Here is a 57671-nt window from a genome sequence, read left to right as displayed (position 1 = left end):
CATCAGTGATCATACAGGCGTTTACTTCCAGTCCCTGAGGCAGAATGATTTCCCACATTCCGGCATCAATGGATTTTATGATAAATCCGGACGCCCCGATTTCGCCGGTTCCTATATTGGCCGGCAATACAATAACTGTGGCCGTACTGCTGCTGCTGCAGAGAACGGTATTTACAGTAAGACTAACGGTGTACACGCCCGCCTGGGTGTAGGTGTGAACGGGATTCAGCTGAACGGTGTTTTGATATCCGTCGCCGAAGTCCCAGATGAAGGAACTAAAACCGGAGGAGTAATTGGAAAATACAGCCTGTGCATTTCCAAGTATGAGTGTGTCGGAAGCAATGCTGAACACAGAGGCAACGGTGCCGTTACTGTTCAGGGTAAAGGAAAAGCTCTGTGTGCATCCGTTGGCATCGGTGACAGTAAGGGTATAATTTCCGGCTGCCAGGTTCTGAATGCTCTGGCTGCTTTGTGCATTCGACCAGAGGAAAGTATATGGCGCTGTTCCTCCCAGCGTCTGCAGAATCTGTATGCTTCCGTCACCGGTTCCGCTGCAGCTTTCATGCGTAACCTGGCTAAGTATATTCATTGCCAGGGGACCTTCTACCTGTATTGTATCACTCAGAAAACCGCAGATACCGGAATTGCCATTGATCTCCACCGTGTAAATACCGGCGCCGATATTCTGAAGTGTATCCGGTCCGCTTATGGCGTTCACCTGACGCAGCACAATGTTATTCCCATCCTTCCATGTATAATCCCAGGGGCCGCTTCCCAGGCCTTCTGCAACGGCCATTCCGTTTGTTCCGCCCGGGCAGTTTACATGTATGCGTTCTTTGCGGATGGGCGGCCCGATGTGTAAAATGAAACGGGGAACCGTCATGGTATCATACATCGTGGTGGTGTAACCGATTGTGCTTCTCAGGTCCGTCATGGTGCCTGTAAGAAGGTCTTCCAGAATTACGCACATACTGTTGGGAAGATTCCATGTGCTGTCTCTGCGCAGGGTGTACGTGCCGCTGTAGCCCCAGCCGATATAGGTTCCCAGCGGCAGGCTGATCTGCTGGGTGGGAACAGGCAGGGCGTTAATTCCGTACTCCAGTCCGCCCCGGTTCGTGCATAGCTGCGGAACATCATAACTCAGGCTCCAGAATTTATGGGCATCATACGAAGCATCAAAGGTATCCGTAGCAGAGGGCGTAAAGCGTATCGCGGTTTCATCGTAGTAATTATTACCGCTTAATGTCAGGCGAAGTATGTTGTTGTAAGTGGTGGTGAATTGCTGGGAACTGATTTTAATAAAATCTGTATCCGTAGCAGACTTACAGTTTTCGGAGACAATAAGTTGCGGATTCGCCGCGTTGGCATGAACCCAAAATCCCTGCGAGCTGGGAATGATATTGCTTCCTCCGTTGATGGGAACGCCTCCTGAATACTGGGCATAGGTTTGAGTGTTCGGATTCCATATGGAAATTTCATTATCCACATTCGTGAGGCTCCAGTTGGGTGAATCCCAGTCAATGGAGGAGGGATAGGGATTCGCTATGTGATTCCATCCGTCGTAATCATTAATGTCAGTAAGTGTAAAGGTCAGGGGGAAACTGTGATTGAATTTTCCGGGAGGCCCTGTAATATCTACTGTGAGCGGGGTGGGTCCCATGTATACCCAGTAGCCTTTGCCGTTAACCACCGGGTTGGTAATATTTGTGGCGGCCACAAAACCACTGTCCTTATGGCCGGGCACCGTTTCGTCATAGGTCCACACACTGGGCACCGGGTCATTCGGATACTGAGATCCGGGGAACCCGGCCATGATGAAATCATCTGACCATTCTGCCAGGGTATGCGTGCCGGTAACTGCCGAGGCAATAAAACGCCAGTCGTTTGGTGCATTCGGCACATAGCGTTGCATAATGATATTTCCCACGATATCCCCTCCGGTAATAGTGCCGATACGGGCGGTGCGTGCGGCTGTTGAGAGCAGGGTGAAGTTAAATCCGGTGGTGGTAAAAGTGCCGTTGTTCAGCAGCAGGGTGCCTTCCAGTTTCTGGGATTGGGAGAGCGCAGCTCCGGCGCCGTTGCTGATGGTAAGGTTCCGGAAAGTGGTTTGTGTGCTACCACCCAGGATGGAGGCAGTGGTTCCATTCATTTCTACCGTTCCGCCCCGCGCCATAAAGGTGCCGTTGTTTATCCAGCTGCCCTTCACAAAGAGGGAGTGGTTGGATGCACTCACATCCAGCGTACAACCGCTGCCGATAATCAGGTCGCGTCCGGTGCTGACAGCACAATTCAGCACTTTCAAAGCGCCTCCGCTGAACTGAAGCTGGTCGAAGGTTTCCCCGGATGCGTTGATGATAAGCTGGGTGCCGGAAGTTCCATTGAAAAATACAGTGTCGGTACCGGGGGTAAAAGTTCCGGCATCACTCCAGTTCCCACCAAGAGAAATATTGCGGCTGTTGGCGTTTAAAATTCCAGCAGCAATGTTCACATTCTGGATAACGGTGAGCGCGTTGGTGATCAGCACCGCCGAAGCGTTAGCGGAGTTCACAAGCAGATTACCGACAGGAAAACTGCTGTTGATATAAATAGTTTGCGAAAGAGGAGTAGTGCTGTTCCCAATCTGTAGTGTACCGCCCGTTACAGATCCGCCGGAAGATCCTGTATTCACAAACCCCAGATTCGCCGAACCGGTTCCGCCTTCCCTCGGAATCAGAATGGTTCCGCCCGACATCTGGAAATTACTTCCCACCCCGGTGATCTGGAACGGAGCATCTATGTTCGAGGTAGAACTTACCGATGGGAGGGTGAGTGTGCCGCCCGACATATTGAAATTGGCGATATTATTGATGCCGCTCGTAAAATACCTCCCGGCAACATTTACATTGCCGTTCTCGATCTGAACGCTTCCCCCAACCACCATCAGGTTTTCATTGGCGCCGTCACCGATATTCAGCATTCCGTTACTTATCCGGATGGCGCCAAGTAATCCCAGTGTATTGAGGGCATTGGCTGTTACCGTAGATGAATTCATCCAGAATTTACCATTGGTGTAAACCGTGTCGGTACCACCGTTCGCCCAGGGAACCATTGTGACAGAGGAGGGGATGGAAACTTTCAGCGTGCCGTTCTTCAGAGAAAGAAAACCATTGATCGCGCTGAAACTGCTGCAGGTCATTTCCATGATGTTTGCCATGGAAGTTCCCATATTTACAATGATGCGGTTATAATCATTTACCGTTCCGCTTCCGCTGAATGTAAGTGTTCCTGTACCGATGAGGTGGAGATCACATTTGCTGTTGGCATCACGGTTCAGGTCAATGGTTCCGTTGTTGGTGAGGTTGCCTTGTAACAACATGCGATGCGTAGTATTCGAAGCGGAATTGATGATCAGAGAGGCGCCGGAATTCACCGTGAGATTTCCGTTTACTTCCATCACGCGTACCGTATTATTATTTCCGATCTGCAGTGTGCCGGAAGTTCCTTGTCCTACGGTTAGACTGTTGCAATCTACACTCTGATTAACGGTTACAGTATGTCCGTTGTTAATGATCACATCATCTCCCGGTTGCGGAATTCCCGGAGGCGACCACGTAGTTCCCTGCTGCCAGTTGCCGGTTTGTGCCGAGATCTTTATGCCTCCGGAAATGGTGGCCTGCGTACCGCTGAGCGCATTGCTCACGGCGCCTTCGGTTACGGCCATTACTTTCCAGTAATAGGTGGTGGAGGAAAGAAGGCCGCTTACTGCCGCCGATGTGGCGTTGGCCGCTGTTTGCTGCACAAAAAAGTAATCGGTGCCGTTGGTTGATTTATAGATCGCGTAACCCACTTCGTTCACTGCCCAGTTGGTCCAGTTCAGCGTCATTCCGGAAGAAGTAACGCTGCTGAATGAAAGTGCACCGGAGGGTGGGGCGGGCACAGGAGGTGTGAAAGTGATCCGTGAATTGGAAACCGGAAGGGGCGTGAGATTATTCGATTCTCCGTTGGTGAAGGTGTTGGAATTCGGACTTTGCTGGCTTTTTAATTGATTCACATTTGGGGTGTTGCTCAGCGTGGCGGCATTAATACCGCAGGTATAGCTCCAGTTGGCGGAACCGGGTGTCATGGTTCCGTAGTTCATTTCTATGATTCCGCTGGTCTCGTAAAGTTTTAACTGAAAGTTGAGCGATGGCGAGGTATTCAGGTACACCGCCATATTCACCCATTCGATGGTGAATACCCTGTTGGGGGCTGTTCCGCTGAGCAGGTAGCGGATGCTGTTACCCAGCGGATCGGTTCCGCCCTGCGCGGTGAGATCGTCGTATACGGGAGCGATGCTGTTCCATGTGCCGGAACCGTTGCCCGTGAAGGCTGAATTTATGTAACCATATGCTCCTGTACCGGTACCGTTGGCGGTGGAAGAGGAAAAATCAATGAACCCATTGGTGGAAACGCATAGTTGGGTGTAGCGGGTGCCGTTATACCAGAAATCGAAACCTATTTCTACCGGGTAGGATCGGTTATCATCCTGAGAATAAGTTGCCGTGTTCCTCCAGGCAGGGAAGGCGAAGGCCGTGGAAAAAATGGAAGAATAGCCCGTGCCGGTAGACCGTGTATTGCTGTAATTGGCTATGGATTGAGGCTGGCTGTTCAGGCAGGCGAACAACAGGAGAAAGAACGGAAGAAATCGCATGCCTTTAAATGGTGTAATTACCTGTAATACAAACATAAACAAGCGATCCTGCCCGGCCGAATTTATTAGACGGGAGAGCCTGTAAGGGAGACGAATTGTAGTAAAACAACTACAAACCATGTAGCAATAATACTACAAATCATGTAGTAAAACAACTACAAGCGATGTAGTAAGGCAGCTACAGGCATGTAGTAACACAGCTACAGACATAAAAAAACCCTTCGTTTGCAAAGAAGGGTTAACCGGGGAAGGTGTGTGCGTATTACTTTCTGCGCTTTTTTACCGGCTTGTGTGATTTTTTCGCGGGAGATTTTTTGGCCGCTTTTTTGGGGGAGTTTTTTTTCTTTTTGGGAGACTTTCCTGCTTTTGTTTTCGGTTTCTTTTTGCTCTCCAGCAGTGCCGCCATTGTTTTTCCGATTACAGCGGGAGAGTCGCATACTCTAATACCGCAGCTTCTCATGATGGCCATTTTAGCCGCAGCCGTATCATCTTTACCACCAACGATGGCTCCTGCATGGCCCATCCTTCGTCCGGCCGGTGCCGTTTGACCGGCGATAAATCCCACCACAGGTTTTTTACCATTCTTTTTGATCCACCGTGCCGCTTCCGCTTCCATTCCTCCGCCGATTTCTCCGATCATCACAATGGCGTCGGTACCGGGATCGTTCATAAAGAGTTCCACGGCTTCTTTGGTGGTGGTGCCGATGATGGGGTCGCCTCCGATACCTATAGCAGTAGAGATTCCCATTCCCGCTTTTACGATCTGATCGGCTGCCTCATAGGTTAAGGTCCCCGATTTGGAAACGATTCCGATTTTTCCCTTCTTAAAAACGAATCCGGGCATAATTCCCACTTTGGCTTCTCCGGCGGAGATCACACCGGGACAATTGGGACCGATGAGACGACAATTCTTATCCTTCAGGTATTCTTTCACCTGGATCATGTCTTTGGTGGGAATTCCCTCTGTAATACAAACGATCACTTTGATTCCCGCAGCGGCGGATTCCATGATGGCGTCGGCTGCGAATGCGGGGGGGACAAAGATGATGGAGACGTCGGCTCTGGCCTTTTCTACCGCTTCAGCTACTGTATTAAAAACCGGCTTTCCCAGGTGAGTGGAACCGCCCTTTCCGGGGGTAACGCCACCCACCACATTCGTTCCGTATTCAATCATCTGTCCTGCATGGAAGGTGCCTTCAGAACCGGTAAAGCCTTGTACAATAACCTTCGATTTTTTGTTGACCAATACGCTCATAGGGAGGATTTTAGGAGGACTAAAGTAGTAAAAAACTGGGCAGTTGGCAGTAAAAAAGTGGGCAGTAAGGGAGTTGGCAGTAAAAAAGTGGGCAGTAAGGGAGTTGGCAGTAAATAAGTTGGCAGTAAATAAGTTGGCAGTAAGGGAGTGGGCAGTAAAAAAGTGAGCAGTAAAAAAGTGGGCAGTAAAAAAGTGGGCAGTAAAAAAGTGGGCAGTAAAAAAGTGGGCAGTAAAAAAGTGAGCAGTAAAAAAGTGGGCAGTAAATAAGTGGGCAGTAAATAAGTTGGCAGTAAATAAGTTGGCAGTAGGCTGTCAGATATAGGGATTAAGGTTGGGAGGAGAATTTGGCGGGATGAGACATCATGTAGTTAAGGAGTCGTCCTATATCTTCATAATTGCCTGAAAGTTCGGAATGTACGGATTCGTTTATATATCCAAATCGGAGGGAGAGATCAAGCCAAACGATAGATTCAGCTGCTTCCGAATCAGCGTCGGTTAGTTTTGATACAAAGTGTTTTACATATCTTCTTTTTCTATACGATTCAGCGATGTTAGCACATACAGATCTGCTCGATCTCCGAATTTGGTCTGTTAGTGAATACTTTTCTTCTTTTGGAAAGCCTTGTGTTATCTGATGGATACTTACGGCCAGTTCGAAAGCTTTCTGATAGGCAACAAGGGTTCTGAAATCTTTATTTTTCATTTTTCAAATATATTCGTCCTCATGATCCGGTTTTCATAATCTTTAAAACCACTACCCACAACCCACTATTCCTCTGTTATTTATATCTTTAACTCTACATGTCGCACTACAGCCTCAAGAACGACACAATTATAGCCATTGCCACTCCTCACGGACAAGGGGCGGTAGCCATGTTGCGCTTAAGCGGCCAGGACGCCTTGTATTACTGCACGGAGGTATTCAAATTACCGGGGAAAAAGCCGGTGGATGTATCGGTTTTCTATCCCAACACGATCCATTACGGAGAAATATGGACCGGGGAGATTTTGCTGGATGAGGTGATGCTGGCTGTATATAAAGAGCCGAAGTCGTACACCGGGGAGGACGTGGTGGAAATTTTCTGTCATGGCAGTTTGTACATACAGCAGGAGTTGCTCATGCTATTCACGGAGCAAGGCGCACGATTGGCAGAGCCCGGAGAATTCACTTTTCGGGGTTTCATGAACGGGAAGTTCGACCTGAGTCAGGCTGAGGCTGTAGCCGACCTGATTGCGAGCCATTCCGCCACGTCGCACCAGGTAGCGATGTCGCAGGTGCGGGGAGGGTTTTCGCAGAAGATTTCGGTGTTGCGCGAGAACCTCGTGAATTTTGCTTCGCTGGTGGAATTGGAGTTGGATTTTTCGGAGGAGGATGTAGAATTTGCGGACCGGGGTGATTTAAAGAATCTGGTGGAGAGCATCATCCGGATCATTCAGAAGCTGGCCGACAGTTTTGAGATGGGAAATGTGATCAAGAACGGCATTCCGGTGGTGATTGTAGGAAAGCCCAATGCCGGGAAGAGTACATTATTGAACGCCCTGTTGGAGGAGGAGAAGGCGATTGTGAGTGAGTTACCCGGCACCACCAGGGATGTGATCGAAGACGAGATGATTATTGACGGGGTGGTATTCCGTTTTATGGATACGGCCGGCATACGGGAGTCGGAGGATGAGATTGAGCGGTTGGGCGTTCAGCGCACCTTTGCGCAGATGGAGCGCAGCACGATTGTGATCTACTTATTTGATGTACGGGAGGTGAAGGCAGAGGAGTTGAAACAGATCATGGAGGAGATCAATGATCACACCAAGAAGGGGCATGTGTTGTTGGTGGGAAACAAGATGGACCTTGCGGACGAGGAGCGGGTGCGGAAGGAATACGAAATGTTTCCGGGCATAGTGTTCATCAGTGCAAGGGAGAAGTCAGGGCTGGACGAATTAAAAATGCATTTAGTGAATGTGTTTGACACCAGGGCGCTGCAGGTACCGGAGACGGTGGTTACAAATGTGCGTCACGTTCAGGCTTTGAGGGCAGCGGGCGAGTCGCTGCATAAAGTGAGTGAAGGATTGAATCAGCAGCGGAGCGGAGAATTGCTTGCCTCCGACATCCGCACGGCACTTCACCAGCTCGGTCTTATCACCGGCGAAGTAAGCACGGAGGAACTACTGGATAATATTTTTGGTAAGTTCTGTATCGGGAAGTAAGTTCCTGACTTTTTGTTGACCTGACACTTCTCTTCATTGCATATCAACACTTACTGTTGATAGTATTTATCACACTACTTCCTATTCCTGCTCTACATTTGTTGCAGACCTGTTGCAGTCACCGTTTTTTCTTGTTGCAGTGCAACAGATTTTGAACTTCAAATATCATAACACTATGAGAGTAACACTTATCAAGAGGAAAACCGGTGCGAAGAATTCTCTGTATCTTGACATCTATTAATGGCATTTATATTGTAACAGCGATTATTGAGGATCAAGTTCTTTCAGCAAAAATTATTATTGAGAAATGAAGGTAGTGCCAGACATAAAAAGGAAAACCCTGTTTGCAGTTATTTTGCAGACGGGGTTTTTAGCATCCTCACTTAATGGGCAGAATTGGCAGCAGATTGGAATTGATACGTTCAATTATGGACCAACCAGATTATACGCTGACACGTTCTCTGACAATATCTATGCTAGTGGCTCTTTTACTTTTTATGGGAGTGCCCCCTTTAATAATCGTGCAAAATGGGATGGAATTAACTGGACTCCTTTAGGAACGGAGATTTCTTCATCCTCTAATTCCTTTTTGAGATGGAACAATGAAATTTATTCTTGTCCAATAGTCTGGAATAATAAATACTATGTTGCCAAATGGAACGGACTGACTTGGGATTCAATCGGACGTGCGATGGGACCGGGCTCTCTAAGTAATCTTGTTTCTTATGGTAACGATTTGATGGTGACGGGACAGTTTTCTTCCATTGATGGCGTTCCTGCAAATAGTATTGCTCTGTGGAACGGAATAGCTTGGAGTGGTCTACCGGGAAACACAATGGTTTGGAACGGTTCGGTTATTACGGCTCTGGTTTTTAACGGAGAACTTTATATTGGCGGGATGTTCACGAATAATGGTTTCAATAGAGTTGCCAAATGGAATGGCTCATCGTGGATTCAGGTAGGAAATGGATTTACAGGAGGATTTGGTGACGTCGTAGAACTCATAGAATATAATAACGAGTTATATGCTGTGGGGGCATTTACCTATCCGGGCCCGAGTAATTATATTGCTAAATGGAACGGAACATATTGGGAGGATGTTGGAGGAGGAGTGGCCGGAACGACCCCAGTTGATGGGCAAATAAAGGATGCTGTCGTATTTAATAATAAATTATTTGTCTGTGGTGACTTTATTACCGCTGGAGGAATAACCGTGAATTATTTGGCCTCATGGGACGGAACGAACTGGTGTGGATATGGAGGATTGAACAACCCTGTAAGTGCTATGACTTTAATGAACAATGAGCTATATATTAGTGGTGGTTTTTATTACCTCACACCTGATACTGTTATTTTTGTTGCAAAATGGACAGGGGGTAATTTTGTTGACACATGCGCCAACACAACCGGAATAAGCGAAATTATTTCAGAAAGCGACATCACAGTCTATCCCAACCCATCTGCTGGTGTATTTAACCTTCACGGATCTTCGGACATACGGTTGCTGGAGGTTGTTGATATGCAGGGTAGGGTGGTTATGAGTATCACGAATATCGGATCTCCTGATTATATCCTTGATCTTACAGGGCAAGCCGACGGGCTCTATTTTCTCAAAATCCATACGGATGCTGGTATTGCTTCCAGAAGGATCGTTTTAGCCCGCTGATTACATTTGTAATTGATGGATTTTTAACAAAGTTTACAAGTGGCCCTGTAAACTCTTTGGAGTGGTCAACTTATTATGGTGGAACGCAAATGGATGTTATCCACGATGTTGAGTATGATTCTTATGGGCATGTTTATGCTGTTGGTGCCACGGAAAGCAGTTCTGGTTTCCCATTGCTTGATCCTTCGGGTAGCTATGATTATTACGATGGTACATTTGGCGGACAGCGAGATTGCTTCATGTCATGGTTGAGTTCGAGTGGTAGCGTCTGGTGGAGCAGTTATATGGGTGATAGTGGGGTTGAGTTTGCAGTAGATTTGGCCATTGACGGTTTTGATAATCTTTATGTATTATGCAAAACAGATTATAATGGACTTGCGGCCCCCTCTCCAAATTTAATAAATGGATACAATGCTTCGTACACTGCGAACGAGGAAGCTTTTTTAGCAACATTCAACACCTATTACCATCACTACATTTGGGGAACCTATTACGGTGGTAGTTATTTGGGAACTGAAAATCCATATGCTATTGCCGTAGCTCCCACAACACTGTTTATGGTAGGAGGAACAAATAGCGACAATACCAATTTCCCTTTGGTAATTTTTCCGGGAGCTTATAATCAGAACACATCGAGCGGGTTTAACGGCTTCATTTCTGAGTTCGATTTACAACAGGTAATACTGGCCTCCGTTCACAACCCTTCTGATCCTGGAGAACTGGACTTTTCAGTGTTTCCCAATCCCGCTGGTGATTTCGTCAATATTGTTGTAAATTTGGAGGGTGGAAAAAATGTCAGAATATCAATCTTAAATGGTGTTGGCCAAGTCGTACATTCAGACGATTGCGAAAGTAGGTCAGGAATAGTTAATATGAGTGTTTCCTTAAAGGATTTTGCACCGGGTATTTACGTTGTTAATGTCAGTTTTGATGAAAGATCGATCTCGAAAAAAATAATTAAACAGTAGGAAGTGATGAGGGCCCTCGCCATTCTTTTTTTGTTGGTATCCTTGAATAGTTCTGCCCAACTCATTTTGTCAGGAGACATTACGTATAAGCATATGTCAGGGACCACTTATGAAATAAAAGTAACTGCTTTTTCCGATACTGTCTATCCAAGTGGGGATAATTGCGAAATACTTTTATTTTTTGGTGACGGTGATAGCGCTATGGTCCCGAGGTTAAACGGCCCTTCACTCAACTGTGGTCTTCCGGCAAAAGATGGCGTATGGATAAGCGGCCATATTAAGGTTAATATTTATTACGTTCAGCATACTTATCCGGGAAATGGGAATTACCTAATTACAACCAGTATTCCGACCAGGAACAACCCAATTGTGAATATGAGTAATCCAATCAATACTCCGGTTGATTTTAGTGCTTACCTTATTATTAGTTCCTTCTTTGGGGTTAATAACTCACCGGATTTCAGTTCGCTTCCTATTGATACGGGGGTCTTGTACCAGCCGTTCCAGTATACTATGGGATGTACCGATCCTATTGACGGAGACAGTCTGGCCTTTACCATGATCCCCTGTCTAAATACGACCGGATACTTTTTTCCTCCGGGAACATCGGTCAATCCCCTTACGGGGGATCTGTTATGGAACAGCCCTCAACCTGCCCCGCAACCGCCATACGATTATCCACAGCATTACAGCTATGCTATTCAGGTGACGGAATACAGGAGAATTAGCAATGTGTATTATCAGATCGGGTACTGTATGCAGGATGTCTTTGTCGACGTGCTTTTTTCTGTATCCATTCCTGAGTTTGAAAATAATTTCATCTCGATCTATCCCAACCCATCTGCTGGTGTATTTAACCTTCACGGATCTTCGGACATACGATTGCTGGAGGTTGTTGATATGCAGGGTAGGGTGATCCTCAGTAGTGCGAATATTAGTTCACCTGATTATGTCCTTGATCTTACCGGTCAAGACGACGGGCTGTATTTTCTCAGAATTCATACAGGTGGAGGTATTACTTATAAGAGGATCGTTTTAGCACGCTGATTGCCCACTATTCTAATAAAAAACAGTTGGCGGGTTTAATCCCAATGAGCCGAACATTTTTCTGAGAAACATTGTAGGGATCAATGCCACCAACCGTGTGGTACTGAATGTGCTGAACAACAACATTTCAGCACGAAATGCAGGTGTTTTCCTTCAGTTCGGTCAGGCGCAGACTCACAACATTAATAATAACATAATAAATGCTACCACAATTGCAGGGATCTATTGCCTTGACAATGGTGGTGCTGATCTTACCATTAAACTCAACACGCTCACGGCACCCTCGCCGCCTTTCAATACTGCAATGGGTGTACGAGTGGAAAATGCCACCATGCTTCCGATTGACGTAAAGATCGGTCAGAATACGATCAACATGTTCAAGGTGGGTGTCTATATGAATAATCTCACCACCCTTACATTCAGACCGGAGGCCCGCTACAATATCATTAATTTCCCGGCCACAGTCTTTTCTCCCCGTTATGGGATCATTGCCCGGATGAGCGACAATGTTTTTATTGATGTGAACACTGTCACAAAGGTAGGCGGTGCTCCTACCGGCGCTACTTACACCCGATACTTTGGGGCTTATGTGGAGAACTGCATTCAGTCCACAGTGAGTAACAATACTTTCACTAGAATGGGGAATGGGGTGGTGATGGATATAAATAATGCCGGTAGCAAACTCACCTGTAACAATTTCACAAGCAACTGGTATCCATTCAATTTCGGATTCGGAAGTGGTGGCTCGGAGATTGGTGACCAGTACATACCATCCAATCCCAATGATAACCTCTACCTGACTGCCCCTGGAAGCGGATTTGACTTGACCGGGACTATATTCCCTACTCCTATTCAATGGTATTTCAGACCTATTCCCTTGTTCAATCTAACAAGTAATACCGCAAATTTAACCCCCAATCCTAGTTTTAACCAAACAGCTTGTGATGCTGTTGGCCCACCTTCAATTATTCAGCGTGAGAATGATTTCGGTCAAATTGTAAGAAATCAATTTTCTTTCCCGCAAAATGATCCAGAGAATAAATTGTGGGGATGGAAAAAGGCTTACAGGTTTTTCAAAAATAATCCAAGTATGCTGATTCTTGGTGCTCCAGACGATAGCACATACCAGAACTTCTTCTTACTACATCAGGCGGGCAATGTTGGAGCCTTGCAGCAAGTAACGGACCTGATCGAGATTGAAGATTTTAATTCAGCAAGTAATATGAGTTCAACAGTTAATCCAAATTACAGTGCCGAGTTGAACAGGAAGGAAGTCAACCGGATTTATCTGTCAACTTGGGCATTAGGAGTAGAACATTTCAGTGTAGCGGATTCAGCCATGCTGTATAACATTGCTTACCTAGACCCTGTAATAGGTGGAGATGCCGTTTATAGCGCAAGGGCTATGCTTAGGTTGCTGATCGAGCCAGTTCCTTTTAATGCAAGAATGCAGCAGGTCACATTCGCTCAGGATGACAAAGGCAATGGAAGGATTTATCCTAACCCAACAACCGGGAAAACTCAATTGGAATTTGTCGTCGAAGAAGGGATTCATGCATCGCTGGAAATTTTCTCCATTACTGGGCAAAGGATTCTCTCAATTAGCCTTGGAGAAAACGAAGCATTTCACCAACTTGATCTGGGAGGTATTAGCCCGGGAGTTTATCTCTATAAGGTAATATCAGCTGAAGAAGTCATTGTAACGGACAAAATCATTATTGTAGAATAGAGGGCAAAGCAAGTCTAGGAGCATTTTCGTATATTTACTGTAAAGGAACGTACGCTTGATATTTGCTCGGGGTCTATATATGCTTTTGATTTTCTCAACCTGTGCTTGGGGACAAAACTTTGTACCTAACCCGGGTTTTGAGACTGTAATGAGTTGTTCGGCTGTTGTTAATAACCTTAACTGTCCTCCTTGGATCAAAGCAACTGACGGGACTCCCGATAATTTTCATCAATGTTTTACTAACTCTTGTTGCACTGTACCCAGTAATGGTTTCGGTTACCAGTACCCTAGATCAGGAATGGGCTACGCGGGGATCATCGTCCATGGTGGAAATGATTCAAGGGAGTATATTGAAACCTCATTGCTTGATACACTAATTGCTGGCAAGGTTTACTGTGTGCAGTTTTATGTGTCGACCGCGAACATTTCAGGACATGGGATTGATCTGATTGGGGCTTATTTTTCAAACGACACAATTCTCACCACAGGTTTTAATAATCTGCCATATTTACCACAAGTCTCGCATTTACAAGGAAGCTGTATCGGTGACACTTCTAATTGGGTCCTGATTTCAGGAAGTTTTGTAGCGGCCGGAGGGGAGCGATATATTACAATAGGTAATTTTAGCAATGATGTCGGTACTGATACTTCATGCTTTATAGCCTCTTGGCCTCCTGCAACATATTTCTACATCGACGACGTTTCGGTTATTGACTGTGGCTGGTCTGGACTAGATGAAAGCACAAATGATTTTAACGTGAGTGTATTTCCAAATCCTGCGCAGGGTGAAATTACACTGGAGTTTAATTCAAGTATTCCTTATGAAACCACTTTTGAAATTGTGAATGTTGCAGGACAGAAAGTGTTGTCAGCGATCCTGAAGAAAAACACTAATCTTCACAAGCTTAATCTGGAGGGGTTGAATCCTGGGATTTACATGTACAGGATAATCGCCTCGGGGGAAATCATCTGGAAAGAAAAGGTTGTGATTGCAGAGTAGGGATAATGTTTTACATATTTAACATACGAGAATACCCTTTTCATGATACGTATCCATCTGTTTGTTTGTCTTTTTCTGTTAGGGTTTGTCTCAACGGCGCAGTCTAATTTTGTGCCAAATCCGGGTTTTGAAAGCGTCAGCAACTGTTCTGCTACGGTTAATGTATTAAATTGTACTCCTTGGTTCAAACCAACTGACGGCACTCCCGATAATTTCCATCAATGTTTTACAAATAGTTGCTGTACCGTTCCAGCAAATGGATTGGGGTATCAAAATCCCAATACGGGCATGGGGTACGCCGGAATTGGGGTTCATGGGGGAGGTAGTTACAGAGAGTACCTGGAAGTTCAACTTTTAGATTCCCTGATTGCCGGGAAGTTGTATTGCGTTCAGTTTTATATTTCGTTTGCGGATAGTTATTCTGGATATGGAATAGATGCTATTGGGGCATTTTTTGCCACGGATACGGTGCAGGCTACTGGTTGGTTGAACTTGCCATATGTTCCGCAGATAGAAAACACGCTTGGAAATTGTATCTCTGACACCACAAATTGGGTATTAATCTCTGACACGTTTATTGCTAGCGGCGGTGAATGTTTTATAGTTATTGGGAATTTCAGGGATGACATAGGTACGGACACTTCGTGTATTTACTCCACTGATCCGCTAAGCTATTTGTTTATCGATGACGTTGTGGTTACGGATTGTGGGTGGTCAGGAGTGGAGGAAGAAACCTCTGTGGGCTTTATCGATGTTTATCCCAATCCCTCAGTTGGAGTATTCAATTGCTACTCATCCATTGACATAGAATCGATGGAGGTCTTTGATATGCAGGGAAGATTAATCTTCGGTAAAACGGATGTTGGAGCTTCAGATTATGAGCTTGATCTTTCTGGACAGCCGGACGGGTTGTATTTGCTCAAAGTTCACTCGGATAAGGGAGTAATTTCAAAGCGACTTATTTTAGTCCAATAAAATTGACACGAGAATAAGTATTTGTGAAAGAGATTTCATTTTTCTTTAATCTTCGAGAATCCTTATTAAATCATGGTTAATGTAAAATACTTCTTTGCCATCTTCTTTAGCCGTAAGGATCTTCAATCTCGTCAATTCAGACATATATTTAGTTAGTGTTGTCCTGCTTGTTCTTCCTAATATGTTGCCTATCACCTTAGGCTTTATATAGGGTTGGGTAAACAAGGCTTCATTTATTTCTTTGTTATACCATTTTAATTCTTTCTTGCCGTAGTCCAATGTTGACTGCATCTGATTTATGATCTCATCTATTAACCGATTTGTATATCTGGACGTTTGTTCCACTGCGGTAAGCATATAAATGATCCAGCCTTTCCATGAGTTTCTTTGCGTAACGGCTCCAAGGTGATGATAATACTCGTCTTTATTCTCAATGATGTATTTACTTAGATACAAAACAGGATGGGATATTAATTCCTGATTCACGAGGTAAAGTAAATTTAATATTCTTCCGGTTCTTCCATTTCCATCACTAAATGGATGAATGGCTTCGAATTGGTAATGGGCTATAGCCATTTTAAGCAAGGGGTCCGTTTTGTCATTTTTACTATCAGTCAGATATTGAATAAGGTTCTTCATTTTTTTTTCAATGACGCCTTTTCCTCTTGGAGGAGTGTAAATGATTTCTCCGGGTCTTAATTCGCTGTTTCCTCTTTTTATTACTACTTGCGATTGAGGTGATCTTAGAACTTCCTTAGTATTTTTTACTTGTTGGTATATTGCGATTATAGAGCTTAGATTTATTTTTCCTTTTGCTCGCATATCGCGATACCCTTTCCATAAAGCCTCTCTATATCTTAACACTTCTTTAGTATTTGGATTAGCAGCTGCTTCTTTTACGGAGTCAGAGATTGCTTTGTAGAGTTCATCCTCCGTAGTGAAAATATTTTCAATTTCCGAAGAACTTTTTGCCTCCTGAATGCTAATAGTATTTACGAGCATGCTTGGGTTGGGAAGCCTTAGTATGTTTTTGTTTAGCTCAGCAAGACCACGGCTAGCGACCCCCCATTTTAAAAGCACTTCGTTGTCTATTACATTCACTGGGGGCGGAAGTAAAGGCAATAGATTATATGGAACAGTCCTGTCATATCGGGGGCTTTTTTTTATGTTCATTTATTTCTATTTATTGGACGCATTGCAAATATATGTTCATTTTCTGGTAGCCCCTACTTCTTGTGTCCATTTTCTTGTAAATAATGGACATACGGTTCGATGGAGTAAGCGACTTGAGGCGGGAATTCAGCTATAGTTTTGTAGCCTTTTTGTAGCCCAAATAGAAAGAATAGCCAGTAAGGACTTAATGATCAGCCAATTAGATTTAACTTCAATTCTGTATCGGAAAGTAACCGAATACCTGATAAAGGTATTTCAGGGTTAATTAATTCGATCCTTGGACTAACAGAGGCTTAAAGATCGTGCCTCCATCTGCTTCAACTATCCTGCAGAAGTAAATTCCGTTGGGAATATCCGCCAGGAATACCGTTCCGCCTTTAAAATAAATGGTATGCATGACCTGTCGCCCGTCAGACGTGAACAGGGTAATTTTTACCTGAGGTGATGAGGTGTTCAGAAGCTGGAATTTCCCGCTGCATGGATTAGGATAAATCAAAATATCATTGGTTGAACCTGATAACTCCGTTTCTCCCATATTACAAAAGTATTCGTAGGCTCCTATATCATACCAGGTACTGCAGGGGCGGGTTAAACTGTCGAGATCAAAATTGAGAAATCCGTATCCCATATTCTGCATATCTGTATTGCTTCTTCCTTTATCAATAGTTCCGGAAAACGGGATCGGACTTAAATGAAAATTCTGCGTGGCCGGATTTATAAAACCGGGATCAAGCGTATTGCAATCAATAAATGTTCCTGCCAAAGAATTATTTATTCCGGGAACGTACCCGTAAGGCTGAGGGGGAATATAACCGTTTGATATAACCTGCCCGTTGAAGGAATTGTTGTAAAAGTTACAGTGGTCGTATATGTATTTGGTAGGAACGATTCCGTGATAATTCAGAACGATGGGCGTGGTGGAGTAGGAGAAATAACGTGTTTCAAAGTTGTCGAAACCATATATAGCACAATTGATCATTCGGTTGAGCGTATCACCGCGCATAGCATAAAACATGGCGCTGATAACCGAAGTGTCCATAGCAATAAAGGTGCAATTCACATATTGATTGCTCTTCACGATTTTTCTTCGAGTTCTGTCCATAAAAGTGGAATCCTGTAAATTAATTTGTTCCGAATAACTGTTATGTATGATGCCATATCTCACCTGATTGAATAAGCAGTTGAAAAAGCGATTTCCTTCTGCACATACGTTTAATTCCCAGGGATATGCGTTTTGGGCATTGTAGGATACATTTTGGTCAGTGGTGTCACCAAAGGTGGAGGCAGCATAATGAACTCCTGCATCGGAATTATTCACTACACAATTAATAAAGTCGTTGTACTTGCAGCCCCAGGTGGGCGTTAGTGCACCGCCCCCGAGGCCGCGCACATTGATGAACTGATTGTAACAGGTATTAGTGCCCCGAAGCAGTACCACTTCTCTGATATTTCTTGTGGAACAATTCCGCGTTGTATTATAGATCACAGAATCGTAGCGATACCCCGGATCGTAGCAATATCCGGGACTGCATGCCTGATGTATGTAAAACCCAACGGTACAAAAACCATGTCCGCCATGATTCAAATTTCCTACCCGTTCGGCAAAACAATCTTCAATTAAATTGTCGCGGCCAATGCCGTAGCCGGAGTTAAAAGTAAGTATAAAGTAATAGTCGGTGGAGGCATACCCGGTATTGTCGTTGGCATAGCATTGGGAATGCCTGACAATATTGTTGTTGCCTTTTATGGTGAATCCTTCTGCCGCAGCGTTCAATAAAAAGCATTCTTCTACCAGATTATTACTTCCAAAACAGGTTAAGCCGAATCCGGAATAGGATAAACTGTTGTCGCCAAAGCCGTCCATGATGATATTTTCGAAATGGGCGTAGAGACCGGCCTGACTGATCGCCATGTAATAGTTCCTGATATAAATGCCACTGATATGCACTTTATTTTGATAAGCCGTAATCGCAACCCCTCCGTTGGCCTTATCATTTTTATCTATCGTGGGAAATGTAAGTGCATAATTTCCTGTGAGGTAATTGGGTAATGAATCCGGCATGTCTGATGCATCCAGATCGCCGGGTGTTTGGGTATAACCGATAAAAGTGGTGCTGTCGTTCCCGACAACCAGATTCACCGCTCCATAATTTCCTGCCTTCATATAAACAGTGGAGGAGGAAGGGGCATTGGCAAAGGCAAAGGTAATATCACCCGGAGTCACGATACTTGTGGAAAGGCTCATACTACCTCCCGGTGCTACATAATAAGTTTGTGCGCAGGATACGGCATAGGAAAAAAGGAACAGTAGGAACAAACGAAGGGTCATAATACGTTTAAAACTTTATGAATTTCATGGAATATATTACCAACCGGCATGCTGTAAGTTTTCTGATTGTTCAACCGTTTAAAATTAGCAAATTTTTGCAAATTATCTGAATTAACTGAAAAGGGATGTTGTGTAGTGATTTCCGCAAAAGGGGAGAGTATCAACTTTGCGATTTATTGCTTCCTTTGCTTTATGAAAGTGAGAAAGTCGTTTCTATCCCTGCTGTTCGGACTCAGTTCAATAGGTTCTCCCAACGTCTTCGCTCAAACTGAACAGGCAGATTCGCTGAAACTGCGCATTACGCAGGAAGTGACCGACACCGCTCGGGCACGCTTGTATATTGAACTGGGGGAACTCCTGTACGGAATCAGTCATGATTCTCTTCTGCATTATTGCCAAAAGGCGGGATTAATTCTGGAAAACTGCCCGAATTCAAAAGTGGTCTTTCAGCTCAGAGGACGGGCTTATTGTAACGTGGGTTTGTCTCTCACTTTTTCTGGGAAGAACAGAGATGCGCTGAAGTACTTTTCAATGGCACAGCAAAACTGTATTCTCGCAAAGGATACAATGGGCCTGGCAATGGTTTTTGTTAATCTTGGATACTTGTTTGACGGAATGGGTCAATACGTTAAAGCACTGGAGTATTATTCCAATGCACTGAAGTTACAGGAAAAGGCAGGTGATAGTGAAGGCATGGGTTATTCAATGAATAACATCGCTCATATTTATGAACTCCAGAAACTTTATCAGGATGCGCTGAAGCTCCATCAAAGGGCGTTCCAGCTGCGCCGGAATAGCGGCGACACCCTGGGAATGGCCTATTCGCTGAATAATATCGGATTGGCATGGAGTAATATCGGTCGTCCGGATTCGGCACTGCATTGTTTCAAAGCTTCTTTGGAAATGAATGAGCGCCTGAAATTTCATCCTGGCATAGCCCAGTCTCTGAATAACCTGGCCTCGATATACTCGAAGCAGGGTAAAGAAGCAGACGCCATTCTTCTCTATCACCGCGCTCTTGTTCTTGACCGTGCGGGTTCAGTTTATCAGGGAGAAATTGTGGTAGCGAAAAATATAGGCGAGCTGTTTCTCATCCTGTACCATAAGCAGGGGAACCGTTCAAGCCTCGACAGTGCAAAATATTATGCAGAGGCTTCTTACCGCCTGGCATGTGAGCATGAATTGCTGGAGGATATGCGAACGGGTGCATTACTCCTTAGTGCCATCTATGAAGAAGCGGGAGATATGAAGCAGTCGCTGAGCTTTTTTAAGTTGCAATCTCTGTATCAGGATAGTATATCGAATCGGGAAAGTCAGCGTATGACGATAAGGCAACAGGAGAGATTTGAGTTTGAAAGGCAAATGGAACAGGCGAAGGAGGACCAGCTGAGAAAAGATTTTATGGTAGAGCAGGACATAAAGAGAAGCCGGAACATACTTATTGGGGTGATTGGAATTGCCCTATTCCTTGGAGGCTTTAGCTTTTTTATATACCGTACCTTGAGGACAACAAGGAGGCAAAGAAATGTTATTGCGGCTCAGAAAGGGGAGGTGGAGAGGCAAAAGAATCTTGTGGAAGAAAAGCAAAAGGAGATATTGGACAGTATTCATTACGCACGCAGAATACAGCGAAGCTTACTTCCCACCGATTCCTATATTAATAAGTCGATAAATAAATTGCGTGATCGTTAAAGCAATCAGCAAAGGGTAAGTTTTCGGCTGTCAGGTTACTGTTCCGGCCAATAGTGAATGTTCTCAGGGGAGCTGTTACCGGTTCTCCTTTTTCCGGAAGGAATCATCCACCAGATCCTTTACCTGGTCTGCAATGTTTGCACAGCTCTTTACACGCTCTATGTCTAAGCAATATTTGCTGTCTCCTTCTGCTCGTGCAGGATGACAACTCATGCAGCCCAGATCCAGTTTCGTAAAACGGGGATCAATCTGCCCGCATTGCTGCCGCAGACTTTCCAGATCACTCACATTGATTACGTGTTTTCCATGAAGCAATAGAAATGAGCGCATGAAATCTGCAATAATTCCTTTGCTCTGCTGACACACGGAGAATGCGACAATGTCCTGGGAAGGCCGGTTGAGTTCCGAATTGGCGTTATCCAGATGGGTAGTGGCCCGTTGAAGCAGCCAGTAGGCGTTGAGATCGCTCATGAAATAGTGTTTTTTTCTGTTTTGGGCTGCAGGAACTCCTGACGGCTCAGTTCGCCTGAGTCCATCCTGCGCAACAATTCCTTTTGCTCCGTGTAATCTTTGTTTTCTATGCCTGCCCTGCTCTGAAGTAAGCGCCATGATTTTCTTCGCTCTACACAGAATAACACCATCTGGCGTGAGAGCAGTTGGCCGCGGGTGCTTCCGTCTTCTCTGTATTCCAGTGTGTAAACCCCGAAATCAGGTATGAAGGAGCGGTGCGAGGGATCCAGGAAACGACGGTGTACTACGTCGTCCTGTGTAATCAGTTTCAGCATATCCTCCAGCCGGATTTTACCTTCCAGTTCATCCTGCCTGGCCGGCCGGTGATGGAGGCGGAAACGTGCCTCTGTAAAGGCCCAGTGCGCCACCGTGTAGGTATAGCCTTTTTTCGTTACAGGCGCTGAGGCCGTGTACCAGTCGTTCGAATAATTCGGATTGCCTTTTATGTTCAGGCATTCCGGAAAGGACTCTCCCCGTGTCGGGTCAAAAACAAATTCAGGAATACCGCGGCTGTCGCGTGCGCGTACCGCCTGATCCTGGCTGGCGTGATCCGGAACCCCGTGCTCCGGCTGACAGGTTGTATACGCCTGGTAAAAAGCAGTTCCTCTGTAACATATCCCATCTATCAGCGCTTTGTAAAGGGCACCGCTGTTGGCAAGTGAAACGGACGCAACAAAGGGCGATCCGTGACCTCCGAGGAACGATTCCGCGATCCATTTTTTCTCCGTGAGCTTCCCCTCGGTGGCCGGACCCGCCTGGTTCATGTCAAAGCCTCCTGCCATAAAGGATGAATCTGAATTTTGACCGCCGGTATTAGAGTAGACCTGTGTATCGAGAAGGAGCAGCTTTACGTTCGGGCGGTTCTGCAGTACCACCTTTGAAACATTCTGAAAACCGATGTCGCCCATTCCTCCGTCGCCGCCGATCACCCATACTTTTGGCAGTTCCATGATCTCCCGATCGGTCATATAGGTGTCTGAAAAATGCGTGCAGCGGAAATAATCGGACTCCGAAAAGGAAACGCCCTGCAGAATAAAATTTCCGAAGCGTTCCGGCAGAACAGAGCGCTGTGAATGATCCCGGATAAAGCTTTCTCCCACGAGCCAGCCAATGGTGGCGCCGTCCTGGAAAAGGGAATTCATCCAGGGGTAGGGGTGCGGATTGTTGGGTGGGGTGCTTCCGAATACGGTATTGCATCCGGTGTGTGCGGTCATGGCCATGGCAGCCATTCCGTTGGGTGCAAAGCCTTCTATGGCGCGAAGCCCGGAATGATTGTGCGCATCTGTTTTCAGAACCGTACAAAGGGCCCGGATCAGCTCGGCATCTGAACCCTTAAATTCCGCTGCAATTCTTTTTTCTGTTTCTTTCGTGTCCTCGGCCCCGAATCCCATCAGTACCTGCAAAACAGTGCGCCGGAAAATGAGATAACTCTTTTCGTCGGATTTTTTCCATTCTGCAAGCTTTTTCTCTCCTTCTTTTTCAAGCCGCGCGGCAAGTGCTGTCAGTCGCTCTGCTTTCTTATGAAACACCGGCCTCATCAGGGTTTCTGTGAGGGTGGTCACCGATCTCAGTACCGATTTTTCCCCGCAGCCGGCACAAGCGCCGTCACCGGAAAGGAAGGCGTTGTACTTCGATTGTATCATGAGATGAAACTTCAGCGCCGCGGCTTTTGAATCTTCCGCACTGTCCGGATCAAAAATGCCGAGGTATTTTTTAGGCGTATCGCTGAGCAGCTGAAGAAATTCCCAGGCCGATTCATTATCGGCATGGTGCTGTTCGTTTTCATCCACCATCTTCAGCGCATCGTGCTCCCCGCAGGCTTCTACGCAGGCTGCGCAGCCTTTGCATAGGTCACGGACCACGATGGAGAACAAACCGCCGGCGCCTGACTCTTTTTTCTCTCTGCCGCTGAAAATACCGCGGGTGTTGAGATAGGCTACCGGCATGATCTGCAGTACCGACTCCAGCTGTTTCAGCGTGCCGCCCGGAAGTGTTTCTCCGCCTGCGGCGCGGAAATGTTTCATCGTGAGCGCAGCAAAATCCGGTGCCCCGGCCTGCTCCTTTGCAGTGGCAAATGTCATCATCTCCTTGCGAAGCGATTCTGTGGTGGCAGTAACCAGCGATAGCGCCTTTTCACGGTCCGGTGTATTGGAAATGTAATGACGTATGGCCGTATTCAGTACGGATGAGATGTCCTGTGCGGTATTGGGCAAAGCCGTATCCGGGCAAACCACAATGCACTCCATGCACTGTGTGCAATTCTCCGGTATCCACCGCGGAATTTGCCTCCTGGAAACATATTTGCTGTTCGTGCCTCCGGTGGCGGCCGCCACAAGGCCTACGGAAGCCAGTGGACTCGAGGGCTGATGGTAACCCAGACCGCTCCGGAATTCTGAATCAAAGGTGGATCGGCGGAACATGGGAACCTTGTCGGTACAATCCAGGGAATCGGTCAGGTTCAGGCTACAGGAAAGAATGTTTCCCATGAACCGGGAGGTATCCGGTGCGTCCAGCTTGCCGTATGGAATTTCTTTCACGCGGTCGAATCCTGCCTGCATCACTTTCATATTCGACTCAACTACTGCTTCTCCGAAACGACCGAATTTTTTTTCGTACTGACGGCGTATGATGCTCTGGAATTCCGCTTCCGGAATGTTGAATGTAACAAGGAAGGGCGATACTCTGAAGAAGGCCCCAAGGAAGGAGTTTCCCTGCATCCGGGTCTGAAGGTCCTCACGGTCTGTATTCTCCCTGGCGATGGCGAAGCCGTCAAGGGCATAGAGTTTTATCTTTTTCCTGATGATCTCTTCCCTGTATTTTTTGGGGATGCGTTCCCAGGCTTTATCGGCGGAGGGTTCTGCCGATTCCCACACGAATGCTCCACCTTCTTCCAGTCCTTCCAGCGGGTTGGTGTGCAGGAATATTTTCGGATCGCAGCAAAGAACGGTACGTACGTGCTGAAGGTCGCAGTTTACGCGCACGCGCTCCGGGGCCGCTACCAGGAAGTAATTGGTCGGCGCGCCTTTTTTCTCCGATCCATATTTTGGATTGGCACTGATGTGAATCACTTCTTTCAGACTGCCGTCTTCATCCTTCAGTCCGTCGCGTTCAGAAATGTAATTGGAAAATTCTCCCAGCGCTTCACCAAGGTTTTTTCCTGTAGTGATCATTCCCCATCCTCCGATGGAGTGAAAGCGTACGGCAATGGAGTCTTTGGGCAGGCAGGAAGGGTTTTCCGGCGAAATGACGGCGTAGGGGTGATCAATACCAATGAAAAAGAAGCGTGCGCCATCAGCGGCTTTTTTTCCGTCGGTTCTTGCTGTTCTTCCTTCGGCGAAATCAAATGCACCGATAATACCCTCCGGACGGAAATCCCTTGACCCCAGTCCGTAGGAACCGGAGAATAGTTCGGGCATTTCTGATTCCGGGTTGATTGCCGGCAGGTGAGGATACGCTTTGCTCCGGTGGTTGGCGACAGATTTTGCAAGTGTATTGCGGATATCACTGGTGAGGGGGTTGTCGCCGGAAAGCGGTTCGTCTGTCCGTTCCAGGATGATCACTCTCTTTTTTCCTTTCAGTGCTTCGGCAATGGCTTTTTCCGGGAAGGGCCGTATCACGTTCACGTGAATAACGCCCACTTCCACCTTCCGTGTCTGGCGCAGGTAATCAACGGCTGCTTCAATATTCTCTGCTGCGCTTCCCAGGGCCACAAAAACTGTTTCCGCTTTTTCGCAGTTGTAGGAAGAGATCAGTCCGTAGGATCTTCCGGTGAGTGCAGCGAAATCACTGTAAGCTTTTTCAAAGAAAGGAAGGATCTGCTCCGAGAAATTATTTCGTCTGGCCGCCACTCCGTTCATGTAATGTTCCTGATTCTGAACCGGACCAAGCAGCAGGGGATTTTTCAGGTCTATCCCCGCAGGAATCCGGCGGCGTTTCGGGCCGAAAAGTATTTTTTGTGCTTCGGTGGGAGTGTCAATCATGTCTTCCGGATCGCCGAGAAATTCACGGATAAGTGCGGCTTCCGGTTTCGAGAACGTGCGCTCGAGGTGGGTGGTCAGAAATCCGTCCTGGGCATTAATGCCGGGGTTGAGCGAAAGTTCAGTTACCCTGCGGAGAATGATGGCCTGGTCGGCTGCCTGCTGCGCATCTTTTCCGAAAGTTACAAGCCATCCGGTGTCGAGAGCCGCGTATAAATCATCGTGCCCGCAATGCACATTCAGTGCATGCTTGGTGAGTGCTCTGGCACCAACCTCAATCACCATTGTGCTTAATTTACCGGGGGCATGAAAATACTGTTCCATGCCGTATACCACTCCCTGCCCGGAAGTAAAATTAACGGTTCGTTTTCCTGTAACCGACATGGCGATCGCTCCGCCCTGTGCCGCATGTTCTCCTTCTGTTTCAACTGCCACCAGCGGTTTACCCCAGGCGTTGAGCTGTCCCTTCGCATAAGCATTCTGAAACAACTCGCCCATTTCTGTAGACGGAGTAATAGGATAAAATACACCGGCATCGGCTATCAGTTGTTCCGTGGCTGAAACCAGTCCGTTGCCGTTTGTGGTTACCCGTTTGCCCGGATATTTCACCTTCTTGTGGCTGCTTTTCATAAAAAAAGATTGGCGGCGCGGCAACAGATATATACCCCGGTCCGCGCCGGATTTTGAGACTTAAAAGGTAGAGAGTCCCAAAGGGGTGAAAAATGACTTTAATCAGGGTCTGGCCCTCAGTGATTTAGCCCTCTCAGGGATCGTTCGATATACTTTTCAGAGGGGAGCTGAGATCTTTGGATCTTACGGGCATAGTGAATGCTGTCCAATATGTCTTTGTTCTTTTCTTCAATGATCGCTTTCTGTTCCTGGATTTCAGCGTTCTGACGGGCAAGAATCAACGTAGTTTTCTTTTTGGAAATAAAACGGTTAATGTAAAGCACCAGCAGGGCGAGTACCAGAATTCCGGCAATGGACAATCCCCAAACAAAGTACCTGCTTTGCTGAAGGGAGAGGCGGTCCACTTCATTCTGCTTGGTGAGCAGTTCAATCTCGCGTTGCTTTTTCTCCGTTTCATATTCGGTTTCCAGTTTCCGGATGGACTCCTGGTTCTTTTCGTTCAGTATCGAATCTTTCCACTGTGTATAGAGCAGGTGAAATTCCAACGCCTCCTGGTACTGATGCTGTTGACTATACATCTGATACAAACCATAGGCCATCTCTCTCGACAGTTCAATTTCGCCCAGTTCTACCGTCAGGTGATAGGCTTTCTTGCGGTATTCTTCATTTTTTTTCCGGTCGCCCTTGAGTTCGTATACCTGTGCCAGCGAGTTGTAATTTACGGCGATTCCGCTGCGGTCGCCGATCTGTTCGTTCAGAAGAAGGGCTTCCAGCAGGTGGGTTTCCGCTTTCAGCAGTGAAGCAGAATTGCCCCGGCGTCCATTCTCGATAAAAATTTCCGCCATGTTATTCAGCATATGCGCTACACTCTGAAGGTCTCCCAGTTCACGGCCCATACGGATTACTTTTTCGTAGAGCACCTGTGCGCTGTCGCGGTAGGCATCGTTTTTTTTCAGGTTCCAGAGTTTGGAGTAGGTGATGGCCATGTTCCCAAGGTCGTTGCAGATGCCCATGCGGTCATTCACAGAGTCTCTTGCCCTGAGGGCTTTTCTGTAATACTCCATCGAGCGATCATGCTCTTCCATCAGGGAGTAAACAACGCCGATATTACTGAGGATGCCCCCGTATATTTTCGCATTTCCTTTTGTTTCGAAGAATTTCAGTGAAGTGAAAAAGAGATCAAGGGCCTTCTGGTAATCACCCAGCCGCTGGTAGATATTTCCGAGGTTCACGCTCATTTTAGCGCTCAGCTCCGAGAGTCCGGCCGAGTCGGCCAGCCGGATGCCTTCGTTGAGAAAGGCGGCGGCTTTCTGGTGTTCGGCTTTATTTTTATAGATAATACCCAGTTGATTCAAGGCGGCAACCTGGCCGTTGGGATACCCGATTTTCAGTGCCAGTGCCAGTGCCTGCTGAATAAAAACGATGGCTGAGTCGGGCTGGAAAGATTTCATTTCCATGCCCATTTTATTCAGTGCATTTACACGTTGGGTGTCCTGTGCGGCTTTTTGGAGCACAAGTTTCAGCGAATCCAGGATGCGCTGTTTAGCAGGCGGGATGGTTCCTGCAAAAACGAGCGATGGAACAATTGCAAGAATCAGAAAGAGTTTCTTGTTCATGAGAGCTTACTAAGATAGCACTATTTCAGGAGCGGGGTTTTCCTGTTAGTTGAATTCCCCGTTAATAAACCGTTCGATCAGGAGCTTTTTATCCAGCTTATGACTCGTGTTGTACGGAAATTTGCAGATGAAAACCAGGTCTGAGGGGATCATATAATACGGAAGCTTATGCTGGAGTTTTTCCCGGAGCTCTGCCTGCAGTCCAGCAGCATCGTTAACATCTTCGGGAATGATGAAGGCTATAATCTTCCGCACATTATTCCCTTGTTTAAGAGGAACGGCTACTGCATCGATAACACGGGGATGGTTCGCCAGTACGGTACTGATTTCATCCAGTTCGATCCGATAACCATTGAGCTTAACCTGATTGTCATTTCTTCCGAGGAAGTAGTAGATGTCATCTTCTTTTCGCACCATATCGCCGGTTATATAGCACCTGCTCCCTGAGAGAACCGGAAACTTCTCTCCGGAAAGTTCCGGTTTGCCCAGATACCCTGCAGATACGTGATTCCCGCAAATCAGCAATTCTCCCTCAGCCGGGTCCTCGCCGGTTTTCTGAATGAGCAGTTGTGCACCAGGCATGGCTCTTCCGATTGGTACATTCGGAGAGGAACGGATCATTGCTTCGGTTATAAAAATATGCGTGGTTACAATAGTTGCTTCAGTGGGTCCGTATGCATTTGCAAGGTGCATTTCCGGGAAGGAACTGAACAGTCCGGCACAGGTGCGCGTGGGTAGTTCCTCGCCTATGAAAAGCATGGATCTCATTCGTGGCAGGTGTTCGGCATTAAATGACGGATGACGCAGAAAAAGATACACAAAGGAGGGTGTGGACGTCCAAACGGAGCAACCATATTTACGGATCCTTTCAATGAAAGCGTCCTGTTCTTTCATCTGTGAAGCACTGTTCAGCACCAGCGTGCTGCCAAGCGCCAGGGAGCAAAACAAATCACAGAGTGAAACATCAAAAGTAAAAGGTGCCTGGTTCATAAAAACATCACTGGCCATGAAACCAAAATCCCGGAGTGCCCACCGGATGAATAACAGCGCTGAACTCCTTCGGATCATTACCCCTTTCGGTTCGCCGGTGGTTCCCGATGTGAACATGATATACTGAACAGGGTCTCCTGCCGGATCATGGCGGACGGCAGCTGTTGGTTCAGTCGGGTGATCAGGACCTATCGAGGCGATATGGCTGAATACTCCGGGAACCTGTTCGGTGGTGCAGTTTATCACAGCACAGGCCTTCGTTTGATTCAACACGCTTTGAAGCCGGCTCTCGGGATAGATTTTATCCAGAGGTACGTAAGTAATGCCGGAATGAATACAGGCAAGAATTGCAACCGGATAGTACTTTTCCTTATGTCCGTATATCAGCACAATATCCTCAGGCGAATGGCATACTGTGAGGAGCCGGTCAGATAATTTGTGCACTGCATCCGCCAGTTCCTGCCAATTAATATCCCCGTCTGTGCCGGCGATGGCGCACTTACCGGATGCTGTTCCGGCATCCATAAACTGCCGGGCTTCAAAATCATAATGCATCTTACCAGGGGAATTTTCCACTAAAGATATAAAGAGAAAAGCTTACGGCTACAAACATTATAATTCTGCTCAGAATTCTGACACCAGCAGGAGGCAGGTTACCGAACAATACATCTTTTCCTTTTTTCCGGCACCGATGGAGGTAGATGTTATGAATAACAGAATACAAACCGAAGAGCGCCCCGCTGAGAATAAAATGCAGCGAAAACCCGTTCCATGCTCCCATCAACAGGAAAGTGAGAAAAATCGCTGTGTTCTGCCTCAAAAGAGGGAAGGGTCTAAGTCGTTCTTTTTTGGTGAGAAAGTAATAGAGAGGACTGAAAAAGTAATCTTTGAGCCATTCGCCCAAACTGACATGAAAGCGCCTCCAGAAATCAGGAGGGTTCAGACTCAGAAAAGGATTTGTAAAATTCACGGGAACTGTCATTCCCAGCATTTTCCCTGTTCCAAGTGCCATCCAGGAATATCCGGCGAAATCAAAAAAGAGGTACAGATAGTAGGCACTCATGCCGCTTACGAGATGGCTGATCTGCCTGCTTTCAGATGGGAAAGCATTTAGCCAGTATCGTGAAATCAGCTCAGCACAAATGAATTTAAAGAAAACACCTATGAGCAGCCTTTCCATTCCTTTTTCCAGGTTTTCCCACGACAGGGCACTTTTCCCTTCCGCTTCATTCCGGAAATAATTCCGGTACCTGTCGATTGGTCCAATCAGAAGAGTGGGTGTAAAACATAAAAAATTGAGCCACGAAACAGGGTGGGCTGCCGGGTCCCCCGGTTTCTGATCCATGTAATATCCCACCACGCGAAAGGAAGCGTAAGATAAGCCTGCAAAGGAGAGTACACGATTCAGTTCAAAGGGGTATACATGAAATCTAATGTCAAGTTTTACCAGGATCATCGGTACAAGAAGAATAAGAATTCCCCAAATCCTGAGCCGGAAATTTAGCATGGGAATAATGAAGTGCAGAATCAGGTAAGTATAGGCAATGAATCCGGAAAGGAGGAGAGGATCGGGAAAGAAAAGGACGACGAATAAAAGATTGCAACCAGCGATCAGATACATGTATCCTTCCTTTGGGAGCAACCGACCTGTGAGTTGAACCAAAAGCACCATTGCGGCCATCCAAATGAAAAAATCGGCCGAGGAGAAGGGAAGCATCAGAATTGTTGGTAAACAAATTGAATGCTGGAGGACGGCTGGTTATACGGATGTGTATTTCGGGGATGATATAGCCAGAACAGGACCAGCATGAGTAAGGTGCCGATCGCCAGATTTCTCAGGAATAGATAAATAAGTTTTCGATTCATTGTTGTTTTTGACAATAAGTCTCGTAAAGAAATCTGTTCACCAGCAACCAGCCGTATTCGCTGGGATGCATGGCGTCGGACAACATCCGCTTGTCAAACTGCTCCGGCTGTTCTGTGTAAAGGTCAAGTAAGGGAAAATTTTTCTTTAGGATTTCTTCCCGGATTCGGGTGAGTACCGGCGTGAGAGCGTCGGGGTTTTTAAAATACAGGCTGTGCAGAGGAAGCAGCACGAGGGATGCATGCGCTTCTCCTTCTTCTATTAACTCCAGGAGCATTTTCAGATCACCTAACTCTGTATTGTCACCTTCCGGAACCGGTTGAATATTTCCTCTCCTGTTTTGGTAATGCCGGAGGAACAGTTCTTGATCCATTCCATACAAATTACCGGCACCGAGCCGCGTGGCCCGGTTACCCGCATCAGAGACAATCGAATCCCAGTCGGGAATTTCATTGTCCCGCGGCATCGGCTGCACTGGAAGTTCGTGGAAAGCGTAATCCGGTGGTATGTGAATTAAATTTTCTGCTTTAATTAAGGGGTAAATAAAAAAGCGATGTGCAGGGCTGCGGCCCGACAGGTATTCCAGGTTCAGGAGACGAAGCTCTTGTGAAGGGGCATTGATTTCGTCCATCAGTTCTGCTACCCGATAGGCGAGGTATTCCCTGAAACGGCCAGGGGGTGTATTTAGTATTTTCCGTAGCTGCCTGCCGGGATTATACCGGAGAAACACCTCAGCACTGGTTCCGAAAGCTGGTTTTGACTCAAACCAGGTCGGAGAGAGCAGAATCAGAATTTTTTTGCCCTTCAGCTGATCGTACCGCGACAACAACTGTGTAAAAACAGAAAGGGACTGATTGCCTTCATTTCCAACTGCCAGAACGGAAATGCCATACCGGTTATTGAAAAAATTGTGAGATGCTCCCGGCCATGTTCCGCTTAGCTCCGACGAGCCGAGCACGTACACCTTATCCGGATCCCGGTCAAAGAATAACTGATCGGTGGCCGGATCTCTCAGATCAGTAATCAACCGGCCGTATGAGAGCAAACCCTGGGATGCCGTTTCATGAAAGATCCACGTGGCAAGAAGTGGTTGAAAAAATAAAAGAACAGCACCTATGCAAAGAAGTGGAGCTAAGATGAGGAACAGGAATCGGAACATGCGTCAGGCTTTAAGAACCGTTTCTGTGATTTTTTCAACCGTATCCAAATTTTCTTCCCGGATCTGATCCTGCGGAATTTTTTTATTCATCTTTTCTTCAATCAGCACGATCAGGTCGATAACAGAAATCGAATCCAGCACCCTTGAACTAACCAGGGGTTCATGTATGCTTACCTTGCGAAAGGCCAGTTTCTGTACTTCAGCGGCAATAAATTGTTGTAATTCATCACGGTTCATGAGCTGATCAGATTGCCGAGGGAATTCGTATACAGCCCCTTCGCCTCCTGCGTAGCCATGATCAGCTCTCCGTCTGCCATCATCTCTTTTCCTTTCACAAATCCGATTTTGCTGAATGCGGTACCATTGTTTTTCAGCAGCCGTACCAGCCGTGTTTCGTCTTCTTTACGTACGGAAACTACTACGCGCGATTGCGATTCACCGAAAAGAAAAGCGTCTTTACGGACCTTGCCGTCGCTGAAAATCTCAAAGCCCAGGTCGCGCGGAAACGAAGATTCCGCCAGCGCCGTGAGCAACCCTCCGTCGCTCACATCGTGTGCGCTCTGAACCAGCCGTTCCCGGATACATTGTTTCACCGTTTCCTGAACGGCAAACTCCTCCTCCAGATCAAAACAGGGTGCGGGCGTATTCTTTATGCCCACAAATGAATAAAGATATTCGGAAGAGGCCAGGTCGTTCTTCGATTCGCCGATCAGATAAATCAGGTCTCCCTCATTTTTAAAATCCAGCGTCATGCGGTTTTCCTTGTCCTTCATCACTCCGATCATGCCGATCGTAGGGGTGGGAAATACAGGACCTTCATAACTGCTCTGGTTATAGAAACTCACATTGCCGCCGGTAACGGGAGTTTTGAATTTACTGCAGGCGGCACTCATCCCTTTTATGCTTCCCACAAATTGCCAGTATACTTCCGGATTGTAAGGATTTCCGAAGTTCAGGCAATTGGTTACTGCGCTGGGCTCGCCACCCGTACATACAATGTTCCGCGCGCATTCGGAAACCGCAATGGCGCATCCTGTCTCGGGATCGGCATTCACGTAGCGTGAATTACAATCTACTTTCATCACCAGCGCCGCAGGTGTGTCCTTGAGATTCACCACCGCAGCATCGGATGGCTGATTGGTACTCATATTCACGGTTCCCACCATGCTGTCGTATTGCTCATAAATCCATCGTTTGGATGCGATGTTGGGATGGGAGAGCAGATGCACTGCTACGGCCCGCAGATCTTTTGCCTCGGGTACATCGTCTGTTCTGAACTTTTTTGATTCGGCAAAATATGCCGGCTCTTTGTATTCGCGCGTGTATACCGGAGCCCCGCCACCCAGCACCAGTGAACCGGCCGGCACATCGGCCACCAGTTCTCCGTGCATAAAATATTTCAGCCTGTCGCCCGTGGTCACTTCCCCTATCTGAACGCAGTTCAGATCCCATTTGGAAAAAACACGCTGCACTTCTTTTTCCCGGCCTTTCTGCACAACTACCAGCATGCGCTCCTGCGACTCGGATAACAGAATCTCCCAATCTTTCATGTTCGCCTGCCGGGTAGGTACCTTGTCCAGCCACACATTCATGCCGTGTTCTCCTTTTGCACTCATTTCGGACGTGGAACAGGTTATTCCCGCCGCACCCATGTCCTGCATACCGATAACAGCTCCGGTTGCAATCACTTCCAGACTGGCTTCCAGCAGAAGTTTTTCCTGAAATGGGTCACCCACCTGAACAGCCGGCAGATCCTTCGCGGAATCTTCAGTGATATCCTTCGAGGCGAAGGCGGCGCCGTGTATGCCGTCTTTTCCGGTAGCACTTCCTACAATAAATACCGGGTTACCTTCTCCGTAAGAGATCGCGGAAACCGTTCCGCCCGCTTTCATTATTCCTACACTCATGGCGTTAACAAGTGGATTAACGTTGAAGCTTTCGTCAAAGAAAACTTCTCCGCCTACGGTAGGTATCCCGAATGCGTTTCCGTAATCACCAATCCCTTTCACCACTCCCCGGATCAGCCATTTTGTTTTTGCCAGGTTCGGATCGCCGAAACGAAGCGAGTTTAACTGGGCCACCGGCCGGGCTCCCATGGTAAATATATCGCGGTTGATGCCGCCAACTCCTGTGGCCGCACCCTGGTAAGGTTCCAGTGCCGATGGATGATTGTGCGATTCAATTTTAAATGCGCAGGCCAGCCCGTTGCCTATGTCCACCAGCCCTGCATTTTCTTCTCCGGCCTTCGCCAGCATGTGCGGCCCATCTTTTGGCAGGGTCTTCAGCCAGGTGATGCTGTTTTTATAGGAACAGTGCTCACTCCACATCACTGAATAGATACTCAGTTCGGTGAAGTTGGGGCGGCGCCCAAGCAGGGCGGTGATCTTTTCATATTCTTCAGGCAGAAGTCCTAACTTCTTTGCGGTTTCTGCTGTGGGAAGCGCTTCTTTTATCAGGTCTGCCATTGCTTCTTTTTTGAGGAAAACAAATGTAACGATACCTCCCGGTAAGGAAGATTGCGAAATAGATAACTTTTCAACACCTAAATAACTATATTTGAGCCTCTTAAGCATGAATATAGCAGGCCTTTGTGTAGCAGTCGTTCTGGGAAGTATTCTGGTACTCCGAATGCGCATTTTCAGAGTGGAAGGAACCAGCCCGGTTTTGTTTCTTCTCTTATTCTGGCTCAAGGTACTCACGGGTTTTGTTCTGTACCTGATCTATACCATGCACTACACGGACCGCTCTGTGAGCGACATCTTCCGTTATTTCGATGATGCGAAGGTGATGTATTCTGCATTGAAAGAATCTCCGGCGGATTACCTGCGCATGCTCACCGGCATTGGTGCGGATGCACCGCATTTATCGGCGTACTACCACCAAATGTCGAACTGGAACCTGGGGAAACTGTATAATTTTTATAATGATAACAGAACCATCACGCGTTTCAATGCGCTGCTGTTTCTGCTATCCTCCGGTAATTTTCACATTCACACCGTGGTTATGTGTTTCCTCTCTTTGAGCGGACTTACTTACCTGTATCGTTTCTTCCACGCCTTCACCGGTCCGTCGGGATGGATATTTTCCGGCATTTTCCTGATTCCGTCTGTGCTCTTCTGGAGTTCCGGCGTGCTCAAAGAAGGATTGCTGATGTTCGCTCTGGGAGGTTTCCTTTATTATTCCGTGAAGCCCTTATTCGGAAAAATGCGGCTGTGGGATGTTCTGGTGATGCTGCTGTTCCTTCTGCTGCTGATCTCTGTGAAAGTGTATGTGCTTTTTTGCCTGCTTCCGGCGGTGCTTGCTTTGTGGTGGACAGGACCGCAGGGCAGGGGAGCGGTGTGGAAATTTCCGGTGGTTTACCTTCTGCTGATCTCCACGGGGTATTTTGCAATCAAAGCAGGTACAGAACGGGATCCTCTGGTAGTGATAAGTGAAAAGCAAAACGATTTCTGGCTCCTGGCACGCGGGGGAGCGTACGTGGTAGATTTGGAAACTTCCGACACGTTATATATTCCTCTCGACGGTGAAAAACTGGTTCCCTTCCGGAAGAACGGCGACAGTACTTCTTCTCCGCTTTCTCCGGTTTCTGCTTTTCTCTGGAAAAATAAAAGGGAAGGGGCAGTGGTCACTTGTTTTCCGCAGCGGCAGTACCATGAACTGCTTCGCCTGACGTATACCGGAAGCAGAATCGGCACTTCGCGGCTCGAGCCGGAATGGACCTCCTTCTTCCTGCATGCACCCGGCGCGCTTTTCAGTGTTCTGGCCCGGCCCTTGCCCTGGGAATATTCGGGTTTTCTTTCGGGAATTGCGATGCTGGAAAACCTGACGGTTTTTCTTTTCCTGATTTATGCGATCCGCGCCGGCCGGAACCGTGATGTGCCGGCGTACGCCCGTCCGGTCAATAGTCTTTTCTTTTTCTGCTTTTTCTTTTTCCTCAGCCTGGCACTGCTGATCGGACTCACCACCCCGGTTACAGGGGCCATTGTCCGCTACAAAACCCCTTTGCTTCCGTTCCTCATTGCTCAGGGCGCCTTGTTCCTGCATTTTGGATCCCGCATACTCAGGAATAAAATGTAAATTGCCGGCACCAAGAAGCATGTCATCCAACGGTTTTTTCAGACGTAAATCCGTGAATGCCGTCACCACCGGTGATGAGGAAGGGCATGGTTCCCTCCATAAAGTACTCTCGGTTCGTGATCTTACATTTTTCGGAATAGCAGCCATCATCGGTGCAGGTAGTTTCTCCAGCATCGGCAGCGCCTGCGCTTCCGGTGGCCCGGCGGTTATTCTTCTTTTTATTATTTGTGCTGTCGCCTGCGGATTCACCGCCATGTGTTATGCGGAATTCGCTTCGCGTGTGCCGGTCTCCGGCTCGGCGTATACGTATGCCTATGTTTCCTTCGGCGAAGTGATGGCATGGATCATCGGATGGGCCCTGCTGATGGAATATTCTATCGGTAATATCTATGTCGCATTCTCCTGGAGCGGATATTTTACCTCCCTTCTGGACGGCATGGGAATACATTTCCCGGAATGGCTCACCATCAACTACCTGTCGGCTAAGGAAGCTTTCCTCTCCAATACCACCGGGGAGGGACTCACCGCCTGGAACAACGCACCTCAGATTGCAGGACTGCGGATTATTTTTGATATGCCCGCGTTCATGATCAATGTTTTCATTACAGCGCTGGTGTACGTGGGCGTAAAAGAATCAAGAAACCTCAGCAATCTGATGGTGATCATCAAGCTGGCCATCGTGATTCTGGTGATTATCGTGGGCTTCTTTTATGTTGATATCGGGAACTGGACGCCCTTCATGCCGGAGGGATTTAAAGGCGTCATGGGAGGTGTGGCTTCGGTTTTCTTTGCATATATCGGCTTTGATGCCGTATCCACACTCGCGGAAGAAGCCAAAGATCCACAGCGTGACCTTCCCAGAGGTATGATCTATTCACTCATCATTTGTACCATTCTTTATATCATTCTTTCTCTGGTGCTCACCGGTATGGTAACTTATGAACTGCTGGGCGTGTCGGATCCGCTCGCTGAAGTATTCCAGTTGCGGGAAGTCAAGTGGATGTTATTCATCATTTCTATTGCCGCTGTGGTAGCCATGACCAGTGTATTGCTCGTTTTCCAAATGGGGCAGCCGAGAATCTGGATGAGTATGAGTCGTGACGGACTTCTTCCCGCACGATTTTCCCGGATTCATCCCCGCTTCAAAACGCCGGGGTTCTCTACCATCGTAACCGGACTGGTAGTGGGAGTTCCGCTCCTCTTTACGAACGAAAGTTTTATCCTGGATTTTACATCTGTTGGTACCCTTTTCGCTTTTGTGCTGGTCTGCGGCGGCGTGCTTCTTCTTCCCGCCCATGAGGAGGGTATGCCCAGAGGGAAATTCAGGATTCCGTATTTCAACGCGAAGTATTTTATGCCCCTGATCACCGGAGGTGTGGCCGCCTGGTTGTTCAGCGCGGAAAGAGAATACCTGTATTCACTCACTGATTTTTCCGGTGATACAGCAGTGTCTAACGGCTGCACCTTATTCTTTTTTGCACTGATGTTGCTGATGACCGGCCTTTCGGTTGTTAAAAATTATTCCCTCATTCCGGTTCTCGGACTCTTGTCCTGTTGCTATCTCATGACCGGTATAGGAGGTGCGGCATGGAAGTGGTTCTTCATCTGGTTTGCGATTGGTTTTGTAGTATATATTTTATACGGTTACAGAAAAAGTAAATTGGCTGCAGGCAGTAAGTAGTAAGTATGGCAGAGAAAAGGGTGTTAGTTACGGGAGCAACTGCCGGTTTCGGAAGAGCCATCGCAAATATATTCGCCCGCAACGGTTATGATGTGATTATTTGCGGGAGACGAAAAGAGAAGCTGGAAGAGGTAAAAGCGGAAATTGAAAGCACAGGAAGCAAAGCACTTGCCCTGAGTTTCGACATAAGGCAGCAGGAGGCGGTGAAGGATGCCGTGCAGAGCCTGAAGAACGGATGGGAGAAAGTGGATGTTCTGGTGAACAATGCAGGACTGGCAGTGGGACTGAGTTCGCTGCAGGAGGGAATCGTTGATGACTGGGAACGTATGATTGACACGAACATTAAAGGTCTGCTCTACATCACGCGTGCGGTTGCACCCGGAATGATCGAAAGGAAATCGGGTCATATCATCAATATCGGTTCAATAGCGGGGAAGGAAGTATATGCCAATGGAAATATTTATTGTGCTACAAAGCATGCCGTAGATGCGCTGAATAAAGCCATGCGCATTGACATGGTTCAGCATCATATCAAGGTAACGGGCATTTGTCCGGGTTTAGCCGAAACGGAATTCGCCCTCGTGCGTTTTAAAGGCGATGCGGAAAGAGCCGGGGCAGTGTACAAGGGGATACAACCTCTGACCGCAGAGGATATTGCGGAAACAGCGTGGTGGGTGGCTTCCCGCCCCGCGCATGTAAATATTCTGGATGTGGTGATGACGCCCGCGGCGCAGGCGAATTCAACTACGGTGGTGCGGAAGTGACCGCTTCAGGGGTTCCCCTCTTTTGTCGTATTTTTGATCTAATTTAAACGCTATGAAAATGCGATACGTTCTGTTCGCCGGAGTGCTTGGAATCCTTCTGGCCTCCTGCAGCAGCAAAAAGCCGGCTGATCTTATCCTTCATCACGGTGTGATTTATACGGTGGATTCTGCATTCTCTGTTCACGAGGCAGTGGCTATTATGGGAGGGAAAATCATAGCCAGCGGAAGCAACGAGGAGATACTGGATAACTTTGAATCATTTACGGAGAAAGACCTGAACGGCGCGGCCGTATACCCGGGCTTTATTGACGCACATTGCCATTTTCTGAATTATGGCCTGAGTCTGCAACGCGTGGATCTGAAAGGCACCGCTTCTTTTAACGAAGTCATCGCCCGGGTAGTGGAGTTTGCTAAAACACACCCCAACGGATGGTTGCTCGGGAGGGGCTGGGATCAGAACGACTGGGAAGTGAAAGAATTTCCGGTGAACGATACGTTGAATATTCTATTTCCTGACCGCCCGGTTTTTATCCGCCGCATCGACGGGCATGCCGCCCTGGCGAACAAAAAAGCCCTGGAAGCGGGAGGGATTACTGAGAACACGAAGGTTGCAGGTGGTGAAATTCTGAAAGGAGGCGTGCTCACCGATAATGCCATGGATCTGGTAGAGAAGTTCATCCCTCCTCCGGGAGCGGAACAGCTCCGGAAAGCCCTGCTCGACGCACAGAGCAATTGTTTCGCCGCCGGACTTACAACCGTGGATGATGCAGGACTGATGAAAGACGAGACGGACCTGATTGATGCCATGCACAAGAACGGAACGCTGAAGATGCGCGTTTATGCGATGATGTCTGATTCATCCGTGAATTACGAACACTTTTTAAAAACGGGTCCGTATAAAACGGAGCGACTGAATATCCGATCGTTTAAATTTTACGGCGACGGCGCCCTGGGTTCCCGCGGGGCTTGTTTGCTGCATCCGTATTCAGATCTTACCGGCCATCATGGTTTCATCCTCCGCACGTATGAGCATTATGATATGTATGCGCACCAATTGCTGGAAAAAGGATTCCAGGTGAACACGCACTGCATCGGAGATTCTGCTAACCGTATGATCCTGGATCTCTATAATCATGTGCTGGGCGGAAACAAAACGGCACGTTTCCGTATCGAACATTGTCAGGTTGTGAATGGGAGCGATTTCGCCCGGTTCGGCTCCTTCGGGGTCATTCCCTCCATTCAGCCTACACATGCTACATCGGATATGTACTGGGCAGGCGACCGGCTGGGACCGGAACGTGTGAAATTTGCTTATGCGTATAATGATCTCCTGAAGTCATTCGGAAAAGTGGCACTGGGAACAGATTTTCCTATTGAGAATATCTATCCCCTCGAAACGTTCTATGCCGCGGTGGTCCGGAAAGATAAAAAGGGATGGCCCGAAGGAGGGTTCCAGTCCGGAAACGCTCTTTCCCGAGAAAATGCACTGAAAGGAATGACCATCTGGGCTGCTTATGCCAATTTTGAGGAACAGGAGAAGGGAAGTATCGAAACCGGAAAATTCGCCGACCTGGTAGTGCTGGAAAGAGACCTGATGAAGGAGCCGGAAGAAAGCATCACCGGTATTCCAATACTTTTTACCATTGTAAACGGAGAGATTGTATATGCGCGGGACCGGAAATAAAATTTTATTTTTTCTTGCGCTCCTGTGTTCCGGCCCGCTCCTTTCCCAAAAGGATGATCTGGGCGGCAAAGTAGAGAATAAGCCGAAAGACGCCGTGATTAAAAACCGGTGGGGAATTATGCCCTCCCTTATTTTTTACCGCAATAATCCGGATGTTACCGATAATACGCGGCCCGGACGAGGCCTGGGACTTTCATGGCACGGAGAATTTAATTTCAAGCGGGGGGCACGATTGAAATTCCTGATGGGAGTGGACTATCTGGGCCAGCGTATGACCTTTGATAGTTACTATTTTACCACAACGCCGCAGATATTCGATAAACAGTTCGATTATACGCATCAGTTATGGATACACCAGCTGCAGTTCCCTTTTCTCTTCAAGCAGTCGTTCGGAAATGAAGACAACCAGTTAAATATATTTTACATCTCCGGCGGATGGGCATTCCGGGCTTTGTTCGGGTCTTCCACAAAAGTGAGTGATAATGCAACAGGACAAATCGTGTGGAAGGGCTATTCAGATATGTCTGTTGAACACAACGCACTTTTTGACGGAGGAGGAGGGATCATGATGGGAGGGATGGGTCTGGAACATAAAGTATCCACTGATTACAAAAAGGCCATTTATCTCGAAGCGTATTACCGGCATAATCTCTCCCGCATCCGTTACACAGGAAATAATTTTTCGAACAGTGTCTATTTCCGCGATCCGGCGCTGACAATTTGCCTGGGGATGGAGTTTTAGTGGTAGTCTGGGGGAGGTAGGTTTGGAGTATGAAGTTTGAAACTATTGAGGATTTTGAATATAAAATCCGAGCGGTTTTCCGGCTGCATTGTACCCTTCCACCCATTGAGAAGCCTGCGCGGGGGAGAGGTAACGACAATCTTTAACTACCCTTTCCCATACTTAAACCCCAAACTGCTTCCCTGCGATCGTACTTCCGGCGCTTCAAACTCCCTGACATCCTCCAGCGTCAGAATTTCGAGCATTTCGCGTGTACGCTGTGCGGAGGGGATACCGGACATTCGCAGGTGCTGGTTTTTAATGCATTCTCCAACGGCATTGCGGACAGTGCGGGCATTCCCGAAATGTTTGTCGCGGCCTGCGTGAAGATGGGTGAAGTATTTTTGCAGATGCGCCAGCGCTTCAGGGGTCGGATGCAGTTTTTCCTTTTTTAACAGCATCAGGCAGATCTCCATCAGTTCCTCCGCCGAGTAATCTTCAAAATGGTAGGTTTTATCGAAGCGCGATTTCAGACCCGGATTCGTTTCAATAAATTCTTTCATATTACCCGGGTATCCGGCCACAATCACGCCGAACTGTCCCCGGTGATCTTCCATACGTTTCAGAATAGTGGCAATGGCTTCTCCACCAAAGCCGTGTGAATCGCCGCGCTGGTCTACTAATGCGTAGGCTTCATCAATGAAAAGTATTCCTCCCATTGACTGATTCACCTTTTCAGCTGTTTTTGTGGCTGTTTGACCAACATAGCCTGCCACGAGTCCTTCCCGGTCGCATTCCACCACATGACCGCGCTCCAGCACTCCCAGTCCTTTGTAAATTTTTCCGATGATTCTTGCCACGGTGGTTTTACCTGTGCCCGGGTTTCCGGTGAAAACGCTGTGAAGCGAGAATTTTCCGAGCACATCCCGGCCGGTTTCCTGATAAAAGCGTACGAGCTTCACCAGTTCATTCACCTCCTCTTTGATGTTTCGCATGCCGATCATCCCGTTGAGTTCGTCCAGCGCCTCTTTCAGCAATTTCTCATCCACGCTGAGCTTAAGCTTTTTCCTTGTGCGTCCTTCGAATACCTTGTGGATATCGTCGGCCTCAATGGTGGAAAGAATTTCGTTGCTCAGGTTTTTGATGTCGGGATGATTCATGAGGCGGATGCCCATGTTCATTTTTGCTTCTGTAATGATGGAGTTTGCGAAACGTGCATTACCGAAGCTTTCATCACGGGAGCGGTAGGCATCTGTAATGTATTCGGTGAGTTGGTTGAGCGCATCAGCCGTGAGGGTAACATTGTTTTTCTTTGCAGAGCTTTCGCAGATCTTCATCAGCTCTTCCGGCAGATAATCGGGGAAGTTGTAATGATAATTGATGCGGGAGCGCAAGCCCGGGTTCATTTCCAGGAAGCCACCCATCTCCTTGGGATAGCCTGCGAACATGATGGCAATATCACCCTTCCCATCGCTCATTTCCTTGAGCAGAATTTCAATCACCTCAGGTCCGAAATCATTGGAATCGCTCCCTGCGCGGGAAAGAGCGTACGCTTCATCCACGAACAGAATTCCCCCGCGCGCCTCATCAATCGCTTTCTTAACCTTTGGAGCCGTTTGTCCTATGTACTGCGCAACGAGATCGGCGCGGTCAACTTCCTTCACATGGCCTTTACTCAGTAGCCCCATCTGCTTGTAGATCTTACCCAGCAGTCGTACCACCGTTGTTTTACCTGTACCGGGGTTTCCGGTGAATACACTGTGCAGGGCCAGATTTCCTGAATCTTCAAACCCCTTTTCCTTGCGTAGTTTAACGAAGTGCAGGTAGTTGATGTTTTTACGGATCTCCGCTTTGATCTCCTCCAGGCCTACCAGTTCATCCAGTTCCTTCATCACCTCTTCCAGGTTGGCCGGTTCCTGTGTTTCAGCGGTTTTCTTCTTCGCAGTGCCGCCGTCGGTGGAAAGTGTTTCTTCAATGGAGTGAAGTATGGTTACCTCGCCTTCCGTGGCTGTATCCGGATGCATTTTGAAGGGTACCGCGGCGATGAGCGTATCCATGAACACGATTTCCATGGTGTACTTGTCATCCGTCCATATCCCGGGCGTAGAACGCCCCCATCCGGCATGAAAGGTGATGATCTTTCCGGTAGAATCTTTCTTTACGAACTGCATGCGCTGATCCTGTCCCTTCGGTTGCCCGGCATCGTCAAAGAAGTTAAAAAAGATCTCGCAGTTGAAATCGGAGGGGGTGGTCACCTTCAGGTTCAGTTCCGTCCAGATATACCGGGAATCTTTCTTGGAAAATTCTTTCAGGTATTTTTTGGAGACGTTTGTGTTTTCAGAATCCCCGCCTTCATACATTTTCAGACTTTCTATCTCAAAATACAGGTTGGAGTCGCGCGTTACCTTTCCTATATCCTCCACGAAAAACTTTCTTGAGCCGATGAGTTCGCCGTTGATCCATGCTTCCCAGATGTAATCGCCGCGGAACCAGAAGGCCCCGGGAGTGGCATTACCCCATCCATCGCGTACGTATACAATATTCTCATCCGTCTTCACCGGGCGTTTTGTCTCCAGGTTGCAAAGTTCCTTCCGGTTGTCGCCGTCGAGCGAATACGCTTTGAGTGTTACAGTGCCTTCCCATTCTTCTTCATCAAAGAGCTTATTGTAAAAGGAGAATTCCACGCGGATGTAATCCGTTTCCATCCGGTCGAAAACGGTCCGGTACTTTTTGGTGCTTTCAGCCATCCATTCATCGGATGAATAGACCTTGATGTCTTTGAACTTATAAGGCTTGAATTCCTTTTTGTCCGTTTTCTTGTCGTCTTTGTCTTTTCCGAAAAACATAACTTAAGGTATTAAAAGTGAAAATTATTCATTTCTAGAAAATCATCTTTCTTTTTCTTTCTGAAGAGATTAAAAAGCGTGCTTACTTCGTGCGACCCGCCCGAATTACTCAGGAAGGAGCCGGTATAAATATCATAACTGTAACGGAGCCGGAAAATAGTTCCTTCCCAGGCAGCCTTCAGGATAAGCACATCGCCGCTGCTGTACCCTGCGCCCAGCCTGAATTTGCGCCAGGCGGCAACCAGGGTACCGGTGTAGTGTTCAAAGCCGTATTGCATTTCGTAAAACAATCCCAGGTTGATCTTGAAGGCTTTGTTCTCTTTGATATCTCCCAGCGTGTAATCAAAGATCCCGGTGTATTTCAGTCCCAGCCTGGCTGATCCGCCTTTAGTGAAACTGACATTTGGTTGCAGCAGATGCCTCACAACGGCCCCTGCATTTATCCTTGCGGTAGTGGCCTGCATACCGAAACCCATGTCAAAGTTATTCTTCTGGGTGTAGAGTTCTTCTCCCGGTAATGTCAGGTTCGATGTATCCAGGAGCGAGGTGAGCAGGTTGAAATCAAGACCCGGATTTATCCTCAGTTTTTTATCCGCCAACTCCAGTTTATAGCTGTAGGCAAATCCAAGCAGGTTGTTTTTCAGCGTGCCCGCATCGTCGCGCATGAAATACATCCCCAATCCTGAGTTGTAGGAATTGAGCATGTGGTCGTAGGAAAGATAGAGTACTTTATAATCATAGGTTAACCCCGGCCACTGATCACGAAACAATGATGCAAAACGCCCGGCCCCCGTGGAACCCGCCAGCGCCGGATTCAGGTACAGGGGGGCATTGTAGGGATGGGAGAACCGGGGATCCTGAGAAAAAAGAGAAAGGCAGGTGAATAAAAGTGTTAGTGAACAAGTGAAAGATCTCATGAGCGGCATTTACTTAGTAATAATCTGGCAGCCTTTGGGAAGTAGGATGCGTAATACTTCTATCTGGTGATCTGTAAAATTGTTTCCCCGCAGATCCAGCACTCCCAGGCTGGTAAGAAAACAGATCTCATCGGGCAACTTGTTCAGGTGATTGTTTCGCAAGGAAAGGAATTCAAGTTTATCAAGGTAGCAAAGTTCTTTTGGAAAGTGCGTGATCTTGTTATGTTCGAGAATGAGGATCTGCAGTTCCCTGATTTTTCCTACCTCCGCAGGAATATAATCCATTCCGCATTTAACCAGCGTGAGTCTTTTTAAGCTATTCAGATTTCTGATATCAGGGGGGAGTGTATCAATCAGACAGTTATAAATAAGCAGATCCTGCAAAGCGGGCAGGTGACCAAGAGAGGAAGCAAGGTGCAATGTATCTGTAACATTGTTGTGAACATGCAGGATCTTCAGCCGGCTAAGATAACCCAGCTCGGCAGGCAGAGAGTCAAGTGCCGTGTTCTGCAGATCGAGATACATGAGAGAGTAAAGATCTCCAAAGCCGCGCGGGAGCGACTTCAGCGCGTTGTTTCTTGTAGAGAAATACAGCAGGGCGCTAAGTTTCGAAAATTCATCCGGCAGACGGGTGAGCTGATTATATTCAAGTGACAGCACCTGCAAATTTTTCAGTTCTCCGATACGGGGAAACTGTTTCACGGTATCAATCGCAACTTTTCCGAGATCGAGTTTGTAGCACTGGTCTGCATCACGCAGTGCTGATTTCAGATCGTAATACACGGGTGAACCGATGGGGCCAAGCAGGGTGAACGGGGCTTTCATCACCTCCTGGGCCTGTAAAGCGAACGGAATAAAAAAAAGAAGGATGAGTGGTCTCATCCTTCCAAATTTAATAAGAAAACTGCGTGTTTACTCCCTTGTTATTCAGGAAAATGCGTAGAGAAGTATAATGGCCAGATCAATCAGAACCGCTACCGAAGAGGACTGAACAATAAACTTCATTTTCATTACCGCCAGTATGATGCACATGGCAACCATGGTTGGAAGTAAAACAAGAAGCAATGGCAATACTCCGGCATCATTGGCAAATCCGGCGGCCACTCCTCCCAGGCAACCGATGATAAGCAAAATGACCGGAACCAGTCCGAACCGTTGCTGTTCCATCTCTTCCCAATAAGAGAGTGCTGTGGCTGTGTGTGAAGCAGTGTCCGGGGCGAATTCTGGCTTGTTGTTCATGGCAGGATCTTTTCAGGTTATGGCCAAAAATCCTTTTTCAATGCTTCTGTTATTATGACGAACATCATAATGCACTATGATATTTATCAACATATCATCTGCTCAGGATCATCAATTTATGCATTGAAATATTGTCATTGTATTGATAATCAATATAATATATTCCTTCCGCCATATTACCTGGAATTCGGAATTTTCCTTGAAAAGTGATGCCCCAAAACAGGGTTTGCCCGGCCGGATTAATGAGGCGGCAGGGAGTTCCGTCGGGGGTTCCCAGGAAGAGTTCCTCACCGGCTGCGAGGGGATTTGGCCATGGCGCAGGAGCCATGGATACTTCTGCTGATTCAGTTCCAACCATGGAACATTGGTAGGTAAATAAATAGCCGGACTGCACGATACCCGGATCCGACTTAAAGCGGAAGGTGAGCGAGGGTCCGGAGGAGGAAAAGGTACCGGGAGAAAAAGTACCGTGATAGAATCCAATAAGCGGAGAGTTGGTACCGGGTCCGTCCCATATCCAGAGTGTATCGTAATTTACTTCGGTGCTGAAGCTGCTGAACTGCACGGTAAAGGAGGCAGTGTTGGTGGGAGAAAGGGTGAAGGTGTAATCCTCTTTGTCGTAATAATTCCGGTTCGGGCCTCCGGTATCATAAATGGTATCAGTGCAGGGTATAATCCGGCAGTCAGTAAATTTTTGTTCAATCGTATTCCAGAGTTCGGAAAATCCGTCATCATATCCGAGTGCCCAGATGCCGATGCCGCCGATCCCGAGCTGGTTTACTGCATCGTATCTTTTACCGAGTGAATAGTAACTGTTGATGAAGCACTGGTTCCATTGGGTGGTGTAAAAGGAGTAGTAGGGAGTGAAGCTGTTGGGATCCCAGAGCGCTGCACTGTAGGTGCCCGGATTGTTGCGAACGTAGCTGTAAATTCTGGCTGTGCCGCTGGCAGTTGTCGGGGAGGGAATTGTTTGAAGAGAGGTAGGCCATTCACGTCCGTAGTAGGGCACTCCGAGCAGCAGCTGGCTGGGCGGAACTCCGTCGTTCAGATAATACGTAATGGATTTCGGCTGAGTATAATTATACGAAGTCTCAAAATTATACAAAGGATCGGTAGGGCCGGCTGTGGTGCTGCCGCTCCAGTAGTAGTCGTAGCCCATGATAATAAAAAGGTCAACATATCCCACCATCGCCCCTACGTCGTACACGTTGCTCCAGTCTACAGCCGGCAGGGCGATAGATATTTCGGAACCGGGAATGGCGGCATGCATCTGGTTACAGAGGCTGATCATGAAGGCGGTGAAGTTGGCACTTTGGGATGAAGGCACGCCTTCAAAGTCGATATTGCATCCGTTGGCATTTCTTTGCTGAACCAGAGCAATGATTGTGCTGATGAAGTTTTGTTTTGCTGTGGAGTTGGTGAGGAACGTGGCGTGGGAGGAGAAAAGAGTGGCGCAGAGATTGACCCGTACTCCGTTGGCCTGGGCGGCGGTAACCACTGCGGCGGTACTCCAGTTATGGGTGGTAACGGCGTTGCCTGTGGCGGCGTCTACTTCGTAGGAAAAGTACGAGAGGTCGGAGATCAGCGACCAGTTATAGTTGTTATACGTACTTCCCATCCAGTAGGGGTGCCATCCGAAAACACGTTTTTGTAAGGTACAGGCGGAGCGGGGAGAAGGGGAGTACGGGGCAGGCTGTACAGGAGAAGAAGCATGCTGTGCGCGAAGGGAATCCCATTGAGATTCCGCAGTAAGGTTAAAGGCCCGGTACAGTTCCGACTGTTCCTGGTGAATGGATTGAGAAAGTACCGCTCCCTGAAGGAACCAACTGACGCAAAAGAGCCGGAATAGAAGTTTTGTTTTCCGCATGTTCAGTATAACAGGAAACCTATGCTGGCATTGATCTCAACCCGGTTCAGCAGGCGAAGATTATATCCATACCACTGGGTAAGGTTTTTCGCAACGTTGTGGTATATATTATTTCTGTCATAGTATATACTCGAGAAGGCATACATCAATGCTGGAAAAGCGTGAACTTATAATTCCTTCCGCAACTTGATTTTACTACCCATCCCAGATCGAAGTCCAGGGAGAGATGAAAGGCGGCAGTAATAAGGTTGGTTTTCTGGTACGATTTAGGTTTTGTGGGGTCTGCCATGGGATAATATTCGTCACCGCGTCCGCCTTCGTCGCTGATAATATCATCCAGTCCGTAGGTAAGCCGAACTCCTGTGCTGAGCAGGAGTCCGCCGGATCCAAACAGGCCGGTTCCCCAGCCGAAAACGAGTGCTTTGCTGTTACCGGAAAAGTACTTTTTCACATCTTCGTTGGAATAGGAAAGATAGTCCGAGTCAAAACTTTCTTTGGCAGAATTCAGGATACCGAATTTGATTCCAAGTTCAAGGTATTTAAATCCTTCAAAATCCAGGTGCAGCAGCACAGGGATCTCCATATACTTCAGGTTGGTTCTGGATGTCCAGCTGAGCGTATCAATTCCGCTGGCCCATTTGCGGTTATACGAAGCAAAGAGGAATTCTCCGTTGATGGCTACCATTTCTGTCAGATGCAGTCCCAGCATTCCGCCTCCGTAAGCTCCTCCGGAAAATTTTTGCTGTATTCCGTCATCGTCAATCACATTTTTATTGAAAAACCAGGTGGCCATGGGTCCGCCCCGTGCGCCAATAACGATGTACGTATTTCCGCCGGAAGATTTTTTTCCTTTCAGTGCGCGGAGAAAAAGATCCTCTCCGGCGGCAGCGTTAAGAAAGAAAGCGGAAAAAAGAAGGAAGAGCAGTTTTTTCATTTTTGAGGGGTTTGAGGTAAAGATGTAGAAACTAAGCGGATCGTTGCATTTCAGAGCGAAAATCCGAGTCGTTTTTCCACTTCTCTGGGAAGATTCGGCAGTTTTCTCCGTTCGATCAGAAAGGAGGTAAGGGCTGCCAGGTTTTTGTAGATATAATGTTTTTCCAGGGCACCTTTCAGGTATTCCTTTCCGGTGCTTCCTCCCGTGCCGGTTCGCATCCCGATGATACGGTGCACCATATTCATATGCCGGAATCTCCAGGTGCTGAGCTGCTCATCTATTTCCAACAGGTTCTGAAGCAGGCGAAAGGGCTGGTGAAGCAGGGGGTAGCCTCTGTAAAGCATAATGAACAGGGCGGCGCGGCAGGCTTTTGCGGAAAGTCCTCTTTCCGGTTCCTTTTCCTCCGAAAAGAATACCGTGTCGAACCATTTCAGGTTCTGTTTTTCGCCTTCGGCGAGGCTCTTTTCATAAAGTTCCCTGTACGTACGCCAAAACGAATGCATTTTTCCGTCGGGTGCGGGGAATCCGTCCCAGTTCGTATGATCATCAAAAAAGGGCATGCGTTCCAGCCAGGCATTCACCAGTTCAAGCAGGGTGGGCCGCGATTCCACTTCGCGTATCATTTCTACATGTTCCTTGCGAAGCTGGGAGATATAATATTCCTGTCCGTGCCGGTGCTGAAATTTCAATCCCAGTTTCGCCTCGGTGATCTTGAACTGCCAGCTCTGGAAGCCCGATGCCGGCCGTAAAAGATCACGGAAGTCCAGGAAATCCATTGGCGTCATGCTCTCCATGATGTCAATCTGATGTACAAGAACTTTAAGAATGGTGATCAGGCGGTCTGTACGGTGAACAACCGTTTGCAATTCATTGCTGTTGTCGTTCACCGCGGGCTTGTTCATGATTTTCCCTACGGAATCAATTTCAAAGAGGATTTGCTTGAACCAGAGTTCATAGGCCTGGTGAATGATGATGAAGAGCATTTCATCATGGGCTTCAACGCCTGTTTTATCGCTTTCCGGATCCTGGGATTTCAGGATTTTATCGAGTTGCAGGTAGTCGGAGTAGTGGACGGACATAGAAGGGATATTGAGAAACGGAGAGGCTAAACAGGTTGAGTGTAATCGGTCAAATATTCAAAGCGCGGCGTTAGTTTTCCATTTTGGCAAATGGTAGCACGGGCCAGCAGGCCGGGTTCATCTTTTCCGGTGAGTGCGGGAAGTACTTTTTCGATCAGTTCTTTGCCGAAGCCTTCCGACGCGTCTCTGGGCAATTCGCAGGGAAGATTATCCACGGCCATTACGGTTATGCTTTGATTGGCGAACGGTTCTCCCGTTCGTTCGGTTACCGGATCGTAGCCATAGAACGGTTCCTGAATAGAAGAAGGCTTGGTGGTAGAGGGGATGGAGCCGTCGATATCGCAGGTTACGTCGGCGATCACACTTATGCGGAAGCCGGGGGAGCGCATATCCTCTTTGCTGAAAAGCCGGGGTGCACGCGGATCCCAAAAGGAGCAGTGTACCAGAAGATCGCAGTGCGGAGTATATTTTCCAAAGGTGGAGCGGAAATCTTCCGGATGAGAATAAAAGTGCTGCGTATCCCAGGGCGATCCGTCTTTCGTTTCGTTGTAATTGTAGGAATGCAGCTGCGTATAAGTTGCCTCGCGGAAGGAGAACTGCGTGAATTCGTAGGGAGTAATGCGGCGGATTTTCAGCATTCCCAGCAATTCGATGGCTCCGTTGGCAACGCGTCCGTTTCCGGTGATTACAATTTTGATATTCGGGAGCCGGATTTTTTTCAGTTCCTTTTCCATTTCCCGGCGGTCGTGGCACTGGTTTGCGGGTTTCAGGTAAAAGAGATTGTAACGCAATCCGTATCCCCTTATTCCGTTGTAGGCGCCCACGAGTCCGGCATAATGTCCAAAGCCGAGGATACGGTTCAAATCCGGATCGGTGAGGGTTTCATAATCAATCATGCGGATCTTTTTTTTGAGCAGTTCCTGCATGAGTGTTTTATTATGCGGTTGTTTTTTAATGGTATGGGAAAAGAAGAAATAGGTTTTTTCCGGGAGGAGGTCCTGTTTAGGTACTTCTTTGATGCCCATGAACACATCGCAGGCGCTGATATCTTCCCGTACATCCACTCCGGCATCCTTGTATTCCTGGTCCGGAAAGCAGCGCCATTCGCTGGGCTGGATACAAACGGTGGTACCCGGGAAGATGGCCGGAATGGCGGCACATTGTTCCGGGGTGAACGGCACTCTGCGGTCGCGGGGCATTTTACCTTCTCTTAAAACGGCGATTTTCATATCTCAATGAGTGTCAGCCTGTCAGGCAGGAGCCCGAAGGTACGATTTTTGTATCTTTGAAGGAAGTTCTTTGAAAACATCCTACACTATTGGGGCCGACCGGTTTTGACAGCAGGATGAAAAGGTAAGTAAGCATGTCGTGCGTTGGGAGTGCAGCACGTTAATATCAATTCTCACAACTCTAAATGGCGAGACAAACTACGCCATGGCTGCCTAATACCAGGTATTAGCTAGCCTTAGCTCCCCGGGAAGCGCCACCCTGTAGCGTCCCGATCAGGAGCTCCATAAAATCGGGGTTTGTGCAATGAGTGTTCCGTAGTTGTGCAATATCAGGGACTAAGGAGAGGTTAGGTTGGCGTATTTGACGGACCTTTCCCTACAATCAAAATGCGCTAAGCATGTAGAAGGCTTATCTCTTCCCTGATTGGACGGCGGTTCGATTCCGCCCGGCTCCACAATTAAATCCTTTTATAAAAAGCCATGCTGGAAAAATTATTAATTCCCATAGTCCACCAGGCGCATAAAAAATTGCTCCTATACCTTTAGTTGTATCAATTAATCCACAAATATCAAAAACACCGCTTAAAAACAATAAAACATATCCAATTTGCTAATTTACTCAGTCTTCTTTTTAAAATGTATAAATGATAGAACGCCAATAGGAATAAAATAAATACACCAAAATTCCAAAACTACAAACCCGATCCAGTCTGCTCCTTGCGTATTTGGGCCAAACAAACCAAGCATTGGCATAATAAAGCAACCCACAAAGAAAGCACCATGTATAATTAAAAGCCATTTTAACCATATATCTGCATTCGACCTTATATTGATGGTTAACCCCGCAAAAAAAGTAGCAAGAGACATGATTCCATAACCGAACAAATCATAATTAAAAAATAATCCAAACTTTGAATAATCAATTATTTGAGAGACCTGATCATCTAAATTTCCGAATGCAACAGTAGTTACTTGTGCGTAATAAACAATAAAAATGATCACCGCATATATACTAGCGAATGCAATTGCAATATTACCCGCCACCTTCTTATCACTATTGCAATAATGGCTAAAGGCACAAATTATAGGGATGAAACTAAATGCGATGAACATACACACCAGAAATGAATAGTAGTATGAATCAATAATCATACACAATGAAAAGGCAGCTACACTTGAAACATTAATAAGTGAACTGTAAATACCAATTTTTCTATTCATATTAGTTGTATATTCTTTGTTACATGTATGATTAGGTGGCATCATCGATGAACGGAACATCCGCCATATGAAATTATTACTTCCAAATTTAGGGTCGAACCTCCGCAGCAAACTGTTTAAAACTTTTACCGTGGAAAATTTGGCTCCTTGGAAACAAATTATACATTTGTTGCGTTGGGGGAATGCAAGGTTTTCGTGCCTTGTTTCCCCTTTTTCTTCCAATAAAAATTTACTGCTAAAATCTTTTCCATGGCAGTCACTCCTCTTCCGCTTCCGGTTCCGGACCCTAACCCGTCAAGCTGTATTGACAAAGAACCGTTTATCAAGCTTGACCCTGACGGCCAGGCTTCAATCCTGAACTATAAGCTTCCCGATTCCACGTGTTTTGACTCGTCCGGATACATCAAGTTGAACGTAAATCCCGCTTGCTTCAAGCCGGAGACAAATAACCCTCCTGTGGGAAATTTGTTCGATGTGCTAAGCGAACTTCCTGCAAGCCAGATAACGCAGTTGGTCAACGATGCCCTGCTAGGAGGCTCCCCTAATCCGCTATTCGTTAATAGTTTTTATCTGTCCCAACAACCGGTTATAAGTTCTATTGCTACTAAATCGGAAGTTAGAGGCGATACGCTCAGGACCTCGGTGAAGGAAAATGAAGACGCGACTATATCGGACATTAACCTGTCTGAAATAGTAAACCAGTCGGTAAAGGGCAAGAGGCCCATTATTCGAAGAAATTTATGGGGGAGGCCGGTCATACATTTCATGCCCCGCCCCAAAACCCCGAAACCGACCATCGTATTGGTCTTGCACTATAAAACCTGTTCTTTCCTTGGCGATTACGGCGCTGGAAAAACGGTAAAAACGTTTTCGCTTTTACCTGGAGAAAAGACGTTTATAAGCATTCGGAGCTATCGCCATTTTGAGGAAATGAGGAAGCGTTCCGAATGTGTCTTGGACTCATTCTCGGAAAGCAGCGCGCAAACACTTGAAAACATCATAGAAAATCAAAACGGCCATGATGAAACGACCTCAACGGTAAATCCATATCCTGGTTTTCTTCGTCAGGGATACTGGGGCGACTTGAATCAGCTATCAGCTGCGGCCAAAAAGGACGCCACATGGAAGATGGCTAGGGCTTATTTCTGGCTGCAGCAGGAAGGGAAAGTGAAAAACCCACCATATGTTGTCAGGTTGGAAGCTGGAAAGCAAACAACGTTCATTTTTAACGAGAAAAATATCGTGGAGTACTATAAAAAGAACAAGCTTCCCGACGATGTTCCGTTGTATGATTGGAAGGCTAAGGGCAAGAAAAAATGAACAGGGAAAAATCACGGATTCTTTTTCTATCGCCTGTGGTCCTGTGTGCGGTATGGTTCGGATGTTCGGCCCCCTCTCGAACGAAAGAAATGCAAATTCGGCTTGTGGCTTCGGAATTGCTGGACACCAGAGCAAGCGTATGCCTCGCGAAGGGCGACATGATTATCTTCACCGCTTTCAAGAATCACGTAGAATTACAGGCAGATTCATTGTTTTATTGGAAGCATTATAGCGTTGGCCAGGATACCCTGTTGTCTCTAATTTCCGATAGTGCAATGACGCTTCAAAGCATTAAAAAAGCATATTTAGAAAAAGGACAGCACTTCAATTGTTTTGACACCTTGGAAACCTTCAACTACACTTACGACGACAGAGCAGATAACCCTGGCGCGGCGCAGGGCGAAGGCGTTGTCAAGACGAGGGAACACGATGGCGTTTCTGTTTCCACAACTTATATTGCCTCCAAATGGGAGACTTTCCTAAGCGTTATTTCAAACGGGGACACGGTTAAAATGAAAGTCGCCGGCGAAAGGGAACTTGCCGATTTTTTCCTTTACGACGTGATGGGGGATTTGACCCCCGAGATTTTCATAATCAGACACGTTGCCATACCAAGCGTCGTCACGGGCGATATTCCGGCAATCGAGATAGAAGTATACCAGATTAGAAGATAAGCCGGGTCGCCTTTATGCCACTCGCCGTGGTCATCTAGGTGGTCGCTTAAACCTGTCAATCAAAAATAAATGTCATGATATATTGTAATCCAAGAGATGTAACCAGCCCAAAGGATTACGTCGAAATGGTAGCGGTCCTATTTGATGGTGGCGAGGATTCCTTTTCGGTGGCAAAACTGTTATGGGATGGGAACGAATGCATAGGAATCCGTTGGAACGTGGCCGCCAGAGAATGGGATGAGTCAGAAAAGGTTGCGGAAAAGAAAACTTGTGTCGGCATGCCATCCTCTCACGGCCATCCTGTATGGTTTATACTGCCCGATTGTTATAGCATTCATGTTTCCGATAATAACGAAATTTTTCTTGGCCTCAATTATCCACGCTAAAAATTCTCTAAATAATGAAAATGGTGGATTGGTAACTATAATATCAGATTCATCTCTTAGCTTTTTTATTTCTTCACTTCTAAAATCACCGTCACCTTTTAAATAAGTCCATTCTAAATCATTCACATCAATTTTTCCGTCTCCTGACTTATCTCTTGTCAATGTAAATATTTTACCATTTATCCTGGTCTTTTTTTCGTCATATTGAGGATCATTTACTTCAAAAAGTGTTGGTTGGTAATTGCTTTTGTAATTTTTGCTTTCCACAGCATAGCTTGTGCTGATTAACTTTTTAAGTTTAAATCGTTCAAAATTTTGAGCAAAAAACTTTGTAAAATTACTCCACTCAGGGTCGTCACAAGGTAACAAGACGGTTTTGCCACGAAATACATTTGGATTAAAGTCTCTATACGCGGTCATTTCTTTTTCTATGTCGTGGTATTGCGTATAAAACTCATCGTTCTTTCCGTTTTTAGCTTTTGATAAATCTCTATGTGCCATTTATATTGTCAATTCGTTAAGGTCGTAAAGTTAAGTTTTTAAACCGTTTTTGTCTTGAAAGTTGCAGTCAAATTGTCAACGGTCTGCATGTCGGGTGGTGGGTGGGCTTTTGGAGCGGTCGGGCAAAATTAAATGTGGTGCTTTTGTGGCGGCTTGTGTGCTGGCAAAGCACCTCTTTTAATTTTGCGAAGGGTCGGCTGTCTTTCATTTTGTCTGTCGATATTTCGATGGTTTGTCGGTCGTCTAACAATGCCCTATAACGTTCTGCGGTTTGGCGCCGTGCCGACCGCGTCCACCGAAGCTTTAGCGAAGGTGGACCGGGCCATTAAAATTAATCAAAAAAAGGTCTGGAGCCAAACCGCTGTTAGTGCTTGTGCCGGAATTCCTTATCTTTGTAGTACATCAAGAGAACCATGAAAGCCCTCGTTATTACACCAAAAAATCAAGCAGAAATTCGGTTTCTGGCAGATCTTCTTAAAAAGCTTGGATTTAGCTCTACCGTCATGGAAAAAGAGCAAATTGAGGATGCTGGAATGTCGATGCTAATGAAGCAGACCGATCGTAGCAAAAAGGTGTCCAGAGATTCTATTATGAAAAAGCTTAAGTCCTAATGAAGGTCGAGTTTTTGGAGAGGTTCAGTAAAGATCTCGACAAGCTTAAGGTCAAACATGTTAAAGATTCGGTCGCCAAGACCATTGAAAAAGTTGAATCTTCCTCTACCCTTTCAGAAATTTCAGGAGTAAAAAAACTTGCCGGATTTAAGAATGCATACCGAATAAGGATCGGAGACTATCGGATTGGCATTTTTGTGGACGGAAACGTAGTTCAGTTTGCACGAATCGCGAATAGAAAGGATATCTATAAATTATTTCCTTAGAATTTCAGGGAGCCGTTAGAACGGCATAAGCACTAACGTTCCGCGGGCTTGCGAAGTGCGGGGTTTCGGAGAAGGATTTGTCTGCCAAGACAAATGCTCGTAGAAAATCCGCACACCAAATTTACGATTTTGCCCGCATAGCGCAAACTTGCTGTTATGCGTAGTAATTATTTGTTTGTTGCTTTATTTTCCGTTGCCAGAAAGTCGAAGTAATTAATAACATCATTGACCTCTGTTGAAATATTTTCGGTAATCGTTGTCAACGGGAAAGAAGTAGCTGCTTGGCTGAAAGGATCACCAAATAAATTTGATAATTTATTAATTGTGAGAAATATTGTGCCGATTAATGTTGTTACCGGAATTGCCAATAATTCCCAATAACTATTTTCTCCACCTAAATCTATATCGCCCATAAAGAAAGGAAGAAGTAAAACATAAGAAATGACTATTAACCGAGTAAACGCTTTATAAATATTCAAGAAAGGTGTATTCTTTGTTCTTTCTGATTTGCCTTGAATTTCATAGAATTTATTTAGCAGAACCATCAAATCATATTTTTCCATTGAGCATTCTTTGCCAATTGAATTCTCAATCTTCTGGCTCATTGTTTGTAAAATATGATTAGGTTTATTTTTTACAGTTGATATAAAAGATAAATTATTGTCTATATCAATACTTTTGGAGTCAATATCGGAAAGATTGTGTAGTTGTTTTCTGAGCTGAACAATATATAAACACAATAATTCTAAAAGTGTTTTGCCAATAATATAGTTCTGAGTTTTAAATTCACTGTTTAAATTTTCCTTATTGCAAAAATATGTGCACACTTTACCTGCAAAAGTCCTGCTATTGTAGGTTAATTCGCCAATATTTTTTCTTGCTTCCCACCATCTGTCGTAGGCAGAATTCATTCTGAAACCTAAAAAGAAAGCAACAGCAATTCCTAATACGCTTCCTGTTTGAGGTGAAATGGAATAAAAGTGGTCACCAAACGATTCCTCCAAAGTAAAGACAGCGAGAGAATATAAGAAGCAAAATGCAAAAGGCAGAAATGCTATTCCAAGCAATTTTTTAAAACCTATTCTTTCTGTTGGAATATTCATGTTTTTCGGAACTAATCGTCTTTATCCTTTTCTTCTTTCTCTTCCTTTTCCCCTTGCTCCTTTGTTGTTTGAGCAGTGTCTGTCAGATTACCTGTCTGTTTGTTCACAGCGGTATCCTGGATTGGTGCAGTTTCTGTATTTTGGTTTTCGGGTTGATTCGTGGTGTTTTTGCAAGCAATTAACAATGTTAATGCTAAACCAAATAAAAAAAGTGTTTTTTTCATGTTGATGTTATTATTAGATTGTGATTATTTAATCATCCTCTCCCTCTTCATTCTGTCCCTGTGTTGTGGTTGCTGTGCTGTTTATTTCGGTGTGTCTTATTTGTCCGCCCAAATAACCTGTCCGGGCAACAAGTCCGAAACTAATCAGCGATATAAACAGAATTACAATGGCAATAGTATTTGTCAACCTCGATTTTTTAATAGTCAGGAGTAATCCTCCAATAGAAGCAGCACCTAAAATAATTAACGACACTATGGCAAATAGTGCAAAGTCCTCGTGTTGTTCAATCATGTTTTCTGCAACACCTTGAATTTTTTCAACCGCCTCTTCCGCTCCTTCACCCGTCAGGTAGGCAATACCTGCACCAATTGCAGAAATTATGAAAAGATTGTAAGCGGCAATTATTGTTGGATTGCTTTTTGTCCAAAGTCCGTGCGCTAAAACAAGTGCGCCCAAAATAGAACCGAAAATTGGAAGGTGGGTTATCAGTAAGTGAATATGTGTCTGATCCATGTTGATTTTATTTTTTATCAAAAATCGGTGATATCATTCAAGTGAATAATGATAAATGTCATAAGAGAAAGTGATAATTGTCGGTCAACAATTATTACGCATAACGTTTTGGCGCTTGGCGCAGTGGCGGATTTCGGAGCACAAAACTGTCAATACACCACAAAAGTTGATACGAGGTAGAATGTTCAATTAACCACTTCACCCGCCATTGAGCCAAACGCCTGTTAGGTGCTGCCGTGTGTCCTGCGTTACCACAGGGTATAAAGATAAAGTTCTTTGAGATGGTAACAAAACTCTGACAGAGATGATAGACGATGTCAAGAAACGGAAACGAGTCAACCCCCGAAAGAAAAGGGCAAAGT

General features: G+C 46.6%; 42 protein-coding genes, 1 other RNA gene and 1 pseudogene (1 of these 44 running past the window's edge). 18 read left to right on the top strand and 26 right to left on the bottom strand.

Features of this window, described 5'->3' with window-relative positions; all coding sequences use genetic code 11:
• The 3 genes from IT233_04450 to IT233_04440 all read right to left on the bottom strand — a co-directional run.
• Positions 1 to 4669, bottom strand: the 5' portion of a protein-coding gene (locus IT233_04450) for a PKD domain-containing protein (GenBank protein MCC7301874.1). 146 nt of this gene lie to the left of the window's left edge; 4669 of the gene's 4815 nt are visible here — the first part of the coding sequence; its start codon is at positions 4667 to 4669; the stop codon falls past the left edge of the window.
• A gap of 262 nt (positions 4670 to 4931) precedes the next feature.
• Positions 4932 to 5924, bottom strand: coding sequence for a succinate--CoA ligase subunit alpha (gene sucD / locus IT233_04445; protein MCC7301873.1), 993 nt, complete (start codon positions 5922 to 5924; stop codon positions 4932 to 4934).
• Positions 5925 to 6249: 325 nt separating this feature from the next.
• Complete coding sequence (locus IT233_04440) at positions 6250 to 6627, bottom strand: four helix bundle protein (protein MCC7301872.1); 378 nt, start codon at positions 6625 to 6627, stop codon at positions 6250 to 6252.
• A gap of 98 nt (positions 6628 to 6725) precedes the next feature.
• Between IT233_04440 and mnmE the strand changes: the two genes are divergently transcribed.
• The 7 genes from mnmE to IT233_04405 all read left to right on the top strand — a co-directional run bounded on the left by mnmE (position 6726) and on the right by IT233_04405 (position 15511).
• Positions 6726 to 8126 (top strand): tRNA uridine-5-carboxymethylaminomethyl(34) synthesis GTPase MnmE, encoded by a 1401-nt coding sequence (mnmE, locus tag IT233_04435; GenBank protein ID MCC7301871.1) that lies wholly within the window; start codon positions 6726 to 6728, stop codon positions 8124 to 8126.
• A gap of 307 nt (positions 8127 to 8433) precedes the next feature.
• Positions 8434 to 9792 carry a T9SS type A sorting domain-containing protein gene (locus tag IT233_04430; protein ID MCC7301870.1) on the top strand — a complete coding sequence of 453 codons (1359 nt, stop codon included), beginning with the start codon at positions 8434 to 8436 and terminating at the stop codon, positions 9790 to 9792.
• A 56-nt stretch (positions 9793 to 9848) separates the two neighbouring features.
• On the top strand, positions 9849 to 10760 hold the full coding sequence (locus IT233_04425; GenBank protein MCC7301869.1) for a T9SS type A sorting domain-containing protein: 912 nt from the start codon (positions 9849 to 9851) through the stop codon (positions 10758 to 10760).
• A gap of 201 nt (positions 10761 to 10961) precedes the next feature.
• The gene (locus IT233_04420) at positions 10962 to 11807 is read left to right on the top strand and encodes a T9SS type A sorting domain-containing protein (protein MCC7301868.1); all 846 of its coding nucleotides are present in this window, start codon (positions 10962 to 10964) and stop codon (positions 11805 to 11807) included.
• Between the two features lie 97 nt (positions 11808 to 11904).
• Entirely contained in the window at positions 11905 to 13536 is a 1632-nt protein-coding gene (locus IT233_04415; protein MCC7301867.1) for a T9SS type A sorting domain-containing protein, read from the top strand.
• A 298-nt stretch (positions 13537 to 13834) separates the two neighbouring features.
• Positions 13835 to 14536 carry a T9SS type A sorting domain-containing protein gene (locus tag IT233_04410; protein MCC7301866.1) on the top strand — a complete coding sequence of 234 codons (702 nt, stop codon included), beginning with the start codon at positions 13835 to 13837 and terminating at the stop codon, positions 14534 to 14536.
• 42 nt (positions 14537 to 14578) lie between these two features.
• Positions 14579 to 15511 (top strand): T9SS type A sorting domain-containing protein, encoded by a 933-nt coding sequence (locus tag IT233_04405; protein MCC7301865.1) that lies wholly within the window; start codon positions 14579 to 14581, stop codon positions 15509 to 15511.
• Positions 15512 to 15556: 45 nt separating this feature from the next.
• Here the strand turns inward: IT233_04405 and IT233_04400 are convergent, their stop codons facing one another.
• A complete protein-coding gene (locus tag IT233_04400) occupies positions 15557 to 16684 on the bottom strand; it encodes a Fic family protein (protein ID MCC7301864.1) in 1128 nt (375 codons plus the stop codon).
• Between the two features lie 265 nt (positions 16685 to 16949).
• Positions 16950 to 19013 (bottom strand): T9SS type A sorting domain-containing protein, encoded by a 2064-nt coding sequence (locus IT233_04395; GenBank protein MCC7301863.1) that lies wholly within the window; start codon positions 19011 to 19013, stop codon positions 16950 to 16952.
• A 192-nt stretch (positions 19014 to 19205) separates the two neighbouring features.
• On the opposite strand from IT233_04395, the gene IT233_04390 reads away from it, so the two are divergent.
• The gene (locus IT233_04390) at positions 19206 to 20705 is read left to right on the top strand and encodes a tetratricopeptide repeat protein (protein MCC7301862.1); all 1500 of its coding nucleotides are present in this window, start codon (positions 19206 to 19208) and stop codon (positions 20703 to 20705) included.
• Between the two features lie 75 nt (positions 20706 to 20780).
• Here IT233_04390 and IT233_04385 read toward each other — a convergent pair whose 3' ends face one another.
• The 8 genes from IT233_04385 to purL all read right to left on the bottom strand — a co-directional run bounded on the left by IT233_04385 (position 20781) and on the right by purL (position 33916).
• On the bottom strand, positions 20781 to 21176 hold the full coding sequence (locus IT233_04385; GenBank protein ID MCC7301861.1) for a hypothetical protein: 396 nt from the start codon (positions 21174 to 21176) through the stop codon (positions 20781 to 20783).
• Positions 21173 to 25822: a 2-oxoacid:acceptor oxidoreductase family protein gene (locus tag IT233_04380; GenBank protein ID MCC7301860.1), complete on the bottom strand. Its 4650-nt coding sequence runs from the start codon at positions 25820 to 25822 to the stop codon at positions 21173 to 21175. The genes IT233_04385 and IT233_04380 overlap by 4 nt, the downstream gene beginning before the upstream one ends.
• 116 nt (positions 25823 to 25938) lie before the next feature.
• Positions 25939 to 27438, bottom strand: a complete 1500-nt coding sequence (locus tag IT233_04375; GenBank protein ID MCC7301859.1) for a tetratricopeptide repeat protein — start codon at positions 27436 to 27438, stop codon at positions 25939 to 25941.
• Between the two features lie 45 nt (positions 27439 to 27483).
• Positions 27484 to 29004, bottom strand: coding sequence for an AMP-binding protein (locus IT233_04370; protein MCC7301858.1), 1521 nt, complete (start codon positions 29002 to 29004; stop codon positions 27484 to 27486).
• Positions 28985 to 30145, bottom strand: coding sequence for a hypothetical protein (locus IT233_04365; GenBank protein MCC7301857.1), 1161 nt, complete (start codon positions 30143 to 30145; stop codon positions 28985 to 28987). Before IT233_04365 ends, IT233_04370 begins: the two co-directional genes overlap by 20 nt.
• A gap of 145 nt (positions 30146 to 30290) precedes the next feature.
• Positions 30291 to 31451: a hypothetical protein gene (locus tag IT233_04360; protein MCC7301856.1), complete on the bottom strand. Its 1161-nt coding sequence runs from the start codon at positions 31449 to 31451 to the stop codon at positions 30291 to 30293.
• Positions 31452 to 31454: 3 nt separating this feature from the next.
• Entirely contained in the window at positions 31455 to 31688 is a 234-nt protein-coding gene (locus tag IT233_04355) for an acyl carrier protein (protein MCC7301855.1), read from the bottom strand.
• A complete protein-coding gene (gene purL, locus IT233_04350; GenBank protein ID MCC7301854.1) occupies positions 31685 to 33916 on the bottom strand; it encodes a phosphoribosylformylglycinamidine synthase subunit PurL in 2232 nt (743 codons plus the stop codon). The genes IT233_04355 and purL overlap by 4 nt, the downstream gene beginning before the upstream one ends.
• A 106-nt stretch (positions 33917 to 34022) precedes the next feature.
• Here purL and IT233_04345 point away from each other — a divergent pair, with 106 nt between their 5' ends.
• The 5 genes from IT233_04345 to IT233_04325 are packed head-to-tail and all read left to right on the top strand — an operon-like array spanning position 34023 to position 40399.
• The gene (locus tag IT233_04345) at positions 34023 to 35528 is read left to right on the top strand and encodes a hypothetical protein (protein ID MCC7301853.1); all 1506 of its coding nucleotides are present in this window, start codon (positions 34023 to 34025) and stop codon (positions 35526 to 35528) included.
• 19 nt (positions 35529 to 35547) lie between these two features.
• Positions 35548 to 37209 (top strand): amino acid permease, encoded by a 1662-nt coding sequence (locus IT233_04340; GenBank protein MCC7301852.1) that lies wholly within the window; start codon positions 35548 to 35550, stop codon positions 37207 to 37209.
• Positions 37210 to 37214: 5 nt separating this feature from the next.
• Complete coding sequence (locus tag IT233_04335; protein MCC7301851.1) at positions 37215 to 37973, top strand: SDR family NAD(P)-dependent oxidoreductase; 759 nt, start codon at positions 37215 to 37217, stop codon at positions 37971 to 37973.
• A 58-nt stretch (positions 37974 to 38031) separates the two neighbouring features.
• On the top strand, positions 38032 to 39657 hold the full coding sequence (locus IT233_04330) for an amidohydrolase (GenBank protein ID MCC7301850.1): 1626 nt from the start codon (positions 38032 to 38034) through the stop codon (positions 39655 to 39657).
• On the top strand, positions 39638 to 40399 hold the full coding sequence (locus tag IT233_04325) for an outer membrane beta-barrel protein (GenBank protein ID MCC7301849.1): 762 nt from the start codon (positions 39638 to 39640) through the stop codon (positions 40397 to 40399). The genes IT233_04330 and IT233_04325 overlap by 20 nt, the downstream gene beginning before the upstream one ends.
• A 146-nt stretch (positions 40400 to 40545) precedes the next feature.
• Here the strand turns inward: IT233_04325 and IT233_04320 are convergent, their stop codons facing one another.
• The 8 genes from IT233_04320 to IT233_04285 form a co-directional block, all read right to left on the bottom strand.
• Positions 40546 to 43224, bottom strand: coding sequence for an AAA family ATPase (locus IT233_04320; protein ID MCC7301848.1), 2679 nt, complete (start codon positions 43222 to 43224; stop codon positions 40546 to 40548).
• Positions 43225 to 43235: 11 nt separating this feature from the next.
• The gene (locus IT233_04315) at positions 43236 to 44141 is read right to left on the bottom strand and encodes a PorP/SprF family type IX secretion system membrane protein (GenBank protein MCC7301847.1); all 906 of its coding nucleotides are present in this window, start codon (positions 44139 to 44141) and stop codon (positions 43236 to 43238) included.
• Positions 44142 to 44150: 9 nt separating this feature from the next.
• A complete protein-coding gene (locus IT233_04310; protein ID MCC7301846.1) occupies positions 44151 to 45023 on the bottom strand; it encodes a hypothetical protein in 873 nt (290 codons plus the stop codon).
• Between the two features lie 45 nt (positions 45024 to 45068).
• Positions 45069 to 45380, bottom strand: coding sequence for a hypothetical protein (locus tag IT233_04305; protein ID MCC7301845.1), 312 nt, complete (start codon positions 45378 to 45380; stop codon positions 45069 to 45071).
• A gap of 94 nt (positions 45381 to 45474) precedes the next feature.
• Positions 45475 to 47247 carry a hypothetical protein gene (locus tag IT233_04300; protein ID MCC7301844.1) on the bottom strand — a complete coding sequence of 591 codons (1773 nt, stop codon included), beginning with the start codon at positions 47245 to 47247 and terminating at the stop codon, positions 45475 to 45477.
• 145 nt (positions 47248 to 47392) lie between these two features.
• Complete coding sequence (locus tag IT233_04295) at positions 47393 to 48181, bottom strand: outer membrane beta-barrel protein (protein MCC7301843.1); 789 nt, start codon at positions 48179 to 48181, stop codon at positions 47393 to 47395.
• A gap of 50 nt (positions 48182 to 48231) precedes the next feature.
• Entirely contained in the window at positions 48232 to 49260 is a 1029-nt protein-coding gene (locus IT233_04290) for a tryptophan 2,3-dioxygenase (GenBank protein ID MCC7301842.1), read from the bottom strand.
• A gap of 26 nt (positions 49261 to 49286) precedes the next feature.
• A complete protein-coding gene (locus IT233_04285) occupies positions 49287 to 50489 on the bottom strand; it encodes an alanine dehydrogenase (GenBank protein ID MCC7301841.1) in 1203 nt (400 codons plus the stop codon).
• A 91-nt stretch (positions 50490 to 50580) separates the two neighbouring features.
• Between IT233_04285 and ssrA the strand changes: the two genes are divergently transcribed.
• Positions 50581 to 50947: a transfer-messenger RNA gene (gene ssrA, locus IT233_04280) on the top strand.
• 157 nt (positions 50948 to 51104) lie between these two features.
• Here ssrA and IT233_04275 read toward each other — a convergent pair.
• The gene (locus IT233_04275; GenBank protein MCC7301840.1) at positions 51105 to 51710 is read right to left on the bottom strand and encodes a hypothetical protein; all 606 of its coding nucleotides are present in this window, start codon (positions 51708 to 51710) and stop codon (positions 51105 to 51107) included.
• 249 nt (positions 51711 to 51959) lie between these two features.
• Between IT233_04275 and IT233_04270 the strand changes: the two genes are divergently transcribed.
• Entirely contained in the window at positions 51960 to 53030 is a 1071-nt protein-coding gene (locus IT233_04270; GenBank protein ID MCC7301839.1) for a hypothetical protein, read from the top strand.
• A 104-nt stretch (positions 53031 to 53134) separates the two neighbouring features.
• The gene (locus IT233_04265) at positions 53135 to 53704 is read left to right on the top strand and encodes a hypothetical protein (GenBank protein ID MCC7301838.1); all 570 of its coding nucleotides are present in this window, start codon (positions 53135 to 53137) and stop codon (positions 53702 to 53704) included.
• 323 nt (positions 53705 to 54027) lie between these two features.
• Here the strand turns inward: IT233_04265 and IT233_04260 are convergent.
• A pseudogene (locus IT233_04260) lies at positions 54028 to 54591 on the bottom strand (DNA methyltransferase).
• Between the two features lie 413 nt (positions 54592 to 55004).
• On the opposite strand from IT233_04260, the gene IT233_04255 reads away from it, so the two are divergent.
• Positions 55005 to 55202 carry a hypothetical protein gene (locus tag IT233_04255; protein MCC7301837.1) on the top strand — a complete coding sequence of 66 codons (198 nt, stop codon included), beginning with the start codon at positions 55005 to 55007 and terminating at the stop codon, positions 55200 to 55202.
• The gene (locus IT233_04250; GenBank protein ID MCC7301836.1) at positions 55202 to 55468 is read left to right on the top strand and encodes a type II toxin-antitoxin system RelE/ParE family toxin; all 267 of its coding nucleotides are present in this window, start codon (positions 55202 to 55204) and stop codon (positions 55466 to 55468) included. Before IT233_04255 ends, IT233_04250 begins: the two co-directional genes overlap by 1 nt.
• A gap of 167 nt (positions 55469 to 55635) precedes the next feature.
• Here the strand turns inward: IT233_04250 and IT233_04245 are convergent, their stop codons facing one another.
• The 3 genes from IT233_04245 to IT233_04235 are packed head-to-tail and all read right to left on the bottom strand — an operon-like array spanning position 55636 to position 57309.
• On the bottom strand, positions 55636 to 56571 hold the full coding sequence (locus tag IT233_04245) for a hypothetical protein (protein ID MCC7301835.1): 936 nt from the start codon (positions 56569 to 56571) through the stop codon (positions 55636 to 55638).
• A gap of 11 nt (positions 56572 to 56582) precedes the next feature.
• Complete coding sequence (locus tag IT233_04240) at positions 56583 to 56795, bottom strand: hypothetical protein (protein ID MCC7301834.1); 213 nt, start codon at positions 56793 to 56795, stop codon at positions 56583 to 56585.
• Positions 56796 to 56823: 28 nt separating this feature from the next.
• Positions 56824 to 57309 (bottom strand): hypothetical protein, encoded by a 486-nt coding sequence (locus IT233_04235; protein MCC7301833.1) that lies wholly within the window; start codon positions 57307 to 57309, stop codon positions 56824 to 56826.
• Positions 57310 to 57671 lie beyond the last annotated feature (362 nt).

It is taken from the genome of Bacteroidia bacterium, from assembly GCA_020852255.1.
GTDB lineage: Bacteria > Bacteroidota > Bacteroidia > JADZBD01 > JADZBD01 > JADZBD01.
Note: the sequence above shows the minus strand (reverse complement) of the source record. Positions and strands in the feature narration are given on the sequence as shown.

Coding starts and splice junctions, on each gene's coding strand:
- IT233_04290 (MCC7301842.1), bottom strand. CDS start 49,260: ATGTCCGTCCACTACTCCGACTACCTGCAACTCGATAAAATCCTGAAA.
- IT233_04295 (MCC7301843.1), bottom strand. CDS start 48,181: ATGAAAAAACTGCTCTTCCTTCTTTTTTCCGCTTTCTTTCTTAACGCT.
- IT233_04365 (MCC7301857.1), bottom strand. CDS start 30,145: ATGCTTCCCTTCTCCTCGGCCGATTTTTTCATTTGGATGGCCGCAATG.
- IT233_04375 (MCC7301859.1), bottom strand. CDS start 27,438: ATGAACAAGAAACTCTTTCTGATTCTTGCAATTGTTCCATCGCTCGTT.
- IT233_04340 (MCC7301852.1), top strand. CDS start 35,548: ATGTCATCCAACGGTTTTTTCAGACGTAAATCCGTGAATGCCGTCACC.
- IT233_04235 (MCC7301833.1), bottom strand. CDS start 57,309: ATGGATCAGACACATATTCACTTACTGATAACCCACCTTCCAATTTTC.
- mnmE (MCC7301871.1), top strand. CDS start 6,726: ATGTCGCACTACAGCCTCAAGAACGACACAATTATAGCCATTGCCACT.
- IT233_04250 (MCC7301836.1), top strand. CDS start 55,202: ATGAAGGTCGAGTTTTTGGAGAGGTTCAGTAAAGATCTCGACAAGCTT.
- IT233_04255 (MCC7301837.1), top strand. CDS start 55,005: ATGAAAGCCCTCGTTATTACACCAAAAAATCAAGCAGAAATTCGGTTT.
- IT233_04310 (MCC7301846.1), bottom strand. CDS start 45,023: ATGAGACCACTCATCCTTCTTTTTTTTATTCCGTTCGCTTTACAGGCC.
- IT233_04430 (MCC7301870.1), top strand. CDS start 8,434: ATGAAGGTAGTGCCAGACATAAAAAGGAAAACCCTGTTTGCAGTTATT.
- IT233_04300 (MCC7301844.1), bottom strand. CDS start 47,247: ATGCGGAAAACAAAACTTCTATTCCGGCTCTTTTGCGTCAGTTGGTTC.
- IT233_04275 (MCC7301840.1), bottom strand. CDS start 51,710: ATGAATAGAAAAATTGGTATTTACAGTTCACTTATTAATGTTTCAAGT.
- IT233_04270 (MCC7301839.1), top strand. CDS start 51,960: ATGGCAGTCACTCCTCTTCCGCTTCCGGTTCCGGACCCTAACCCGTCA.
- IT233_04355 (MCC7301855.1), bottom strand. CDS start 31,688: ATGAACCGTGATGAATTACAACAATTTATTGCCGCTGAAGTACAGAAA.
- IT233_04385 (MCC7301861.1), bottom strand. CDS start 21,176: ATGAGCGATCTCAACGCCTACTGGCTGCTTCAACGGGCCACTACCCAT.
- IT233_04325 (MCC7301849.1), top strand. CDS start 39,638: ATGCGCGGGACCGGAAATAAAATTTTATTTTTTCTTGCGCTCCTGTGT.
- purL (MCC7301854.1), bottom strand. CDS start 33,916: ATGGCAGACCTGATAAAAGAAGCGCTTCCCACAGCAGAAACCGCAAAG.
- IT233_04345 (MCC7301853.1), top strand. CDS start 34,023: ATGAATATAGCAGGCCTTTGTGTAGCAGTCGTTCTGGGAAGTATTCTG.
- IT233_04420 (MCC7301868.1), top strand. CDS start 10,962: ATGGTCCCGAGGTTAAACGGCCCTTCACTCAACTGTGGTCTTCCGGCA.
- IT233_04400 (MCC7301864.1), bottom strand. CDS start 16,684: ATGAACATAAAAAAAAGCCCCCGATATGACAGGACTGTTCCATATAAT.
- IT233_04335 (MCC7301851.1), top strand. CDS start 37,215: ATGGCAGAGAAAAGGGTGTTAGTTACGGGAGCAACTGCCGGTTTCGGA.
- IT233_04410 (MCC7301866.1), top strand. CDS start 13,835: ATGGGCTACGCGGGGATCATCGTCCATGGTGGAAATGATTCAAGGGAG.
- IT233_04330 (MCC7301850.1), top strand. CDS start 38,032: ATGCGATACGTTCTGTTCGCCGGAGTGCTTGGAATCCTTCTGGCCTCC.
- IT233_04240 (MCC7301834.1), bottom strand. CDS start 56,795: ATGAAAAAAACACTTTTTTTATTTGGTTTAGCATTAACATTGTTAATT.
- sucD (MCC7301873.1), bottom strand. CDS start 5,924: ATGAGCGTATTGGTCAACAAAAAATCGAAGGTTATTGTACAAGGCTTT.
- IT233_04390 (MCC7301862.1), top strand. CDS start 19,206: ATGAAAGTGAGAAAGTCGTTTCTATCCCTGCTGTTCGGACTCAGTTCA.
- IT233_04440 (MCC7301872.1), bottom strand. CDS start 6,627: ATGAAAAATAAAGATTTCAGAACCCTTGTTGCCTATCAGAAAGCTTTC.
- IT233_04305 (MCC7301845.1), bottom strand. CDS start 45,380: ATGAACAACAAGCCAGAATTCGCCCCGGACACTGCTTCACACACAGCC.
- IT233_04360 (MCC7301856.1), bottom strand. CDS start 31,451: ATGTTCCGATTCCTGTTCCTCATCTTAGCTCCACTTCTTTGCATAGGT.
- IT233_04405 (MCC7301865.1), top strand. CDS start 14,579: ATGATACGTATCCATCTGTTTGTTTGTCTTTTTCTGTTAGGGTTTGTC.
- IT233_04285 (MCC7301841.1), bottom strand. CDS start 50,489: ATGAAAATCGCCGTTTTAAGAGAAGGTAAAATGCCCCGCGACCGCAGA.
- IT233_04380 (MCC7301860.1), bottom strand. CDS start 25,822: ATGAAAAGCAGCCACAAGAAGGTGAAATATCCGGGCAAACGGGTAACC.
- IT233_04320 (MCC7301848.1), bottom strand. CDS start 43,224: ATGTTTTTCGGAAAAGACAAAGACGACAAGAAAACGGACAAAAAGGAA.
- IT233_04315 (MCC7301847.1), bottom strand. CDS start 44,141: ATGAGATCTTTCACTTGTTCACTAACACTTTTATTCACCTGCCTTTCT.
- IT233_04245 (MCC7301835.1), bottom strand. CDS start 56,571: ATGAATATTCCAACAGAAAGAATAGGTTTTAAAAAATTGCTTGGAATA.
- IT233_04395 (MCC7301863.1), bottom strand. CDS start 19,013: ATGACCCTTCGTTTGTTCCTACTGTTCCTTTTTTCCTATGCCGTATCC.